The organism is Klenkia terrae (assembly GCF_037083865.1).
Classification (GTDB): Bacteria; Actinomycetota; Actinomycetes; order Mycobacteriales; family Geodermatophilaceae; genus Klenkia; species Klenkia terrae.
In genome coordinates this window covers 56,265-113,287 of record NZ_JBAPLV010000005.1, presented here as the reverse complement: position 1 = coordinate 113,287, position 57,023 = coordinate 56,265, and the positions used below count along the sequence as shown (strand labels likewise).

At 75.3% G+C, this 57,023-nt stretch carries 50 protein-coding genes, 2 tRNA genes and 3 pseudogenes (2 of these 55 cut by a window edge); 20 read left to right on the top strand and 35 right to left on the bottom strand.

Annotated features, from left to right (window positions below; all coding sequences use genetic code 11):
• Both UXQ13_RS07000 and nhaA read left to right on the top strand, forming a co-directional pair.
• Positions 1–49, top strand: the 3' portion of a protein-coding gene (locus UXQ13_RS07000) for a VOC family protein (RefSeq protein WP_225234753.1). It extends 446 nt beyond the left edge of the window; 49 of the gene's 495 nt are visible here — the last part of the coding sequence; its start codon lies beyond the left edge, outside the window; its stop codon occupies positions 47–49.
• 52 nt (positions 50–101) lie between these two features.
• Positions 102–1,322 (top strand): annotated as a pseudogene (nhaA, locus tag UXQ13_RS06995) (Na+/H+ antiporter NhaA); the annotation flags it as partial.
• 24 nt (positions 1,323–1,346) lie between these two features.
• On the opposite strand, the gene UXQ13_RS06990 reads toward nhaA, so the two are convergent.
• From UXQ13_RS06990 to UXQ13_RS06960, 7 genes are read right to left on the bottom strand one after another with little or no spacing between them, the layout of a single operon-like run.
• Complete coding sequence (locus UXQ13_RS06990) at positions 1,347–2,003, bottom strand: DsbA family protein (protein WP_336392054.1); 657 nt, start codon at positions 2,001–2,003, stop codon at positions 1,347–1,349.
• Positions 2,000–2,299, bottom strand: a complete 300-nt coding sequence (locus UXQ13_RS06985; RefSeq protein ID WP_336392053.1) for a GNAT family N-acetyltransferase — start codon at positions 2,297–2,299, stop codon at positions 2,000–2,002. Before UXQ13_RS06985 ends, UXQ13_RS06990 begins: the two co-directional genes overlap by 4 nt.
• 23 nt (positions 2,300–2,322) lie before the next feature.
• The gene (locus UXQ13_RS06980) at positions 2,323–3,330 is read right to left on the bottom strand and encodes a branched-chain amino acid ABC transporter permease (protein ID WP_225234750.1); all 1,008 of its coding nucleotides are present in this window, start codon (positions 3,328–3,330) and stop codon (positions 2,323–2,325) included.
• A complete protein-coding gene (locus UXQ13_RS06975; RefSeq protein WP_225234749.1) occupies positions 3,327–4,196 on the bottom strand; it encodes a branched-chain amino acid ABC transporter permease in 870 nt (289 codons plus the stop codon). The genes UXQ13_RS06980 and UXQ13_RS06975 overlap by 4 nt, the downstream gene beginning before the upstream one ends.
• Positions 4,193–4,903, bottom strand: coding sequence for an ABC transporter ATP-binding protein (locus tag UXQ13_RS06970; protein ID WP_225234748.1), 711 nt, complete (start codon positions 4,901–4,903; stop codon positions 4,193–4,195). The genes UXQ13_RS06975 and UXQ13_RS06970 overlap by 4 nt, the downstream gene beginning before the upstream one ends.
• On the bottom strand, positions 4,900–5,658 hold the full coding sequence (locus UXQ13_RS06965; protein WP_336392052.1) for an ABC transporter ATP-binding protein: 759 nt from the start codon (positions 5,656–5,658) through the stop codon (positions 4,900–4,902). The genes UXQ13_RS06970 and UXQ13_RS06965 overlap by 4 nt, the downstream gene beginning before the upstream one ends.
• A complete protein-coding gene (locus UXQ13_RS06960) occupies positions 5,658–6,956 on the bottom strand; it encodes an ABC transporter substrate-binding protein (protein ID WP_336392051.1) in 1,299 nt (432 codons plus the stop codon). Before UXQ13_RS06960 ends, UXQ13_RS06965 begins: the two co-directional genes overlap by 1 nt.
• 244 nt (positions 6,957–7,200) lie before the next feature.
• On the opposite strand from UXQ13_RS06960, the gene UXQ13_RS06955 reads away from it, so the two are divergent.
• The 3 genes from UXQ13_RS06955 to UXQ13_RS06945 are packed head-to-tail and all read left to right on the top strand — an operon-like array spanning position 7,201 to position 10,906.
• Positions 7,201–8,991 (top strand): FAD-dependent monooxygenase, encoded by a 1,791-nt coding sequence (locus tag UXQ13_RS06955; protein WP_336392050.1) that lies wholly within the window; start codon positions 7,201–7,203, stop codon positions 8,989–8,991.
• Positions 8,988–9,857: an intradiol ring-cleavage dioxygenase gene (locus UXQ13_RS06950; protein ID WP_336392049.1), complete on the top strand. Its 870-nt coding sequence runs from the start codon at positions 8,988–8,990 to the stop codon at positions 9,855–9,857. Before UXQ13_RS06955 ends, UXQ13_RS06950 begins: the two co-directional genes overlap by 4 nt.
• On the top strand, positions 9,854–10,906 hold the full coding sequence (locus tag UXQ13_RS06945) for a maleylacetate reductase (protein WP_336392048.1): 1,053 nt from the start codon (positions 9,854–9,856) through the stop codon (positions 10,904–10,906). Before UXQ13_RS06950 ends, UXQ13_RS06945 begins: the two co-directional genes overlap by 4 nt.
• Positions 10,907–10,961: 55 nt before the next feature.
• Here UXQ13_RS06945 and UXQ13_RS06940 read toward each other — a convergent pair.
• From UXQ13_RS06940 to UXQ13_RS06925, 4 genes are all read right to left on the bottom strand, one after another.
• A tRNA-Met gene (locus UXQ13_RS06940) sits at positions 10,962–11,038 on the bottom strand.
• A 164-nt stretch (positions 11,039–11,202) separates the two neighbouring features.
• Positions 11,203–11,279 (bottom strand) — tRNA-Met (locus tag UXQ13_RS06935).
• A gap of 48 nt (positions 11,280–11,327) precedes the next feature.
• Positions 11,328–14,324: a UPF0182 family membrane protein gene (locus tag UXQ13_RS06930; RefSeq protein WP_336392047.1), complete on the bottom strand. Its 2,997-nt coding sequence runs from the start codon at positions 14,322–14,324 to the stop codon at positions 11,328–11,330.
• Between the two features lie 221 nt (positions 14,325–14,545).
• Positions 14,546–15,580: a YlbL family protein gene (locus UXQ13_RS06925; protein ID WP_336392046.1), complete on the bottom strand. Its 1,035-nt coding sequence runs from the start codon at positions 15,578–15,580 to the stop codon at positions 14,546–14,548.
• 119 nt (positions 15,581–15,699) lie between these two features.
• Between UXQ13_RS06925 and UXQ13_RS06920 the strand changes: the two genes are divergently transcribed.
• Positions 15,700–17,130 (top strand): zinc-dependent metalloprotease, encoded by a 1,431-nt coding sequence (locus UXQ13_RS06920; RefSeq protein WP_336392045.1) that lies wholly within the window; start codon positions 15,700–15,702, stop codon positions 17,128–17,130.
• Here the strand turns inward: UXQ13_RS06920 and UXQ13_RS06915 are convergent, their stop codons facing one another.
• Entirely contained in the window at positions 17,131–17,715 is a 585-nt protein-coding gene (locus UXQ13_RS06915) for a M48 metallopeptidase family protein (protein ID WP_336392044.1), read from the bottom strand.
• Between the two features lie 258 nt (positions 17,716–17,973).
• On the opposite strand from UXQ13_RS06915, the gene UXQ13_RS06910 reads away from it, so the two are divergent.
• Positions 17,974–19,059: a ThiF family adenylyltransferase gene (locus tag UXQ13_RS06910; RefSeq protein ID WP_336392043.1), complete on the top strand. Its 1,086-nt coding sequence runs from the start codon at positions 17,974–17,976 to the stop codon at positions 19,057–19,059.
• 46 nt (positions 19,060–19,105) lie between these two features.
• Positions 19,106–20,440 (top strand): ABC1 kinase family protein, encoded by a 1,335-nt coding sequence (locus tag UXQ13_RS06905; protein ID WP_225234738.1) that lies wholly within the window; start codon positions 19,106–19,108, stop codon positions 20,438–20,440.
• Positions 20,441–20,506: 66 nt separating this feature from the next.
• Here UXQ13_RS06905 and UXQ13_RS06900 read toward each other — a convergent pair whose 3' ends face one another.
• The 4 genes from UXQ13_RS06900 to UXQ13_RS06885 all read right to left on the bottom strand — a co-directional run bounded on the left by UXQ13_RS06900 (position 20,507) and on the right by UXQ13_RS06885 (position 23,517).
• Positions 20,507–20,725 carry a hypothetical protein gene (locus tag UXQ13_RS06900; protein WP_336392042.1) on the bottom strand — a complete coding sequence of 73 codons (219 nt, stop codon included), beginning with the start codon at positions 20,723–20,725 and terminating at the stop codon, positions 20,507–20,509.
• The gene (locus UXQ13_RS06895; RefSeq protein ID WP_380093332.1) at positions 20,722–21,015 is read right to left on the bottom strand and encodes a WhiB family transcriptional regulator; all 294 of its coding nucleotides are present in this window, start codon (positions 21,013–21,015) and stop codon (positions 20,722–20,724) included. The genes UXQ13_RS06900 and UXQ13_RS06895 overlap by 4 nt, the downstream gene beginning before the upstream one ends.
• A 134-nt stretch (positions 21,016–21,149) precedes the next feature.
• Positions 21,150–21,389: a hypothetical protein gene (locus tag UXQ13_RS06890; protein ID WP_225234736.1), complete on the bottom strand. Its 240-nt coding sequence runs from the start codon at positions 21,387–21,389 to the stop codon at positions 21,150–21,152.
• A gap of 109 nt (positions 21,390–21,498) precedes the next feature.
• Positions 21,499–23,517 carry an ATP-dependent DNA helicase UvrD2 gene (locus tag UXQ13_RS06885; RefSeq protein ID WP_336392041.1) on the bottom strand — a complete coding sequence of 673 codons (2,019 nt, stop codon included), beginning with the start codon at positions 23,515–23,517 and terminating at the stop codon, positions 21,499–21,501.
• 127 nt (positions 23,518–23,644) lie between these two features.
• Here UXQ13_RS06885 and UXQ13_RS06880 point away from each other — a divergent pair, with 127 nt between their 5' ends.
• The 3 genes from UXQ13_RS06880 (at position 23,645) to UXQ13_RS06870 (ending at position 25,292) form a co-directional block, all read left to right on the top strand.
• Positions 23,645–23,908: a mycoredoxin gene (locus UXQ13_RS06880; RefSeq protein ID WP_225234734.1), complete on the top strand. Its 264-nt coding sequence runs from the start codon at positions 23,645–23,647 to the stop codon at positions 23,906–23,908.
• A 119-nt stretch (positions 23,909–24,027) separates the two neighbouring features.
• Positions 24,028–24,651 (top strand): ANTAR domain-containing protein, encoded by a 624-nt coding sequence (locus UXQ13_RS06875; protein WP_336392040.1) that lies wholly within the window; start codon positions 24,028–24,030, stop codon positions 24,649–24,651.
• 101 nt (positions 24,652–24,752) lie between these two features.
• On the top strand, positions 24,753–25,292 hold the full coding sequence (locus UXQ13_RS06870; RefSeq protein ID WP_336392039.1) for a nucleoside/nucleotide kinase family protein: 540 nt from the start codon (positions 24,753–24,755) through the stop codon (positions 25,290–25,292).
• Positions 25,293–25,296: 4 nt separating this feature from the next.
• Here UXQ13_RS06870 and nudC read toward each other — a convergent pair whose 3' ends face one another.
• From nudC to UXQ13_RS06850, 4 genes are read right to left on the bottom strand one after another with little or no spacing between them, the layout of a single operon-like run.
• On the bottom strand, positions 25,297–26,286 hold the full coding sequence (gene nudC, locus UXQ13_RS06865) for an NAD(+) diphosphatase (RefSeq protein WP_336392038.1): 990 nt from the start codon (positions 26,284–26,286) through the stop codon (positions 25,297–25,299).
• Positions 26,283–27,629, bottom strand: a complete 1,347-nt coding sequence (locus tag UXQ13_RS06860; protein ID WP_419146484.1) for a M16 family metallopeptidase — start codon at positions 27,627–27,629, stop codon at positions 26,283–26,285. The genes nudC and UXQ13_RS06860 overlap by 4 nt, the downstream gene beginning before the upstream one ends.
• Positions 27,626–28,942 (bottom strand): M16 family metallopeptidase, encoded by a 1,317-nt coding sequence (locus tag UXQ13_RS06855; RefSeq protein WP_336392037.1) that lies wholly within the window; start codon positions 28,940–28,942, stop codon positions 27,626–27,628. The genes UXQ13_RS06860 and UXQ13_RS06855 overlap by 4 nt, the downstream gene beginning before the upstream one ends.
• Before the next feature lie 33 nt (positions 28,943–28,975).
• Entirely contained in the window at positions 28,976–29,845 is an 870-nt protein-coding gene (locus UXQ13_RS06850; RefSeq protein WP_336392036.1) for a DUF2510 domain-containing protein, read from the bottom strand.
• A gap of 16 nt (positions 29,846–29,861) precedes the next feature.
• Between UXQ13_RS06850 and UXQ13_RS23610 the strand changes: the two are divergent.
• A pseudogene (locus UXQ13_RS23610) lies at positions 29,862–30,593 on the top strand (hypothetical protein); the annotation flags it as partial.
• Positions 30,594–30,890: 297 nt separating this feature from the next.
• On the opposite strand, the pseudogene UXQ13_RS23605 reads toward UXQ13_RS23610, so the two are convergent.
• Both UXQ13_RS23605 and UXQ13_RS06840 read right to left on the bottom strand, forming a co-directional pair.
• A pseudogene (locus tag UXQ13_RS23605) lies at positions 30,891–31,700 on the bottom strand (serine/threonine-protein kinase); the annotation flags it as partial.
• 14 nt (positions 31,701–31,714) lie between these two features.
• The gene (locus UXQ13_RS06840) at positions 31,715–33,133 is read right to left on the bottom strand and encodes a M20/M25/M40 family metallo-hydrolase (protein WP_336392034.1); all 1,419 of its coding nucleotides are present in this window, start codon (positions 33,131–33,133) and stop codon (positions 31,715–31,717) included.
• Between the two features lie 50 nt (positions 33,134–33,183).
• On the opposite strand from UXQ13_RS06840, the gene UXQ13_RS06835 reads away from it, so the two are divergent.
• Positions 33,184–34,017: an alpha/beta fold hydrolase gene (locus tag UXQ13_RS06835; protein WP_336392033.1), complete on the top strand. Its 834-nt coding sequence runs from the start codon at positions 33,184–33,186 to the stop codon at positions 34,015–34,017.
• A 44-nt stretch (positions 34,018–34,061) separates the two neighbouring features.
• Here UXQ13_RS06835 and UXQ13_RS06830 read toward each other — a convergent pair whose 3' ends face one another.
• The 8 genes from UXQ13_RS06830 to UXQ13_RS06795 all read right to left on the bottom strand — a co-directional run bounded on the left by UXQ13_RS06830 (position 34,062) and on the right by UXQ13_RS06795 (position 47,369).
• Positions 34,062–37,430: an ATP-dependent DNA helicase gene (locus UXQ13_RS06830; RefSeq protein ID WP_336392032.1), complete on the bottom strand. Its 3,369-nt coding sequence runs from the start codon at positions 37,428–37,430 to the stop codon at positions 34,062–34,064.
• Positions 37,427–40,681 (bottom strand): ATP-dependent helicase, encoded by a 3,255-nt coding sequence (locus tag UXQ13_RS06825; RefSeq protein WP_336392031.1) that lies wholly within the window; start codon positions 40,679–40,681, stop codon positions 37,427–37,429. Before UXQ13_RS06825 ends, UXQ13_RS06830 begins: the two co-directional genes overlap by 4 nt.
• 45 nt (positions 40,682–40,726) lie before the next feature.
• Complete coding sequence (locus UXQ13_RS06820) at positions 40,727–41,023, bottom strand: MGMT family protein (RefSeq protein ID WP_336392030.1); 297 nt, start codon at positions 41,021–41,023, stop codon at positions 40,727–40,729.
• A gap of 1,134 nt (positions 41,024–42,157) precedes the next feature.
• Complete coding sequence (locus tag UXQ13_RS06815) at positions 42,158–43,198, bottom strand: hypothetical protein (protein ID WP_336392029.1); 1,041 nt, start codon at positions 43,196–43,198, stop codon at positions 42,158–42,160.
• 89 nt (positions 43,199–43,287) lie between these two features.
• A complete protein-coding gene (locus UXQ13_RS06810) occupies positions 43,288–43,851 on the bottom strand; it encodes a TIGR03086 family metal-binding protein (protein ID WP_336392028.1) in 564 nt (187 codons plus the stop codon).
• Between the two features lie 62 nt (positions 43,852–43,913).
• Entirely contained in the window at positions 43,914–45,074 is a 1,161-nt protein-coding gene (gene moeZ / locus UXQ13_RS06805) for an adenylyltransferase/sulfurtransferase MoeZ (RefSeq protein WP_225234721.1), read from the bottom strand.
• A 72-nt stretch (positions 45,075–45,146) separates the two neighbouring features.
• Complete coding sequence (locus UXQ13_RS06800) at positions 45,147–46,115, bottom strand: DUF3152 domain-containing protein (protein WP_336392027.1); 969 nt, start codon at positions 46,113–46,115, stop codon at positions 45,147–45,149.
• Positions 46,116–46,328: 213 nt separating this feature from the next.
• A complete protein-coding gene (locus tag UXQ13_RS06795; protein WP_336392026.1) occupies positions 46,329–47,369 on the bottom strand; it encodes an alpha/beta fold hydrolase in 1,041 nt (346 codons plus the stop codon).
• 71 nt (positions 47,370–47,440) lie between these two features.
• On the opposite strand from UXQ13_RS06795, the gene UXQ13_RS06790 reads away from it, so the two are divergent.
• On the top strand, positions 47,441–48,103 hold the full coding sequence (locus UXQ13_RS06790) for a TetR/AcrR family transcriptional regulator (RefSeq protein WP_336392025.1): 663 nt from the start codon (positions 47,441–47,443) through the stop codon (positions 48,101–48,103).
• 117 nt (positions 48,104–48,220) lie between these two features.
• Positions 48,221–48,448, top strand: a complete 228-nt coding sequence (locus UXQ13_RS06785; RefSeq protein WP_336392024.1) for a DUF3107 domain-containing protein — start codon at positions 48,221–48,223, stop codon at positions 48,446–48,448.
• Positions 48,449–48,598: 150 nt separating this feature from the next.
• On the opposite strand, the gene UXQ13_RS06780 is transcribed toward UXQ13_RS06785, so the two are convergent.
• Positions 48,599–49,279, bottom strand: coding sequence for a ferritin-like fold-containing protein (locus tag UXQ13_RS06780; protein WP_336392023.1), 681 nt, complete (start codon positions 49,277–49,279; stop codon positions 48,599–48,601).
• A 198-nt stretch (positions 49,280–49,477) separates the two neighbouring features.
• Here UXQ13_RS06780 and UXQ13_RS06775 point away from each other — a divergent pair, with 198 nt between their 5' ends.
• From UXQ13_RS06775 to UXQ13_RS06760, 4 genes are all read left to right on the top strand, one after another.
• Positions 49,478–51,325, top strand: coding sequence for a DEAD/DEAH box helicase (locus UXQ13_RS06775; protein ID WP_336392022.1), 1,848 nt, complete (start codon positions 49,478–49,480; stop codon positions 51,323–51,325).
• 19 nt (positions 51,326–51,344) lie between these two features.
• Positions 51,345–52,484, top strand: coding sequence for an outer membrane protein assembly factor BamB family protein (locus tag UXQ13_RS06770; protein WP_336392021.1), 1,140 nt, complete (start codon positions 51,345–51,347; stop codon positions 52,482–52,484).
• A gap of 94 nt (positions 52,485–52,578) precedes the next feature.
• A complete protein-coding gene (locus tag UXQ13_RS06765; protein WP_336392020.1) occupies positions 52,579–53,403 on the top strand; it encodes an alpha/beta fold hydrolase in 825 nt (274 codons plus the stop codon).
• On the top strand, positions 53,400–54,248 hold the full coding sequence (locus UXQ13_RS06760) for an oxygenase MpaB family protein (RefSeq protein ID WP_336392019.1): 849 nt from the start codon (positions 53,400–53,402) through the stop codon (positions 54,246–54,248). The genes UXQ13_RS06765 and UXQ13_RS06760 overlap by 4 nt, the downstream gene beginning before the upstream one ends.
• Positions 54,249–54,252: 4 nt before the next feature.
• Here the strand turns inward: UXQ13_RS06760 and UXQ13_RS06755 are convergent, their stop codons facing one another.
• The 4 genes from UXQ13_RS06755 to UXQ13_RS06740 form a co-directional block, all read right to left on the bottom strand.
• Positions 54,253–55,110 carry a PHP domain-containing protein gene (locus UXQ13_RS06755; protein ID WP_336392018.1) on the bottom strand — a complete coding sequence of 286 codons (858 nt, stop codon included), beginning with the start codon at positions 55,108–55,110 and terminating at the stop codon, positions 54,253–54,255.
• Positions 55,111–55,151: 41 nt separating this feature from the next.
• Positions 55,152–55,817, bottom strand: a complete 666-nt coding sequence (locus tag UXQ13_RS06750) for a PH domain-containing protein (RefSeq protein ID WP_336392017.1) — start codon at positions 55,815–55,817, stop codon at positions 55,152–55,154.
• A 10-nt stretch (positions 55,818–55,827) separates the two neighbouring features.
• On the bottom strand, positions 55,828–55,986 hold the full coding sequence (locus UXQ13_RS06745; RefSeq protein ID WP_225234710.1) for a hypothetical protein: 159 nt from the start codon (positions 55,984–55,986) through the stop codon (positions 55,828–55,830).
• A gap of 121 nt (positions 55,987–56,107) precedes the next feature.
• Entirely contained in the window at positions 56,108–56,728 is a 621-nt protein-coding gene (locus UXQ13_RS06740) for a DUF6758 family protein (protein ID WP_336392016.1), read from the bottom strand.
• A 77-nt stretch (positions 56,729–56,805) separates the two neighbouring features.
• Between UXQ13_RS06740 and UXQ13_RS06735 the strand changes: the two genes are divergently transcribed.
• Positions 56,806–57,023, top strand: partial view of an NUDIX hydrolase gene (locus UXQ13_RS06735; RefSeq protein WP_336392015.1) — the 5' portion only. Its footprint extends 187 nt past the window's final position; the window shows 218 of its 405 coding nt (coding positions 1–218); its start codon is at positions 56,806–56,808; its stop codon lies beyond the right edge, outside the window.

The following is a 57,023-nucleotide window of genomic DNA, read 5'->3' as shown; positions in this document are numbered from 1 at the left end:
GCTCATCGCCGACCCGCTGGGCGAGATGTACGGGGAACACGTGCTCTGATCTCCGGGTTGGCCCCCTGACCCGCCGTACCACCGCTCGGGAGGCACACCGCATGACCCAGGCCCCCCGCCCCGGACCCGCCCTCCGCGTGTCGGTCCCGACCCTCTCGCCGTCCTCGAAGCTCTACATGGGCACCGAGGCCGGCGGCTCCGCGCTGCTGCTGGTCGGCACACTGCTGGCCCTGGCCTGGGCCAACTCGCCCTGGGCGGCCGGCTACGACTCGTTCTGGTCGACCACCGCGAGCATCGGCGTCGGCGGCGTCGAGCTGTCGATGGACCTGCGGCACTGGGTGAACGACGGCGCCATGGCGCTGTTCTTCCTGGTCGTCGGCCTGGAGATCACCCGCGAGGTTGCCACCGGCGAGCTGCGTGACCGGCGCTCGGTGGCCGCCCCGGCGCTGGGCGCGCTGGGCGGGCTCGCCGTCCCGGCGCTGGTCTACCTGGCCTTCAACCCCGGCGGGGAGGCAGCCAGCGGCTGGGGCATCGTGATGAGCACCGACACCGCCTTCGTGCTGGGCGTGCTGGCGCTGTTCGGGCCGCGCTGCCCGGACCGGCTGCGGCTGTTCCTGCTGACCCTGGCGATCGTCGACGACATCGGCGCGATCGGCGTGATGGCGCTGTTCTACTCCGACGAGCTCGTGCTGCCCGCGCTCGCCGTCGCCGGGGTCCTGGTGCTCGTGCTGCTGGCGCTGCGCTGGCTCGGGGTGTGGCGGCTGACCCCCTACGTGCTGACCGGGATCGCACTGTGGCTGGCCGTGCACGAGTCCGGGGTGCACGCCACGCTGGCCGGCGTCGTGCTGGGCCTCCTGCTGCCCGCGCGGCCGCCCAGCCGCAAGGAGGTCGAGCGCACGGCGGCGTTCGGCCGGGCGCTGCGCGAGGACCCCGACGCGGCCAAGGCGCGGTCCACCAAGCTCGCGGTCGCCTCGACCGTGCCGGCCAACGCCAGACTGCAGGAGTCGCTGCACCGCTGGACGGCCTACCTCGTCGTCCCCGTCTTCGGGTTGGCCAACGCCGGGGTGGTGCTGGACGGCGAGGCGCTGCGCGCCGCGGCCACCTCGACGGTGACCCTGGGCGTGGCCGTCGCGCTGGTGGCCGGCAACGCCGTGGGGATCACCCTCGGTGCGGTCGTGGCGCTGCGGACCGGCTGGGGCATGCTGCCCGGCGGCGTGCGCTGGTCGCACCTGATGGCCGGCGCCACCCTGGCCGGGATCGGCTTCACCATCTCGCTGTTCATCACCGACCTGGCCTTCGACGACGAGCTGCTGCGCGAGCAGGCCAAGATCGGGATCCTGCTGGGGTCACTGACCGCAGCGGTTCTCGGCACCCTCCTGCTGCGCACCCTGGGCGAGCGGTTCCCGCTGTGCTCGCCGGCGTCCGACGAGCCACCGGCGCTTCCCCCGCGCCCCTGGCTGGAGCCCGGCGTCCGGGTCTGAGGAGCCCTGCCCGGCCGCGCCGACCGCGCGGCGCAGCGCCGCCAGGTCGGGCCGGCCGCTGAACAGCTGGCCGTCGATGATGAGCGTCGGCGTGCCCGGCACCTCCAGCGCGACCCCCGTGGCGAAGTCGGCCTCCACCTTGTCGCCGTAGCGCTGGGCCGCCTCCCCCACCGCCAGGGCGGGATCCAGGCCCAGCTCGACGGCGTACCCGGCCAGGTCGGCGTCGGTCAGCCGGTCCTGCCGCTGGTAGAGCAGGTGGTGCATCTCCCAGTAGGCGCCCTGGTCGCCGGCGGCCTCGGCGGCCAGGGCCGCGGTCAGCGCGTAGGGGTGCGTGTCGTGGAGCGGCCAGTGGCGGAAGACCAGCCGGACGCCGCCGTCCGAGCCGTCGACCAGCGCCTTGAGCACCGGGGCGGCGGCCGCGCAGTACGGGCACTCGTAGTCGCCGTACTCCAGCACGGTGACCGGCGCGTCCGGGTCCCCGTAGACGTGGTCGTCGGCGTGGAGGGGGAAGGGGTCCCTCACCGGGTCGGCTCCACCAGGTCCCGGTACTCCGGGTGCCGGGCGATCCAGCCGGCCACGAACGGGCACTGCGGGACGACGGTGCCGCCGGCCGCGCGGACGTCGTCCAGCGCGGCCCGGACCAGCGTGCCGCCCAGGCCGTGGTGCCCCTCCCCGGACTCCACCTCGGTGTGGGTGAAGGTCCAGGTGTCCCCGGAGCGGGTGTAGGCCGCCAGGCCCACCCGCTGGTCGCCCTCGAGGATCACGTAGCGGCTGTGCTCGGGGTCGTCCCGGACGGTGGTCTCCGACGGTGCGGTCATGCCGCGGCCAACGCCGCCGGCCCTCAGCGGCTTCCCACCCGGTGGCCGGTCGGGAACAGCTCGACCCGGCCCCGGGTCAGCCCCCACAGCCCCTTCGGCGCCAGCAGCGTGACCGCGATCGCGACCAGCCCGACGACCACGAGGTACCAGTTGCCCAGGTCGGCGAGGGAGTCCTGCAGGGCGTAGAAGACCAGCGCCCCGATGATCGGCCCCTCGATGGTGCCGATCCCGCCGATCACCACGATGAAGATCATCATCGCCGAGTAGTCGACGGAGAAGATCGACCCGGGCTGCACCCGCAGCGTGTTCGCCACGATCATCGCCCCGGCCAGCCCGCAGCCCGCCGCGGCGGCGACGTAGACCACCCGCTTGGCCCGGGTGACCCCGACGCCCAGCGAGCCCGCCGCGGTCGGGTCGTCCCGGATCGCGGTCAGCGCCAGCCCGAGCCGGGAGCGCATCAGCAGGTACACCCCGCCCACCACGACCACGACGATCGCCAGCGAGAGCCAGTAGACGTAGGCGATCCGGTAGGTCGGGTCGATGCCGGCGAACCCGGTCAGCGACGCACCGGACCCCGCCCCCAGCGCGTCGACCTGGGTGACCAGCAGCCGGACGACCTCGGCGATCACCCAGGTGCCGATGGCGAAGTAGCCCCCGTTGAGCCGGAACGCCAGGTAGGACGTCGGCCAGGCCAGCAGCGCGCAGACCACCGCCGCCACCGGGACGGCGAGGAACGGGTCCACCCCGACGGTCGAGGCCAGGTACACCAGCCCGTAGCCACCGACCCCGATGTAGGCCTGCTGGCCGATCGAGACCATGCCGCCGTAGCCGGCCAGCAGGTTCCACATGGTGCCCAGCACGACCAGGCTGAACAGCCCGACCAGGTCGACCTGGGTGCCGCGGGTGGTCAGCAGCGGCAGGTAGCCCAGCACCGCGACCGCGACGACGGCGAGCCCGGCACCCACCCAGGCACCCCGGCCACCCCGGCGCACCCGGGGCGCGGACGCCGCCCGCTCGACGGTGGCGGTCACGCGGTCACCGCCGAGGGCAGCAGACCGCGCGGGCGGGTGGCCAGCACGACCAGGAAGACCAGGTGGCCGGCGAGCACGCCGTAGGCCGGGTCGACCGCCGCGCCCAGCGCCTGGGCGACCCCGAGGACGACGCCGCCCAGCAACGTCCCCCACAGCGAACCGAGCCCGCCGATGACCACCGCCTCGAAGGCGAAGATCAGCGTGACCCCGCCGGCGGCCGGGTCGAAGGTGCTGCGGGCGCCCAGGAAGACCCCGGCGATGGCCACCGTGCCCAGCGCGATCGCCGTCGCCACCCCGTACAGGTGCCGGCCGTCGATGCCCATCAGCGCGGCGGCGTCGCGGTCGTCGCTGGTGGCCCGCATGGCCCGGCCGGTCGCCGTCCGGGCGAGGAACTGGCCGATCGCGGCGATGACCAGCACGCCGACGACCGCGGCCAGCAGCGGGAAGACCCCGACGGTCAGCCCGTCGCCCAGCCGGATGCTCGCGGTGCCCAGCGCCCCGACGTCCAGGCGGCGGCTGTCCGCGGAGAACGCCTCCAGCAGCGCGTTCTGCAGCACGATCGCCAGCCCGAAGGTGACCAGCAGCGGGGCCAGCTCGCCCCCGCCCAGCGCCCGGTTCAGCAACCCGCGCTGCAGGCCGTAGCCGACCGCGGCCATGACCGGCACCACCACCAGCAGTGCCAGGAACGGGTGCAGCCCCAGGGCGTCGCCCAGCACGTAGGCGCCGAACGCGGCCAGCACCGCGAGCACCCCGTGCGCGAGGTTCACGATCCGCATGACGCCGAAGACCAGCGACAGCCCGGCCGCCACCAGTGCGTACAGCCCGCCCAGCAGGATCCCCTGCACGACGGCGTTCACCCAGCTCATGTGCTCGTCACCCCGAAGTAGGCGGCCGACAGCGCGGCCATGTCCACCGACGCCGCCGGGCCCTCGAGCACCGTGCGGCCCTCCAGCAGGCACTGCACCCGGTCGGCCACCGCCAGCGCCTGGTGCACGTCCTGCTCGACCACCAGCACCGTCGTCCCCTGGGCGGTGATCCGCGGCAGCGCCGCGTACAGCTGGGCGACCACGACCGGCGCCAGGCCCAGGCTCACCTCGTCCAGCAGCAGCAGCCGCGGGTTGGCCATCAGCGCCCGGCCGATCGCCACCGCCTGCTGCTCGCCGCCGGACAGGTTGGCCGCCGGGCGCGCCCGGCGCTCGGCCACCAGCGGGAACAGCTCGTAGACCGCGGCCAGGCCCCACGGACCGGGTCGGCCGGAGTGCGCGCCCACCAGCAGGTTCTCCTCCACCGAGAGGCTGGGGAACAACCGCCGGCCCTCCGGGCTCATCGCGATCCCGCGGCCGACCCGGCGGTGCGCCGGGACCCCCGCCAGCGACTCCCCGTCCAGCCGCACGTCCCCGCGCCGGGGCCGGAGCACCCCGGCGACCGTCTTGAGCAGGGTGGACTTGCCGCCCCCGTTGGCCCCGATCACCGCGAGCGTCTCGCCCTCGGCGACGGTGACCGTCAGACCGGTCAGCGCCGGGACGTCGCCGTAGGAGACGTCGACGTCGTCGACCTCCAGCAGCGGGGTCACGCGGCGTCCCCGAGGCCCGGGTCGTCCCCGGCCATGGTGGTGCCCAGGTACACCTCGATGACCTGCGGGTCGGCGAGCACCGCCTGCGGGTCGCCGACGGCCAGCACCTTGCCGTAGGTCAGGCACATCAGGCGGGTGACCACGGCGACCAGCGCGTGCACCACGTGCTCGATCCAGACGACGGCCACGCCCTCCCGGCCCAGCTGCCGGACGGTCTCCACCAGCGCGGGCACCTCGGCCTCGGTGAGCCCGCCGGCGATCTCGTCCAGCAGCACCAGCCGCGGCCCGGTGGCCAGCGCCCGGGCCAGCTCGAGCCGTTTGCGGTCCAGCAGCCGCAACGTGCCGGCCGGGGTGTCGGCCTGGCGGTCGAGCCCGGCGGTCACCAGTGCGGCGAAGGCCGCGTCGGCCGCGGCCCGCCCGCGCAGCCCCGCCCCGAAGGACGCGGCCACCAGGGCGTTCTCGAACACCGTCATGCCGCCGAAGGGCCGGGGCACCTGGTAGCTGCGGCCGATGCCGCCGCGGCAGCGGGCCGCGGCGTCGGTGCGGGTGACGTCGGTGCCGTCGAGGACGACCCGGCCGCCGTCGGCGGGGAGGACCCCGGCGACCACGTTGAGCAGGGTGGACTTCCCGGCCCCGTTGGGACCGACCACGCCCAGGGCCTCACCGGGGGCCAGGGAGAACGAGACGTCCTCCAGCACGGTGAGCTTCCCGAAGCGCTTGCCGACCCCGCTGACCTCCAGCAGCGGGACGGTCATCAGCCCAGCGGCTCGACGGTGCCGGCGGTGGGGATCTCCGGGTGCTCGGAGTTGCTGACGATGACCAGCTCGAACGGGTGCTCGCCGCCCTCGGTCGCCCGCCACTGGCCACCGACCAGCGGGGTCTTGGCCACGTTGGGCACCGGGCCCGACGTCCAGTCCAGGTCGCCGACCACGGTCGACACCTGCAGGTCGGCGAGGGCGTCGACGACCGCCTGCCCGTCGGTGCTGTCGGCCTCGGTCAGCGCGGCGACGGCCACCTCGAACAGCGCGTGCACGAAGCCGATCGGCTGGGTCCACTGCTGGCCGGTCCCGGCCTCGTAGGCGTCGGCCAGCTCCTGCGCCGACTGCCCGGTCAGCGAGCTCTCGAACGGGTACTCCGGGGTCCACCACACCTCGGTGGACAGCCCGTCGGCGGAGTCGCCGATGGCCTCGACGGCCGAGGGGAACAGCAGCGCCTTGGCCACGGTCGCGATCCGCGGGCTGTAGCCCTGCTGCTGGGCCTGCTGCCAGAAGGTGGCGAAGTCCGGCGGGATCGGCACGCCGAGCAGGATCTGCGCGTCGGCGGCCTGGAAGGCCGAGATCTGCGCGCTGTAGTCCTGGGTGCCGTTCTCGTAGAGGCCCGGGTCGGTGATCGTGTACCCGTTCTCGGACACCACGCCGGGGAAGTCCGCGGACCAGGCGTTGCCGTCGGGGTCGTTGGGCCACAGCGCTCCCGCCTGGCTGTTCGTGTCCACCTGGCTCCACATGTCCTGGTAGACCGCCTCGACGTCCTCCAGGCCCCAGAAGAAGTGGTAGGTCCAGTCGAAGGAGTCACCCTCCGAGGCGCCGCGGCCGAAGAAGTAGGGCTGCCAGGGGGCAGCGGTGGTGATGCACGGGACGCCGTTGGCCTCGCACTGGTCGGCCACCGGGTTGACCGTGTCCGGCGTGGAGGCGGCCAGGATCAGGTCCGCGCCGTCGTCGTTGATCAGCTCGGCGGTCACCTCGCCGGCCCGCACGGAGTCCGACTGGGTGTCCTTGACGACGATCTCGACGTCGTAGCTGGTGCCCCCGAGCTCGAGCGGGTTGTCGGCGAAGTAGTCGGTCATCTGGTCCACCACGAAGCTGTCGGCCTCGCCGAAGGCGGCCAGCGGGCCGGTCTGCGGGGTGACGTAGCCGATCGTCAGCGTGCTGCCGTCCTCCCCTCCCCCGTCGGCCGAGCCCAGCCCGCCCCCGCAGGCGGTGAGGACCAGCAGGCCGGCGCCGGTGGCGGCGACCGCCCGGGCGAGTGCCGGGCGAGAGAGGGTGCGACGGTGCACGAGGACTCCAGGGGGTGACGGGGCGCCGTTCGCCAGACGAACGAGCGTGCGTAGAGCGGTCGAAGTGAAGTACGCCACGCTCCGCGCTGTCAATCAGCTCCCGCACGGCCGATGCACAGCCGTGACCTCGACGCGTCCGGCGTTGACGGGACGGGGGCCACGGGCTTGACTCGACGTGGACCGACCGTCCAGCGAAGCCCCGTTCGTCAGGCGAACGGCCACACCGCCGTGGAGGAAGCACCGCATGTCGTCCCCCAGCACCCCCGTCGTCCCGCCCGAGGGCCGCACCGTCGTCGAGACCGACGTCCTGGTGGTCGGCAGCGGCCCGGCCGGCTCGGCCGCCGCCCTCGCCCTGGCCACCTACGGCGTGGACACGCTGGTGATCACCAAGTACGGCCGGCTGGCCGACACGCCCCGGGCGCACATCACCAACCAGCGCACCATGGAGGTGCTCCGCGACCTGGGCGTCGAGGAGGAGGTGGCCGCCGAGGCCGCCCCGCAGGAGCTGATGGGCAACCTCGTCTACTGCACCTCGATCGCCGGGGAGGAGCTGGGCCGGCTGCACAGCTGGGGCCCCCGGCCCGACCGGCTGGCCGACTACACGGCGGCCTCCCCCACCCGGATCTGCGACATGCCGCAGGACCTCATGGAGCCGGTGCTGCTGCACAACGCGCAGTCCCGCGGCGCCCGGGTCCGCTTCGACACCGAGTACCTCTCCCTCACCCAGGACGACGAGGGCGTGACCGTGCGGGTCCGCGACCGGGTGCGCGGGGACTCCTACGACATCCGGGCGCGGTACGTGGTCGGCGCCGACGGCGGCCGCTCGCAGGTGGCCGCCGACCTGGACCTGCCGCTGGAGGGCCGGATGGGTGTCGGCGGCTCGATCAACATCGTCTTCGAGGCCGACCTCACCCACCTGGTCGCCGACCGGCCCTCGGTCCTCTACTGGGTGCTGCAGCCCGGCGCGGACGTCGGCGGCATCGGCGCCGGCCTGGTGCGGATGGTCCGGCCGTGGCACCGCTGGCTGATCGTGTGGGGCTACGACATCGACGGCCCGGCGCCCGACCTCACCGAGGACTACGCGCTGTCGATCGTGCGCAAGCTGATCGGTGACGACGAGGTCCCGGTGCGGATCGAGAGCTCCTCGGCCTGGACGGTCAACCACCTCTACGCCGAGTCCTACTCCTCGGGCCGGGTCTTCTGCGCCGGGGACGCCGTGCACCGGCACCCGCCGTCGAACGGGCTGGGCTCCAACACCTCCATCCAGGACTCCTTCAACCTGGCCTGGAAGCTCGCCGCGGTGGTGAAGGGCCAGGCCGGGCCGGGGCTGCTGGACAGCTACTCCGCCGAGCGCTCCCCGGTGGGCAAGCAGGTCGTCGACCGGGCGAACCAGTCGATCGGGGACACCGCCCGGATCTTCGACGCCCTGGGCCTGCTGTCCACCGAGGACCCGGACGAGATGGTCGCCCACATGGCCGCCCGCAAGGAGGCCACGCCGGAGGCGGAGAAGCAGCGGGCCGCGCTGCGCGAGGCCATCGCGTTCAAGGACTACGAGTTCAACTGCCACGGCGTGGAGCTGGACCAGCGCTACGCGTCGGCCGCCGTCGTCCCGGACGGGACGCCGCCCGAGGAGCCCACCCGGGACCTCGAGCTGTACCACCACCCCAGTTCCCGGCCCGGCGCCAAGCTGCCGCACGCCTGGCTGACCACCGACCACCGCCGGCAGGTGTCCACCCTGGACCTGGTCGGGCACGGCCGGTTCACCGTGGTCACCGGCATCGGCGGCGAGGGCTGGGTGTCCGCGGCCGACGCCGTCGGCGCCGACCTCGGCCTCGACGTCGGCACGGCGCTGATCGGCCCCGGCCGGTCGCACGACGACCTCTACGGCGACTGGGCCCGGCTGCGCGGGGTGTCCGACGGCGGCGCCCTGCTGGTCCGCCCGGACGGCTACGTGGCCGCCCGCTGGGCCGAGGCCTCCCCCGATCCCGACGCCGCGCTGGGCGCGGCCCTGCGCACCGTGCTGGACCGCTCGTGAGCGGCGAGCTGTTCAGCGAGGAGCGGTCCGCCGAGGTCGTCGCGGCGTCCTTCGCCGGCACCCCGGACCCGCGGCTGCGGCAGGTGCTGACCTCGCTGGTCCGCCACCTGCACGACTTCGCCAAGGACGTCGAGCTCACCGAGGCCGAGTGGGAGGCCGCGATCGGCTTCCTCACCGAGACCGGCCAGACCTGCACGCCCACCCGGCAGGAGTTCATCCTGCTCTCGGACGTGCTGGGGCTGTCGATGCTGGTGGAGACGATCAACCACCGCACCGGCGGCACGGCCACCGAGTCCACCGTGCTGGGCCCCTTCCACATGGTCGCCTCCCCCGTCCGCGAGCTCGGCGACGACATCGCCCTGGACGGCAAGGGCACCCCGTGCCTGGTGTCCGGCCAGGTCACCGGCCCCGACGGCGCCCCGCTGGCCGGGGCGACCGTCGACGTCTGGCAGACCAACGAGGACGGCTTCTACGACGTCCAGCAGCCCGACCTGCAGCCCGCCGGGAACCTGCGCGGCATCTTCACCACCGACGACGACGGCCGGTTCTGGTTCCGCTCGGTCGTCCCGCGCTACTACCCGATCCCCGACGACGGCCCGGTCGGCCGGCTGCTGGCCGCCACCGCCCGGCACCCCAACAGGCCCGCGCACCTGCACTTCATCGCCGCCGCCGAGGGGTTCCGGCCGGTGACCACGCACGTCTTCGTCGCCGACAGCCCCTACCTGGACTCCGACGCCGTCTTCGGGGTCAAGGACTCCCTGGTCCGCGACGTGCCCGAGGTCGACGACCCCGCCCGGGCGGCAGAGGTCGGGCTGGCCAACCCGTTCCGCACGCTCACCTTCGACCTCTCGCTGCTGCCGGCATGAGGTCCTTCACCCACACCGCGCTGCCCATGCGGGTGGTCTTCGGCCCCGGCTCGCTGGCCCGGCTGCCCGAGGAGGTCGCCGCGCTCGGCCTGACCCGGGTGCTGGTGCTGTGCTCCCCGGAGCAGGCGGCCACCGGGCAGCTGGTCGCCGACGCCCTGGGCGACCGGGCCGCCGGGGTGCTGGCCGAGGCGCGGATGCACGTCCCGGTCGAGGTCGCCCACCGCGCGCAGGCCCTGGCCGCCGAGCTGGGCGCCGACGGCTGCGTGGCCGTGGGCGGCGGGTCGGCGGTCGGGCTGGGCAAGGCGATCGCCCTGGAGCACGGGCTGCCGGTGCTCGCCGTGCCCACCACCTACGCCGGGTCGGAGATGACCCCCGTCTGGGGCCTGACCGCCGACGGGGTCAAGAAGACCGGCCGGGACCCGCGGGTGCTGCCGGTGTCGGTGGTCTACGACCCGGAGCTCACCTTGCCCCTGCCGGTCGCCATGTCGGTGACCTCGGGCATGAACGCGATCGCGCACGCCGTGGAGGGGCTCTACGCCCCCGACGGCACGCCGATCGTCTCGCTGATGGCCGCCGAGGGCGTCCGCGCGCTGGTGTCCGCGCTCCCGCGGATCGCCGCCGAGCCGGCCGACCTGGAGGCCCGCGGCGACGCCCAGTACGGGGCGTGGCTGTGCGGGGCGGTGCTGGGAGCCACCACGATGTCCCTGCACCACAAGCTCTGCCACGCCCTCGGCGGCACGCTGGACCTGCCGCACGCGCCCACCCACACCGTCGTCCTGCCGCACGCCCTGGCCTTCAACGCCCCGGCCGTGCCCGACGCGGTGGGCGCCCTGGGCCTGGGGGCCGACCCGGCGCGGGCGCTGTGGGACCTGGCCGGCGAGCTGGGTGCGCCCCGTTCGCTGGCCGAGCTCGGCATGGCCGAGGCCGACGTCGACGTGGTCGCCGACCAGGTGCTGGCCAGCCCGTACGCCAACCCCCGCCCGGTCACCCGGGACGGCGTCACCGCTCTGCTGCACCGGGCCTGGGCCGGCGAGCCGCCCACCGCCTGACCCCGGATGCGGATGCGACGAAGGCCCGGATTCCGAGGAGTCCGGGCCTTCGTGGTGGTAGCGGGGACAGGATTTGAACCTGTGACCTCTGGGTTATGAGCCCAGCGAGCTACCGAGCTGCTCCACCCCGCGTCGCAAGGAAGACATTACCCCGCCCCCGGGTCGGCGTCGAACCCGGGGCACGTGACGGTGCACACCCTGCCGTGCCGGCTCCGCCCGCCCGGGCCCGAGACGCACCGCACCCCGGGAAACACCGCGGCCCCGGACTCGTGTCGAGTCCGGGGCCGCGGTGATCGTGGTAGCGGGGGCAGGATTTGAACCTGCGACCTCTGGGTTATGAGCCCAGCGAGCTACCGAGCTGCTCCACCCCGCGTCGGTAGGACCACCCTAGCCCAGCGGGCCGGGGTGGTCCCACCCGGGGTCAGCCCGTGGGGCTGGCCGCGGCGCCGCTGGCCGTGGCCGCGGACTGCGCCGCCTGGAACGCCGCCGACGCGTCGGCGAGGGCCTGCTGGGCCGTGCCGACCGCGGCGAAGTTGCCCGAGGCCTGCGCGGCGGCCAGGTCCTGCAGCGCCTGCTGGATCTGGGCGATCGCCTGCGCGGTCGCCGAGTCCACGACCACGTCGCCCCCGCCGCCGTCCGAGGGCGGAGCGGTGGTCGTCGGCGCCGAGGTGGTCGGCGAGCTGCTGCTGCCGTCACCACCGGTGTCCGGCGTCGTCCCGCTGTCCGGTGCCGAGGCGCCGGCGCCGGCGCCGAACACCTGGTCCAGCGCGGCGGCGAGGGTGTCGCCGTACCCGATCCGGCCCTGGTAGTTGACGATCACCTTCTGCAGCAGCGGGAACCCGTTGTTGGACCGGGCCTGCACGTACACCGGTTCGACGTACAGCAGACCGGCGTCCCCGATGGGCAGGGTCAGCAGGTTGCCGAACCGGACGTCGTTGCCCTGCCGCAGGATGTTCAGGTTCGACGCCACCGCCTCGTTCGACGTCATGGCGTTCTGCACCTGGCTGGGTCCCTGGTAGGGCGTGTTCCCCGGCAATCGGAGCACCTGCAGCTGGCCGTAGTCCCCGGGGTCCGAGGACGCGGAGATGAACGCCGACAGGTTCTCCCGGTTGAACGCGTTGAGCGCGCTGGTCAGCTGGAAGCTCGCCCCGGGGTCACCGGGCCGCTGGGCCAGGATGTAGTACGGCGGCTGCGCGGCGGTGCTGCCGTCGATCGTCGGGTCGTCCGGGATCTGCCAGCGGTCGTTCTGGTTGTAGAAGTCCCCGGCGTCGCTGACGTGGTAGCGGGTCAGTACGTCGCGCTGCAGCTTGAACAGGTCCTCGGGGTACCGGACGTGGCTGACCAGGTCGTCGGGCATCTCCGACTTGGGCTGCACGACGCCCGGGAAGGCCTGCATGTAGGTGGCCAGCACCGGGTCCTCCTCGTCCCAGGCGTAGAGCGTGACCTGACCGGTGTAGGCGTCCACGGTGGCCTTGACCGAGTTCCGGACGTAGTTGAACGTCTCGTTGGGCAGCGCCGTCGTCCCGGTGCCGGTGAGCGCGTCGGTGGTCGCCTCGCCCAGCTGCATCTGCTCGGCGTAGGGGAACGCGTCCGACGTCGTGTAGCCGTCGAGGATCCAGGTCACCCGGCCGTCGACGACCGCCGGGTACGGGTCGCCGTCCACCGTCAGGAACGGGGCCGCCTTCTCCACCCGGTCCAGCGGGTCCCGGACGTAGAGCACCCGGGAGTTGTCGTTCACCGCACCGGAGAGGATGAAGTTCCGCTCGCGGTAGTAGATGGCGAAGGTCAGCTGCCGGAAGAAGCTGCCGATCGAGACGCCGCCGTCGCCGTCGTAGGTGAAGTTGACCTGGCCCTCGTCGGACCCGGACTCCGGCCGGTCGAACTCCCGGTCGCCCTCGCCGTCGGCGGACCCGACCACCGAGTAGACGTCGGTGCCGTTGTCGTTGAGCAGCTCGCCGTAGTAGATCCGGGCCTGCTCCACCGGGATGTTGCCGGTGGTCGGCAGGTCGCCGGTGGTGAAGTTCGGCTGGCCGCCGTTGTTGGCGCCGCTGACCACCTGGTTGGCGGGTGCTGCGACGAAGCCGTTGCCGTGGGTGTAGACCGCGTGCCGGTTGATCCAGCTGCTCTGGTTGTCCGACAGGTTGGACTGGTCGAGCTCGCGGGCGGCCACCACGTAGTCCTGGGTGACGCCGTCGACGGTGTAGCGGTCGACGTCCAGGCGGGCCGGGAAGCCGTACACGTTGCGGATCTGCTGGAGCGCGGTGAACGTGTCGGACAGGACGTTGGGGTCCAGCAGGCGGATGTTGGACACCGTCGGCGAGCCGGCCAGCTCGGTCGCGGCGGCCGCGGCGTCGGCGTCGGTCGCGGTGTCCGTCGTCTGGTCCTGGGCGTACTGGACGTAGTCGACGTCGCTGATGTCGTAGGCCTCGCGGGTCGCGTCGATGGCCCGCGAGATGTACGCCGCCTCCTTCTCGTCCGGCGTGGGCCGGACGACGAACTGCTGCACGATCGACGGGTAGGCCACGCCGATGACCAGCGAGGACAGCATCAGCAGCACCAGCGAGGCGGCCGGCAGCGCGAAGTTGCGGACCACGATGTTGGCGAAGAACGCGATCGCGCAGATGGCGGCGACGAAGACCAGGATCGTCTTGGCCGGCAGCAGGGCGTTGACGTCGGTGTAGCTGGCGCCGGTGAACACCCCGCCGCGGTCGGAGTAGACGGTGCTGTAGCGGTCCAGCCAGTAGGCCACCGCCTTGAGCGCCACGAACAGGCCCAGCAGGACCGACAGCTGCACCCGGGCCGCGCCCGACAGCTTCTGGCCCGGGGTCTGCAGCCGCAGGCCGCCGAACACGTAGTGCGTCAGCAGCGAGCCGATCAGCGCCAGGATCGCGATGGCGAACCCGAAGCCGAGCACCAGCCGGTAGAAGGGCAGCTCGAAGACGAAGAAGGAGTTGTCCAGCCTGAACTGCGGGTCGACGGTGCCGAACGGGGTGGAGTTGCGGAAGGTCAGCCAGGTCTCCCAGCTGCCCTGCGCGGTGAACCCGGCGAACAGGCCCAGGACGACGGCCAGCGCCACCAGCACCAGGGTGCGGCGGGGCTCGATCGACTGGCGGTAGCGCTCGAGGTTCTGCTGCTCCAGGCTCATCGGCCGGAACGTCGGGCGGAACCGGTAGGCCAGGTACACCGCCAGCGCCACCAGGCCGCCGGTGGCGACGCCGGCGACGGCGAACAGCAGCACCCGGGTCTGGATCTCGGTCCAGAACACCTCGGTGTAGCCGGTCTCGTCGAACCAGAGGAAGTCGACGTAGACGTTGGTCAGGGTGCCGATCACGGTGAACAGCACCAGCAGGACGGCGATGACGCCGATGACCAGCTTGGCGCGCCGGGACAGGGTCGGCACCGGCACGGGTGGCCGCATGGTCACGGGGCGGGCTCCTTCAGTTGCTCGAGTTCGTCGTCCTGCTGCGGCGACCGCCGGGGATCACAGCTGACCGACCGGTCGCCGACAGCCGCCCGACAGGCGCGGGGGGCAGCCTGACCGGAGAGGCTGGGGACGTCTGCTCAACTGCCGCGGCCGCCCCCGGGTTCCCGGTCGCGCCCAAGCACACCACGCCCGCCTGGGTGCCCGGGCGGGAGCGGTCAGTCGCCGGCGGTGCAGGGCGACGGGGTGCCGCCGTCCCGGAAGGTCGCCAGCGCCGTCAGGGCGTCCTCGAGGGTGGCCACCCGGGCCATCGGCAGCCCGGGCTGGGCGTTGGCCAGGGCCTCCTCGCAGTTGTCGGCGGGGACCAGGAACAGCTGGGCGTCGATGTCGCGCGCGGCGATCATCTTCAGCGGGATGCCGCCGATCGGGCCGACCGTGCCGTCGGCGTCGATGGTGCCGGTGCCGGCGATGACCGCGCCCTCGGTCAGGTCGGTGTCCCCGACCAGGTCGATGATCCCCAGGGTCAGCATCAGCCCGGCCGAGGGCCCGCCGACGTCGTCGACCCGGATGTCCACAGTGAACGGCGCCGAGGGGGTCTCCAGCACCCCGATGCCCAGGAAGGACCCGTCCCGGCCGTCGCCGGAGGCGGTGGTCACCGTCGCCTGGCCGGCCTCGCCCTGCCTGGTGTAGTCCACGGCGACGGCGGTGCCGGCCGGGATCGCGGTCAGGACGGCGTCGAGGGTGTCGGTGTCCGGGGTCGGCGTCCCCTGCACGGCCTCCAGGGCGTCGCCGGCCTCGAGCTGCCCGGCCGAGGGCGAGTCGTCGGCCACGCTCTGCACGACGACCTTCTCCGGGTACCCCAGCTCGCCGAGCGCGGCGGCGTTCGCCGACTGCTCCGAGGTGAGGAACGCCTGCCGGTTCTGCTGCTGGGTCTCCTCGACCGACTGGTCCGGCGGGTACACGGTGTCCCGGGGGACGACCGAGACCTCGTCGTCGAACCAGCCCTGCACCGCGCCGACCAGGGTCAGCGGCCGCTGGGGCACGCCGACGGTGGTCAGGTTCAGGTTGCCGCTGACGTCGTTGCGGTCGCGGCCGGCCACGCTGATGATCGGGTCGCCGTCGAGGTCGCCGAGGGTGTTGTAGGTCGGGCCGGGCACCTGCGCGACGTAGGGCACCGGGACCAGCGTGCCGACGAGGCCGAACCCCAGCAGCAGCACCACACCCGCGACGAGGACGGTCACACGACGGCTCACGGGGGCCGACAGTAGGTGACCCCGCTGGCAGCGGCCGTGCTCGGCGCCGGTGCGGGTGTTCGCCCAGGGCGTCCGCCGCCGACCCGGTGGACCGGCCCGACGCGGTTACCGTGGTGGTCATGAGCGACGTCCCCTTCGGATTCGGCCCCTCCGACCGCGACCCGGAGCGGCGCGACCAGAACGGGCCCGGCGGGGGCAACCCCGCCGACCCCTTCGGCTTCGGCGCGCTGTTCGGCGGGGCCGGCGGCGGGTCGCCCGAGGACCTGCTGGGCAAGATGCCGCTGTTCGCCGAGCTGCAGAAGCTGATGTCGTGGTCCGGCGGCCCGGTGAACTGGGACCTCGCCCGGCAGGGCGCGATCAGCCAGCTCGCCGCCGGCCACCAGCCGACCTCGGCCGCCGAGCGCAGCGAGGTCACCGAGGCCCTGCGCCTGGCCGACCTCTGGCTGGACCAGGCCACCGAGCTGCCCTCGGGCGTCGAGCGCACGCTGGCCTGGTCCCGGGTCGACTGGCTGGAGCAGACGCTGCCCGCCTGGGGTGCGCTGATCGACCCCCTCGCCGAGCGCGTCGTGGCCGCCATGACCGCGGCGCTGCCGGCCGAGGCGGCGGCGATGGCCGGTCCACTGGCCGGCGTGATGGGCCAGATGGGCGGGGTCATGTTCGGCGCGCAGGTCGGCCAGGCCCTGGGCAAGCTCGCCGACGAGGTCGTCACCAGCACCGACGTCGGGCTGCCGCTGACCCCGGCCGGCACCGCCGCGCTGGTGCCGCAGAACATCGACGCCTTCCGCGAGGGCCTGGACCGCCCCGAGGAGGAGGTCCGGCTGTTCCTCGCCCTGCGCGAGGCGGCCCACCAGCGGTTGTTCGCCCACGTGCCGTGGCTGCGCCAGCAGATCACCGACGCCGTGCACGCCTACGCCCGCGGCATCCACGTCGACGCCGACGCCATCCAGCGCGGCCTCGAGGACGCGATGGGCGGCATGGAGGGTGGGTTCGACCCGCAGGACCCGGAGAAGCTGCATCAGCTGCTGGGCAGCGGCGTCCTGGAGCCGGCCGAGACCCCCGAGCAGCAGCGCGCGCTGCTGCGCCTGGAGACCCTGCTGGCCCTGGTCGAGGGCTGGGTCGACGTGGTCGTCACCGCGGCCGCCGGGCAGCGGCTGCCCGGGCACGGCGCGCTGGCCGAGACGATGCGGCGGCGCCGGGCGTCGGGCGGCCCGGCCGAGCAGACCTTCGCCACGCTGGTCGGGCTGCAGCTGCGGCCCCGCCGGCTGCGCGACGCTGCCACCGTCTGGGCCGCGATGGCCGCCCAGCACGGCACGGAGGCCCGCGACGGGCTGTGGTCGCACCCGGACCTGCTGCCCTCGGCCGAGGACCTCGACGAGCCGCTGGACTTCGTCGGCCGGCAGGGTCAGCGGACGGCGGCCGAGACCGCGGCCGAGCAGGACGAGTTCGACCGGCTCACCGCCGGTCTGGACCTCGACGAGAGCACCGACGAGAGCACGGACGACGGCGAGGACGGCGGTACGGACGCCTCCGAGCCCCCGAAGCCGGCCTGATCACTCCGGCGCGGAGCCGGTCCCGGTGCGCGCCTCGACGCCCTCGAGGTAGCCCAGGGCCCGCTCCGCGCGGGGGTACCGCTCCACCAGCGCCCAGAACGCGGCGTCGTGGGCGGGCTCCAGCAGGTGGGCCAGCTCGTGCACCAGCACGTAGTCCACGACGTACTCGGGCATGTCCCGCAGCCGGCTGGACAGCCGGATGGTGCCGTCGGCCGGGGTGCAGGAGCCCCAGCGGCGGTGCTGGTTGTCCACCCACCGCACGCTGCTGGGCAGCACCCCGCCCAGGTAGGCCTCGGACAGGCCGCGGGCCCGCACCATCAGCTCGTCGTCGCTGCCCAGGGTCCGGCGGCCGCGGTGCTCGCGGGTCTCCAGCTTGGCCACCATCCGGTCGACCCAGGTCCGCTCCTCGGAGCGGCTGAACGAGGCGGGGATCAGCACCACGGTGCGGCCGTCCTGCCGGTAGGCGGTGACGGTGCGCCGCCGGCGGGTGCTGCGCCGCACCTCGACGGGCCCTGCACCGCCGACCGACAGCGCACCGGCCGACGGGTCGCTCGAACGGGGACGCGGGGTGGTCGGGTGCTGCACGCACGCACCGTAACCACCGCGGCCGGGTTCGCCCAGCCCACCGACACCCGGTCGGGTGCAGGTGCACATCGACGGTGGACACCGGGTGCGTCCACACCCTCCACCCGCCCGCGGACTGGCCCGCGGACCCGGGGACACCGTCCTGCCCCCCGCTCGTGCACAGCGCCACGCCGAGCACTCCCCACGTGCTCCACAACCTTGTCCACAGGCTGTGGGCGGAGCGGGCCGGCGCGCCGACCCGGCTGCCAGGCTCCGCCGGTGACCGACAGCCATCGCCCCCTCCTGCCGCGGGCCGTGCCCGTGCTGCGGGTCGCGCCCGGGACCCTGCAGGTCGGCGGGGTCGACGGCGACCCCGGCCTCCGGGTGGGTCCGCTCCCGGACGACGGGGCGCAGGCCCTGGCCGTGCTGCTGCGCGGGCTGGACGGCGACCGGCCGGTGGGCGCCGTCCTGGCCGAGGCGGTCGCCGCCGGGCTCGACCGGGCGGTGGTGTCCGACGTGCTCGACGGGCTGCGCGCGTGCGGCCAGCTGCTGGACGTCTCCTCCGCCGACCTGCTCGCCGCCGCCCACACCCCGGCCGCCCGGGCGCGCACCGAGGTGGAGCTGCCCGCGGCGCTGCGCACCGGCAGCGCCGGGACCTGGCGCCGGCGGCGGGTCGCGGCCGTGGTCGTGGACGGCGCCACCCGGGTCGGGGTGCCGCTGGCGGCGATGCTGGCCGCCAGCGGGGTCGGCCGGGTGCACGTGCGCGACCGCGGCACCGTGGGCGCCGCGGACACCGTCGTGGGTGGGCTGTCGGCCGCCGACGAGGGCCGCCCGCGCACCCTGGCCGCCGCCGACGCCGTCCGCCGGGCCGCGCCCGAGGTCGACCTGCGGCCGCTCCCCCCGGGCACCGTCCCGGACCTGCTCGTGCTGACCCGGCCCTGGGCAGCCGTCGACCCGCTGCTCGGCCACCTGCACACCGCGCGGGTGCCGCACCTGGTGGCCACCGTCCGCGGCGAGGTGGGCGTGGTGGGGCCGCTCGTGGTGCCCGGCCGGACCGGGTGCCTGCGCTGCGCGGAGGCCACCCGCACCGACGCCGCCCCCGGCTGGCCGGCCCTGGCCACCCAGCTGCGGGAACCACCCACCGCCCGCACCGGTCCGCCGGCCGGGCCGGTCACCGGCAGCACCGGCCTGTGCGCGGCCACCGCGGTCACCGCCCTCACCCAGGCCCTGGCCCACCTCGACGGCACCGCTGCGCCGCTGGCCCTGGACGCCGCGCTCGAGCTCCGCTCCCCCGATCTGCTGCCGCACCGGCGGGCCTGGCCACCCCACCCGGCGTGCGCGTGCCGCACGGCGGGGCCCCGGTGACGGGCCGTCCCGGCGGGCCGGGCCGCGAACAGGGACACTGGGGGGCGTGACGGACAGCGGGCGGGACATCCCACGCGGCAGCGTGTCGCGGACGGCCAAGCTGGCGTCGCTCCCGCTGGGGGTCGCCGGGCGCGCGACGCTCGGCATCGGGCGGCGGCTGTCGGGCCAGTCGGCCGAGCAGGTGTCGGCCGACCTGCAGCAGCGCACCGCCGAGCAGCTGTTCGCGGTCCTCGGCCAGCTCAAGGGCGGGGCGATGAAGCTCGGCCAGACGCTGTCGGTCTTCGAGGCCGCCGTCCCCGAGGAGCTGGCTGCGCCCTACCGCGAGGCGCTGGTCAAGCTGCAGGAGGAAGCGCCGCCGATGCCGGTGCGCACCGTGCACGCGGTGCTGGCCCAGCAGCTGGGCGGCACCTGGCGGACCCGGTTCAGCGACTTCGACGACGTGCCCGCCGCGGCGGCCAGCATCGGCCAGGTGCACCGCGCCACCTGGCGCGACGGCCGGGACGTGGCGGTCAAGATCCAGTACCCGGGCGCGGGCCCGGCGCTCATGGCCGACCTCAACCAGCTGGCCCGCTTCGCCCGGATGTTCGCCGTCCTGTTCCCGGGGATGGACGTCAAGCCGCTGATCACCGAGCTCAAGGCGCGGGTGGCCGAGGAGCTCGACTACGCGATGGAGGCCGACTCGCAGCGGGCCTTCGCCGGCGCCTACGCCGGTGACCCGGACATCGCCGTGCCGCGGATCGTGGCCAGCGCGCCCAAGGTCATCGTCTCCGAGTGGATGGAGGGCACCCCGCTCTCGAAGATCATCACCTCGGGCACCAAGGAGCAGCGCGACCGGGCCGGGCTGCTGATGTCCACGCTGCACTTCTCCGGCCCGACCCGCGCCGGGCTGCTGCACGCCGACCCGCACCCGGGCAACTTCCGGCTGCTGCCCGACGGCCGGCTGGGGGTCATCGACTTCGGCGCCGTGGCGCGGCTGCCCGGTGGCTACCCCGAGCCGATCGGCCGGCTCGTCCGGTGGGCGCTGGAGGGCCGGGCCGACGACGTGCTGGCCGACCTGCGGGCCGAGGGCTTCATCCGGCCGTCGGTCGAGGTCGACGCGCAGGCGATCCTGGACTACCTGCTGCCGCTGCTGGAACCGGTGGCCGCTGACCGGTTCCACTTCAGCCGGGCGTGGATGCAGGACCAGGCGACCCGGGTCGGTGACCCGCGCAGCGAGGCCAGCCGGCTGGGCCGCCAGCTCAACCTGCCCCCGGCCTACCTGCTCATCCACCGCGTCACGATCGGGTCGATCGGCGTGCTCTGCCAGCTCGACGCCGAGGCCGACTTCCGCTCGGTCATCACCGAGTGGCTGCCCGGCTTCGCGGGCGAGCCCGCGCGCTGACCGCGCCGGAGGCCCCCCGGTGACCAGCTGACCTGGTCACCGAGGGGCGGTGCCGTACCCACCGTCCTAGCGGACGGCGGCGCTGGCGCGGGCCGCCCGGCGCGTGGCGCGCTCGGCCCGGCGGGCCCAGCGGCGTGCGGCGACGACCCGGCGGGCCCGGGCGGCCACGTCGGCGTCGGCCATCAGGTCGGCCTGGCGGATGCGCGCCACGTCGAACCGGTCGTAGCGGTGCAGGTCCATCTCTCCCCCTCCCGGGGTGTCGGTGGTGGTCGGTGAGGTGGTCATGCCGCGACCTTCCGCGGCCGGCCCCGTGGGCGCTTGCGGGCGATCACGACCCCGTGGTCGAAGATCTGCCCACCCCAGACGCCCCAGGGCTCGGCCCGGGCGAGGGCCCCGGCCAGGCAGGCGGCCTGCAGGGGGCAGGTCGCGCAGAACTCCTTGGCCTGCTCCAGCCGGTCCGGGGTCTCGGCGAACCAGAGGTCGGCGTCCTCGGTCCGGCAGGGCAGCGCCGTGGGCAGGGGTCGCTCGAGCTCGGCCCGCCGGACGGACACCGGTCGCTCGATCGTGTGCTGCACGGTCGGTCCTCTCCTCGTGTGCTCACGGTCGACGGAGGCCCGCCGACCAGGTGGTCGGTGGGATCGACGGCACGAAGAAGGCCGCGGATCCCGGGTGTCCGGGTTCCGCGGCCTCGAGGGGACCGACCTGAGCGCTAGCTCAGGGGGTCTCTCGGGGGCAGGTCACCCGGGGTGGTGCTGTTCAGCTGGACGACGCCGGTCGGCAGACCGGTCATCGGGACGTCGACGGCCGGACGGAGCCGGACCGCGGTGCCCGCAGGCAGACCGGTGGCGCGCTCGGCAGCGGTGACGCCACGGGCGGCCCAGGCATCCAGGCCGCGCACGGCGAAGGCCCCGGCGTAGGACGGGGCCTTCGTGGCGGTGGTGGAGATCAACGTGACCCCTCCTCTCGGGGCTCGGGGACTCGGCCGGTGGGCCGTTCCCGGTGCGGGCGGTGCGTGTGCGGCTGAGGTTAGGGGACCCCGCGGAAGCGGGTCAACGCATTTAATCGGGGAGTTCGGCGTCGACCGCGGCGAGCACGTCGACGCCGTACAGCTCGAGCTTGCGGGCCCCGATGCCCGGCAGCGCGGACAGCTCGGTCAGCGACCCCGGCCGGGTCTCGGCGATGGCCTGCAGCGTCGCGTCGTTGAAGACCACGTAGGCCGGGATGGACGCCTGCGCCGCGGTGGCCGCCCGCCATGCCCGCAGCCGCTCGAACAGCTCGCCGGCCGGCCCCTCGAGGACGACCTCCACCCGGCGGGCCACCCGGGTGCGCACCGGCACGGGCGCGTCGGGCGCCAGCCCGGTGAGGAACCTGCTGCGCGGACGGACCCGCTTGCCGCCGGGCTGGCGGGCCAGCGACCAGGACAGGGTCAGCTGCTCCCGCGCCCGGGTGACCGCGACGTAGAGCAGCCGGCGCTCCTCCTCCACGGCGTCGGGGCGGGCCAGCGACTGCGCGATGGGCAGCACGCCGTCCACCAGCCCCACCACGAAGACGGCGTCCCACTCCAGCCCCTTGGCCGCGTGCATCGAGGCCAGGGTGACCCCCTGCACGGTGGGCGCGTGCTGGGCGTTGGCCCGCTCGGCCAGGTGGCCGACGAACCCGGCCAGGGTCAGGGTCGGCTGCTCGGCGACCAGGTCGACGGCCAGGTCGACCAGCGCCGACAGCGACTGCCAGCGGTCGCGGGCCGCACCGCCGGGCGGCGGCCGGTGCTCGACCCAGCCCACCGAGGCGAGCACGTCGCGGACGGCGGGGACCAGCGGGCTGCCGTCGTCCCGGCCGGCGGCGGCCCCGCGCAGCAGCAGCACGGCCTCGCGCACCTCGGGCCGCTCGAAGAACCGCTCGCCGCCCTTGAGCACGTAGGGCACCCCGACGTCGGCCAGGGCCGACTCGTAGACCTGGGACTGGGCGTTGATCCGGAACAGCACGGCGATCTCGGCCGCGGGCAGCCCGGAGTCGACCAGCTCCCGGCAGGCGGCGGCGACCGCGGCGGCCTCGGCCGGCTCGTCGGGGTGCTCGAGGAACCGCGGCTCGGGCCCGGCGGCCCGCTGGCCCATCAGCCGCAGCCCCGGCAGGCCGGTGCGCCGGGGGGCCATGCCGATCAGCTTGTTGGCCAGCCCGACCACCTCGGGGGTGGAGCGGTAGTCGCGCTCGAGCTTGACCACCTCGGCGTCGGGGTAGCGGTCGGCGAAGCCGAGCAGGTAGTCCGGGTCGGCGCCGGTGAAGGAGTAGATGGTCTGGTGCGGGTCGCCGACCACGCACAGCTCGGCCCGGCCACCCAGCCAGGCGTCCAGCAACCGCTGCTGCAGCGGGTTGACGTCCTGGTACTCGTCGACCACGAAGTGCCGGTACTGGCCGCGCACCTCGCGGGCGACGTCCCGGTGCTCCTCGAGGGCGTAGGCGGTGACCAGCAGGAGGTCCTCGAAGTCCAGCGTGCCGTCGCGCTGCTTGGCCTGCTCGTAGCTGGCGTACACCGCCGCGACCGCGGCCGGCTCGAAGGGCGCCTCCCGGCCGGCGGCCCGGGCGCGCGCCGGGTAGTCGTCGGGGGTGGCCAGCGTCGTCTTGGCCCACTCGATCTCCCCGGCCAGGTCGCGCAGGCTGGCCCGGTCGGTGGTCAGCCGGTGCCGGGTCGCCGCCCCGGCGACCACGCGCAGCTTGTTCTCCACCAGCTCCGGCAGCGGGCCGCCCAGCACGCGCGGGGCGAAGTAGCGCAGCTGCCGCATGGCGGCGGCGTGGAAGGTGCGGGCCTGCACCCCGCCCACGCCCAGGGCCGACAGCCGGCCGCGCAGCTCCCCGGCCGCCCGGGCGGTGAAGGTGACCGCCAGGACCTGCTCGGGGGTGTAGACGCCGGTGTGCACCCCGTAGGCGATCCGGTGGGTGATGGTGCGCGTCTTGCCGGTGCCGGCCCCGGCCAGGATGCAGACCGGGCCGCGCACCGCCGCGGCCGCGGCGCGCTGCTGCTCGTCCAGGCCGGCGAGCACGGCCTCCGCACCGGTCGGCCGTCGCTGCTCCTCGACCGTCACCCCCCGAGTCTGGCAGCCGGGTACGACAGCCCGGGGGAAGCATCCCCGGGGCACCGGCGTTGGACCCGGAGCACGACCCGGGGACCCGCTGGTCACCGGCACCCACCGACGACGGAGGATCGAGCGCATGACTGCCGCCACCGCACCCGTGACCATGTACACCACGAGCTGGTGCGGGTACTGCGTCCGCCTGAAGAAGCTCATGCAGCGCGAGGGCATCGAGTGGGCCGAGGTCAACATCGAGACCGACGAGGGCGCCGCGGACCTGGTGATGAAGGCCAACGGCGGCAACCGCACCGTCCCCACGCTGATCTTCGCCGACGGCACCGCGCTGACCAACCCGAGCATCGACCAGGTCAAGGACCAGTTGTCGCAGACCTCCGGCGCGTGATCCCCCCGCCGCGGTCCTCCTCGGGTCATCATCACGGGGTCGCCGGCCGTGGGGAGCCGGTGGCCCCGCGGCCACCGGGGCCGCGGGTGCCGAGGGAGGACGTGGCGGTGGGCAGCCCCGTGAGCAGCGCGACGGCCGGGTCCGCGACGGCCGGGTCCCAGCCCGACGACGTCGTCCGTACCCCGGACGGCGACCCCGCCTTCGTCATCACCCGCACCACCCGCGGGTGGGCCGTGGTGACCCCGGCCGGCACCGAGCAGGCCGCCGACCTGGTCGAGGCGATGAGCCTGGCCGACCTGATCGCCGAGGACCTGGGCGCCTCCCCCGAGCCCGGCCGCGACGCCCGCCGGGCCGCCCGGGGTACTGCGGCCGACGAGCCCGGCGCCGACCCGCGGGACCAGCAGCTGGCCGCGCTGCAGCGCTCGGTCGGCCAGCTCGAGCACGCCCTCGCCGCGCGGGTGTCGGTCGAGCGGGCCATCGGGGTGCTGGCGGTCCGCGGGGGCAGCTGCCCCCGCGAGGCCTTCGAGCAGCTGCGCCGCGAGGCCCGCTCCTCCGGTCGCCCCGTGCACGACCTGGCCCGCGAGGTGCTCAGCGACCTCGGCTCCGGCGCACCGCGGGCCGCCGTGCCCGCACCGGCCGGTCCGCCCCCGGTGGAGTCCCTCCCGGCGCCCGAGCGCCCGGCCCGCCGTCGCGTCGAGCGCTCGCGCGCCCGGCAGCCCCTCCTCGCCGAGGGCGAGCACTGAGCTCCCCGCTCCCGCTGACCCCCGCAGCCCTGGCCCGACGTCTGGCCGGGCTGCTGGCCGACGCCGCCCCCTCGCCCGGTGCCGCTGCCCTGCGGGTGGCCGTGGACGGCCCCGACGTGGGCCGGCCGGCCGACCTCGCCGGTGCGGTCGCCGACCTGCTGCCGTCGCTGGGGAAGCCGGCCGCCGTCGTCCCGGCCGACGGGTTCCTGCGTCCTGCGTCGGTCCGCCTGGAGCACGGCCGCACCGACGCCGACGCCCGGTACACCGACTGGCTGGACGTCTCGGCGCTGGCCCGCGAGGTGCTCGACCGGGTCGGCCCGGGCGGCCCCGGCGACGTGCTGCCGCAGCTGTGGGACGTCGAGCGGGACCGCGCCACCCGGGCCGACCGGGTCCCGGTCAGCGGGGTGGTGCTGGTGCCCGGTGCCCTGCTGCAGGGCGTCGGGCTGGCCTTCGACGTCGTCGTCCACCTGCGGGTCTCCCCCGCCGCCCGCCGCCGGCGCTTCCCGGCCGAGCAGGCCTGGGAGCTGCCGGCGTTCGACCGCTACGACGACGAGGTCGACCCGGTTGCCCTGGCCGACGCGGTCGTGCTCGCCGACCACGCCGACCGCCCCGCGCTCGTGCTGCAGGGCCGCTTCGGCTGAGCCGCTACTCGGCCAGCCAGGCGTCGATGAGGTGCCGGGCGATCGACACCGGCGGCGGCAGCGCGGCCGGGCCGTTGCCGCTGCGCAGCTCCTCGCGGCTGAACCAGCGGGCCTCCTCGATCTCGTCGTGGTCGACCTGGAGGTCGGTGCCGACGGCCCGCGCGGTGAAGCCGAGCATCAGCGACTGCGGGAACGGCCACGGCTGGCTGGACACGTAGCGGACGTCGGTGACCTCCAGCCCGACCTCCTCGGCGACCTCGCGGGCGACGGCGGCCTCGGCGGACTCCCCCGGCTCGACGAACCCGGCGAGGATCGAGAACCGCCCGGGCGGCCAGACGGCCTGCCGGCCCAGCACGCACCGGTCCCCTCCGTCGTGCACCAGCATGATCACCGCCGGGTCGGTGCGCGGGAAGACCTCCTGGCCGGTGGTGGGGTCGCGCTGGGTCCAGCCGGACTTCTCGATGGTCGTGGCCGCGCCGGTGTAGGGGCTGAACCGGTTGCGCTCGTGCCACTCCACGATGCCGACCGCCTGGGCCAACAGCCCGGCGTCCCGGGCACCCAGGTCCGAGCCGATCTCGCGCAGCCCGCTCCAGGTGTCGACCGGGGTGCCGCTGATGGTCAGCGAGCGCTCCCCGCGGACGACGGCGTACGCGACGTCGTCGGCGTGGCCCAGGTAGATGCCGCCGGTCGGGAACTCGGCGCGCTGGTCCCACAGCAACTCCGGGCCGGTCGCGCCCTCGTGCACCGGCACGGCGCGCTGGGCGTCGATCGTCAGCACGCGCACCGGCCGGCCGCGGGCCGGGTCGTCGAGGTCGCGGTCCAGGTGGCCGCGGTCGTGGCCGACCCGGGACAGCACCGGGACGTCGTCGGTGGTCGGGCCGCTGCGCTCGGGCCAGACGGCGACGTCGACGGGCAGCTCGGAGGGGGGCGGGTTGTCGGCCGGACCGCTGCCGCCCGGCGGGGTGGCGGCCGGGTCGACCGGCGGCACGGTCATCGCTGCACCGGACCCAGGGCGGCCAGCTGGTCGGCGGTCGCGTCGGCGTCGCCCACCACGACCGCGGTGAGCCCGGCCGGGTGCAGCCAGCGACGGGCGGCGGCGGTGACATCGTCGAGGGTGACCGCGGCCAGGGCCGCCTGGTGCTCGGCCAGCCAGTCGGCCGGCAGGCCCGAGCCGATCAGCGCCGACAGCGTGCTGGCCAGCCCGGCGTGGGTCGCGGTCGCCAGCGCCGTGGTGCCCAGGATGTAGCGCCGGGCGGCGTTCAGCTCGGCCTCGGTCATCGGTACCAGCGCGATCCGGCCGAGCTCGTACACCGTCTCCAGCAGAGCCGGCCCGGTCACCCCGGTCGCGACGTCGGCGTCGACCAGGAACGACGACCCGGCCTGCAGGTGGTCCACCGAGCTGCGCGGGCTGTAGGTGTAGCCGCGCCGCTCGCGGATGTTCTCCACCAGCCGGGAGGAGAAGTAGCCGCCGTAGACCATGCTGGCCAGCCGCACGGCGGGCAGCTCGGGGTCCCGCCGGCCGGGGGCCGGGCCGCCGAGGCGGAGGTTGGACTGCACCGCACCGGGCCGGTCGACCAGCAGGAGCGGGCCGACCGGGGCCTCCACCAGCAGGGGCGCGTCGACGGCGGTGCCGCTGCCGGCCCAGCCGCCCAGCGCCGCGGCGACCGCGTCGGTGGCCGCGACCGGGTCGACATCGCCGACCAGCACCAGGGTGCTGCCGGCGGGGAGCACGCGCTCGCGGTGCAGCTTGCGCAGCGCCGCGGGGGTGATGGCGGCGACCTGCTCGGTCTCGGGCAGCTGGACGGCGTAGGGGTGGCTGCCGTAGCGGCGGGTGGCCAGCGCGGTGCGGGCCACGACGCCGGGCTGGGAGCGGGCGATCGCGATCCGCTCGGCGACCCGGGCCTTCTCGGCGGCGACCTGGTCGGCCGGGTAGGTGGCCCGGCCCAGCAGCTCGGCCAGCACGCCCAGGACGGCGGGCAGGCCCGAGGGCAGCATCGTCGTCCCGAGCAGGAGGCGGTCGGGGTCGGCCGAGACCGACAGCTCGGCGCCCTCGGCCTGCAGCAGCTGGGCGATCTGCACCTGGTCGTGCGCGGCGGTGCCCAGCAGCACCGCGCCGGTCAGCACGGAGGTGCGGGCGACGTGGGCGGCCGCGGCCCGGGTCGAGGCGGCGGCGAACGGGATCCGCAGCCGCAGCTCGACCAGCGGGACGCCGGCCCGCGGCACGACGGCGACCTGCAGGCCGGTGTCCAGGGTGGTCAGGTGGACCTCGGGGACCGGCTGCGGGCGGGGGTCGCCCAGCGGCGGCACGAGGGACAGGTCCAGGACGGGCGCGCTCATCGGGTGGTCCCCTTCTCGGCGGTGCGCAGCTCCAGGACGGCGGCGGTGTCGGGCACCAGCCCGCGGGCGGCGTGCTGCACCGCCTCCGGGGTGACGGCGGCCAGTCGGGCGGCCAGCTCACCGGCCAGCTCGGCCCGGCCGTGGATCAGCTCGGCGGAGGCGAAGCCCAGCGTGCGGCCGAGCACCCCGTCAGCCCCCCGCAGCAGCTGAGCACTGGTGCGGGCCTGCACCCGGGCGAGCTCGGCGGCGCCGACGCCGTCCTGGGCGACCTTGTCGATCTCCTCGTGCACGGCGTCGAGCACCCGCTGCGGGGTGACGTCGGCGGAGTGGTGCACCTGGGTGGTCAGCGTGGTGGCGTCCCGGACGTCGAACGGGTCGCCGAACAGACCGACGTAGGAGGACTGCGCGACGGCCAGGTGGTCGCGGTGCACCAGCCGCAGCTCCAGGCGGGAGGCGTCGCCCTCGCTGAGCAGCTCGGACAGCAGCACCGTGCCCAGGTAGGTGTCCAGGTCCGCGACCGGGTCGGGCACCCGCCAGGCGATGGCCACCGCCGGGGCCGGGGCGAGCGCGTCGACGACCACGCCGTGCCTCGGGCCGGTCGGCGAGGCCTCGCCGGTGTAGGGCGTGGGCGGGGCGGCGCGGTGCGGGACGGCGTCGAAGTACCGCCGGACCAGCCGCTCGGTCTCGGCGACGTCGAGGTCGCCGCCCAGGCACAGCACGGCGTTGGCCGGGGCGTAGTAGCGGTCGAAGAAGTCCTTCGCGTCGTCGACCGTGGAGGACTCCAGGTCGACGAAGGAGCCGTAGCCGTCGTGGGTGTTGGCGAAGGACTCGAAGGCGATCTGCGGCAGCTGCAACCAGGGGAAGGCGCCGTAGGGCCGGTTGAGCACGTTGACCCGGATCTCCTCCTTCACCACGTCGATCTGGTTGCGGAGGTTCTCCTCGGTGATGGCCGGCGAGGCCATCCGGTCGGCCTCGAGGAACAGCGCGCGCTCCAGCGCCTCGGCCGGCAACGCCTCGAAGTAGTTCGTGTAGTCCTGGTGGGTCGAGCCGTTGAAGGAACCGCCGGCGGCCTGCACCAGGCGGGCGTGCTCCATCTTCGGCACGTGCGCCGACCCCTGGAACATCACGTGCTCGAAGAGGTGCGCGAACCCGGTGCGGCCCTCGGGCTCCGAGCGCATCCCGACGTCGTAGAAGACGCTCACCGCGACCACCGGGACGCTGGTGTCGGGGGCCAGGACGACCCGCAGCCCGTTGTCGAGGGTGAACCGCTCCACCGGGTGCCGCAGGGTCAGATCAGCACCGGGAGACGTCACGCCACCGAGCCTAGGTCGTCGCTCCCCGGTCCGTCACAGCACGTCGACGGCGTCGACGACGCGGTCGATGACGCCGTACAGCTCGGCGTGGGTGTTGGGGATCGACAGGTACAGCAGGGCCGGTGCCGGCCGGCCGGTGTCGATGACCACCAGGGCCGCGCGCTCGCCGGTGGCGTCGTAGCCGGCGGCGTCCCAGCTGAGCACGAACTCGTAGATCCAGGCCGGCGCCCCGTCCACGGTGATGGCCTCGTCGCGCAGCTCCTCGCGCTCGTTGGGCCCGGGGTAGTAGTTGGCCCGCACGCTCTGCGCGAGGGTCTCGATCGTGGCCTGCTCACTGCCCGGCCCGGTCCAGCCGTACCCCTCGGCCACCGGCCCGGAGGTGATCTGGGCGATGAACTCACCGCCGTCGGGGACGCTGTCCTGGGTGGTGAAGTACTGCCCGCGCACCGACGTGGTCTCCAGCGGTACCGACAGCGCGTACTGGTACCAGCCGTCGCCCAGGTAGGGGTAGGAGATACCGGCCTCGTCGTCGATGATCTGCACCGTGCCGGGGGCGAAGGTCGGGCCGGTGGCGGTCGGCCCGGCGACCACGGTCGGCGTGGGGTCGTCCGCGCTGCGCCGTGCGACGCCGCCGACGATCGTGACCACGAGGACCACCACGGCGGCGGCCACGGCGCCCAGCACCCAGACCGTGCGCCGGCTCCCACCGGCCGGGCGCGCCGGCGGGGGCTGCCACGGCGCCGGGGGCGGCCGGTAGGCGCTCTCGCCGCGGGCGGTGGTGACCCCGGGACCGGCCGGGGTGAGGACGTCGGACCAGCCGATCCCGTTCCACCACCGCACCATCCCCGGGGCGCCGTCGGGGTCGGGGTAGTAGCCGGGCGGGGCGGTTCCCGGTCCGCTCACGGTCGCGTCCTCCCCGGTGTCACAGGTCGTCCCGGTCGGCGTTGTCCCGCCACCAGTTCAGCAGGTCCGACAGCCCGTCCTGACCGCCGCGGCCGGTGACCGAGGAGTACCCGGACCGGTCGTCCCAGGTCCAGGTCAGCACCGGAGCCCCGGCGTCGTCCAGCCCGCAGGACAGCCGGCCGACCGGCTCGTCGTCGAAGTCGGCCAGCCGCACCCAGCCCTGCTCGCCGTCGGAGCTGGAGCACTCGAACGCGTCGTCGCCCTCGAGCTGGGAGAGCCCGGCGCGCTGCACCCCGGCGTCGAACGCCGCGCCGGCGGCCTCCGGCGAGACCAGCAGCTCGTAGGTCTGTGCGCTCGGCCCGTCGGCCGACGGGCTGACGCCGCAGTCCAGGCCGGTCAGCACGTCACCGTCGGCGTCCGTGCGCGTGCAGTCCCCCGGCACCACGTCGGTGGGCAGGCCCACCGCCAGCAGCGCCTGCTGGGCGTCGACGGTGGCCTCCTCCGCGTCCGAGGCGCGCACGGTGGCGACGACCGCCCACGTGCCCAGCGCGGCGGCCAGCAGCGCGAGCAGGACGACGAGGACCGTGCCGCCACGGCGGCGACCCGACGGCGCCGTTTGCGGCCGGCCCACCCACGGCGGCTGCCCCGGCGGCGGCGCGACCTGCTGACCGGCACCCTGCGGCCCCGGCTGACCGGGACCCTGCTGACCGGGACCCGGCTGACCGGGACCCGGCTGACCGGGGCCCTGCTGACCGGGGCCCTGCTGACCGGGGCCTGGCTGACCGGGGCCCTGCTGACCGGGGCCCTGCTGACCGGGGCCCTGGTGGGGTGGCCCCTGCTGCTGGGCGGGCTGGACCGTGGTCGGGCCCGGCTGGGGACGCAGCGCGGTCCCGGCGCGGCCGGGGTCACCGCCCTGCACGCCGACCGTGGTGGGCGCGGTGCCGTTCGGCCCCGGGGGGCGCTCGGCGGGCCGGGGCACCTCGATGCCGCTGACGCCCAGGGCCGCGCGGGCGGCGGCGGCCATGCCGCCCGCCGAGGTCCAGCGCTCCGCCGGGTCCTTCGCCAGACCGCGGAGCACCACGCCGTCGAGCACGTCCGGGATCCCCGGCCGGACCGCGCTGGGTGGCTCCGGGGGTGTGTTGACGTGGGAGAACATCTGGCTGACCGCGTCGCCGGGCGGGAACGGACGGCGACCGGTCAGCGCCTCGAACAGCACGCAGGCCAGCGAGTAGACGTCGGTGGCCGCCGACAGCTGCCGGCCGTGGAACCGCTCGGGGGCCATGTACTCGGTGCTGCCGATGGTCAGGCCGGTGCCGGTGAGCGAGGGACCGGTCTCCTCCCCGACCGGGCGGGCGATGCCGAAGTCCACGAGGTAGACGAAGTCGTCGCCGGCCACCGAGTCGGCCAGGTCCCCGCCGTCGGCCCGGGCCACCAGCAGCACGTTGGAGGGCTTGACGTCGCGGTGCACCAGGCCGTCGGCGTGCGCGGCGTCCAGCGCACGGGCGACCTGGCCGACGAGGTCGACGGCCCGGGCCGGGTGCAGCGGACCGGTGCGGCGCAGGAGCGAGGCGAGGTCCTCCCCCTCCACCAGCCGCATGTCCAGGAACAGCCGGCCGTCGATCTCGCCGTAGCGGTGGATGGGCACCACGTGCGGTTCGCGCAGCCTGGCCACGACGCGGGCCTCGCGGCGGAAGCGCTCGCGGTAGGACTCGTCGCCGGCCCACTGCGGATGCAGCACCTTGAGCGCCACCTCGCGCTCGTGCTCGGCGTCCAGGGCGCGGACGACCTCGCCCATGCCGCCCTGGCCGAGCACGCCGAGCACCCGGTAGGGGCCGAACCGGTCGCCGTCCTCCATCGTCGGTCCCCCGCTCAGCGGTCGAAGGGGACGGTGGCCAGCTCGCGCCACAGGTGGGCCGCGGCCTCGGCGCCGCGGTGCAGCATCGGCAGGAGCACGCGCTCGTTGGGCGCGTGGATGCGGTCGGTGGGCAGGCCGGCGCCCAGGAACAGCAGGGGGGCGCCGAGCACGGCGACCAGGTCGGCCTCGGGCCCACTGCCGCCCTCGCGGGTGAACAGCACGTCGGCGGCCGACCGGTCGAAGGCCTGCCCGATGGCGGTCAGCAGCGCCGCCATCGCCGGGTGGTCCAGGTCGCTGGCGCACGGGCTGACCCCGCCCTCGGGGACGTGCACGTCGGCCTCGATGCCGGCCGGCACGTGCTCGGCGACCCAGCTGCGCAGCTGGTCGCCGAGGTCGGCGGGCACCTGGTCGGCGACCAGGCGGAAGGTGACCTTGGCGTGCGCCTCCGCCGGGATGATCGTCTTGTGGCCCGGGCCGGTGTAGCCGCCCCACATGCCGTTGACCTCGGCGGTCGGCCGGGCGCCGATGCGCTCCAGCGTGCTGAACCCGGCCTCCCCGGCGGCGGCACGGGATGCCGCCGGGCCGGCCAGCCAGGCCGCCTCGTCGAAGGGCACCCGGCCCATCAGCTCCCGCTCGCGGTCGGTGAGCGGGCGGACCTTGTCGTAGAACCCGGGCAGGGTGACCCGGCCCTGGTCGTCGTGCAGCGCGGCCAGCAGCGACGCCATGGCGTGCAGCGGGTTGGGCACGCCGCCGCCGAACGAGCCGGAGTGCAGGTCCACGCCGGGCCCCCGCAGGGTGATCTCGGCGTCGGCCAACCCGCGCATGGCGGTCACCGCGCTGGGCACGTCGGGGGCGGCCATGCCCGTGTCGCTGACCACCACGACGTCGCAGGCAAGCCGCTCGCGCTGCGCCGCCAGGAGGGCCGGGAAGTGCGGGGAGCCCGACTCCTCCTCGCCCTCGACCAGCAGCTTCACGGTGACGGCCGGGGTGTCCCGCCCGGTGGCGGCCAGGTGCGCCCGGATGCCCAGCAGGTGGAAGGCGACGTTGCCCTTGTCGTCGATCGCCCCGCGGGCGTGCAGCTCGGGGCCCAGCCCGGTCTCGACCCGGGTGGGCTCGAACGGCGGGTGCGTCCAGGCCTCCTCCGGGGTCACCGGCTGCACGTCGTGGTGGCCGTAGACCAGCGCGACCGGCGCCCCGACGTCGGCCGACGGCCACTCGGCGTAGACCGCGGGGGCGCCCGGCGTCGGCCAGACCTCCACCACCGGGAACCCGACCCGGCGCAGCGCGGCGGCCAGCCAGTCGGCGCTGGCGGCGACGTCGGCGGCGTGCGCGGGGTCGGCGGAGATCGACGGGATGCGCAGCCAGGCATCCAGGTCGGCGTCGAGGTCGTCGAGGTGCGCGGACACGAAGTCCCGCTCGGGGTTCTGGCTCACCCGGCGACCGTAACGCGCCCGCACCGGTCCCCCGGGCTACGTTGCCCGGCATGGGCGCTGGGCAGCTGCAGGTGGACGTCGGGGACCTGGTCTTCGACGTGCGGACCGACGGACCCGAGGACGGGCGGCCCGTGCTGCTGCTGCACGGGTTCCCGCAGACCTCGCTGTCCTGGTCGGCGGTCACCCCGCTGCTGGCCGAGGCGGGGCTGCGCACCTACGCACCCGACCAGCTGGGCTACTCCCCCGGTGCGCGTCCCGGGGAGACCGACGCCTACGCGCTGCCTGCGCTGGCCGCGGTGAGCGCGGACCTGATGACGGCGCTGGACATCCCGACCGCCGACGTCGTGGGGCACGACTGGGGCGCCAACGTGGCGTGGGCGCTGGCCGGCTGGCACGCCGACCGGGTGCGGACGCTGACCGCGGTGTCGGTGCCGCACCCGACGGCCTACACCCTGGCCTACCGGGCCGACCCGGAGCAGAAGGAGCGCTCGGCCTACATCAAGCTCTTCTGGCAGGCCGGCAAGGCCGAGCGCGTGCTGCTGGAGGACGACGCCCGCCGGCTGCGCCGGGTGCTGGGCGACGTCCCGGCCGAGGCGGTGGACACCTACGTGGCGCACCTGTCCGCGCCGGGCGCGCTGACCGCGGCGCTGGACTGGTACCGGGCGATGAGCTCGAGCACGCCGCTGGACCCGGTCAGGGTGCCCACCACCTACGTCTGGAGCGACGAGGACATGGCCGTCGGCCGCACCGCGGCGGAGGCGTGCGCGGACCAGGTGACCGGGGACTACCGGTTCGTCGAGCTCACCGGCATCTCGCACTGGGTCCCGGAGAAGGCCCCCGAAGCGCTGGCCGCGGCGATCCTGGACCGGGTCGCCCGCGGCTGAGCCCACCGCCGGGCCCGCTGCTGTCCTGGTGCGCCGTCGGTGGCTCATGCGCCGTCGGTCACCAGGGCCAGCAGCCCGGCCTCGTCGAGCAGGTCGACCGGCCGCAGGGTCACCCCGGCCAGCACGTGGTGGAACCCGGCGCTGACCCGCTCCACCGGCACGCCGACCAACCGGGACCAGCCCAACCGGTAGGCAGCCAGCTGCACGCCGACCGCGGCGAGCTCGGTGGCGCCCGGCACCGGCCCGGTCTTCCAGTCGACGACCTCGTAGCCGCCGCAGCCGTCGCCGTAGACGGCGTCGATGCGGCCGCGCAGGGTCAGCGGCCCGAGCGGGGTCTCGAACGGCGCCTCGACGTCGACCGGCTGCCGGTCGGCCCACTCGCCGGCCAGGAACGCCTGCTGCAGTGCGGTGAGCGCCTCGTCGGGCGCGGCACCGGCGTCGCCGGATCCGGGCAGCTCGTCGAGGTCGATCAGGCGGGTGGCGCCGAACCGCTGCTCCAGCCAGAGGTGGAAGGCGGTGCCCCGGCGGGCCAGCGGGGCCGGTGCCGCCGGCATCGGGCGGCGCAGCCGGCGGGCGAGCGCGGCCGGGTCACGGCGCAGCGCCACCAGGGAGGACACCGAGAGGTGGGCCGGCAGGGTCACCTCGGTGGCGCTGCGGCCGGACTCGGCGCGCTCGCGCAGCAGCAGCTGGGCGTCGCGGACCCAGTCGGTGACCACCGGGTCCTCGACGGCCCCCAGCCCGTCGCCCTCCAGCGGGTGCGCGCGGGTGGCGGTGACCAGCTCGGCCGCGGCGGTCAGCGCCCGGCGGCGACCCGACGACAGCGGGTCGGCCGGCCAGATCCCGACCGGCCACTCGGCCAGCGCCGGGTTCGTCGCGTCGGCCGGCGGCGGGTCGGCCCAGGCGTCGACCGCGCCGGTGCCGGGCAGCGACTCGACCGCCTCGCGGACGGCCAGCAGCAGGGTGGAGGGGCCGTTGGGCTTGACGCCGTCGCGCCACCAGCTGCCCGAGCACAGCAGCAGGCGCTTGGCCCGGGTGACCGCGACGTAGCCCAGCCGCACCTCCTCGGCCGAGCCGAAGGCCTTCCAGTCGGCCACGTAGTCGGCGAGGGCGTCGCGGACCACCGCCTGGTCGCCCGACCCGGGCACCGGCAGCCGCAGTGCCGGCAGGTCGGCGCGGTCGGTCAGCCGCAGCTCCGCCGGGACGGCGCCGGGGTCGTTGATCCAGGAGTCGGAGGTGTCGGCCTTGCTGGGGAACTGCCCGACGGTCATCCCCGGGACGGCGACGACGTCCCACTCCAGCCCCTTCGCCGAGTGCCCGGTCAGCAGCTGCACCGCCTCCGGGTTGACCGTGACCTCGCCGGGCTCCAGGCCGCGCTCGCGCACCTCGGCATCGGCCAGGTAGCCCAGGAACGCCGGCAGCGACGGCAGCTCGGCCAGGTCGGCGAACTGCGCGGCGACGGTGTGCAGGGCGTCCAGGTGGGTGCGGGCGCCGCCGGGGCTGGCGTCGGGGTGGCTGGCCAGCTCGGTCTCCAGACCCAGCGTGCGGACCACCTCGTCGACCAGGTCGGGCAGCGGCTCGCCCAGCCGGCCGCGCAGCATGCCGAGCTCGGCGCCCAGCCGGCGCAGCCGGCGGTGCCCGTCGGCGGAGTAGGCGGTCGGCGCACCCAGGTCGTCGAGGGCCTCGACGATGCTGCCCCGCTCGGGGGCGAGCTCGACCCCCGCGGCGCCCTCCGTCGGGGCGGTGACCGTGTCCGCGGCAGGTCCGTCCGGTCCGGGCCGGCGGCCGCGGACCAGGTGCCGGGCCCGCGCCTCCAGCGCGGCCAGGTCGCGCGGGCCGATCCGCCAGCGGGCCCCGGTGAGCAACCGGCCCAGGGCGTCGCCGGCGGTGGGGTCGACCAGCACGGTCAGCGTGGCCACCACGTCGGACACCTCGGGCACGTCCAGCAGACCGCCCAGGCCGACGACCTCGACCGGGAGGCCCCGCTCGCGCATCGCCGCGGCGATGCCCGGCAGCTGCGCCCGGCGTCGGGCCAGCACCGCGATGGTCGGCCGGCCCGCGGGTGGTGCGCCGTCGTCGCCGGGTCGACCGTGCCACTGGGCGGCCAGCCGGTCGGCCAGCGCGGCGGTCTCCTCCGCCACGGTCTCGTACAACCCGACCCGGACCTCGCCGGGACCGGCCGTGGGGGCGGCGGTGAGGTCGGGCAGCGGGGCCGCGTCGGCGGGCTGGGGCAGGTCGGCGGCCACCCGGTTGGCGACCGCCAGCACAGCCTGGTCGTTGCGCCAGCTGGTGGACAGGGTGAGGCGCTGTGCCGGGCGGTCGGGCGCACCCGGGAAGGTGCGCGGGAAGCGCTCGATGGTGCCCGAGGACGCCCCGCGCCAGCCGTAGATCGACTGGCGCGGGTCGCCGACGGCCAGCACCGGGTGGTGGGCGTCGCCGCCGAAGAGCGCCTCGAGCATCCGGAGCTGGCCGACCGAGGTGTCCTGGTACTCGTCGAGCAGGACCACCCGCCAGCGGGCGCGCTCGCGGCGGCCGACCTCCGGCGAGCTGGTGGCCGCCCGCGCGGCGTAGGCGACCTGGTCGGCGTAGTCGATGGCCCCGGCCGCCCGCTTGCGGGCCTCGAAGGCCTCGACCATGGGCAGCAGGGCGACCCGGGACCGCTGCCGGGCCAGCATCTTCAGCACGTCGGCGTAGGGGCCCTTGGTCCGGCCGGTCACCGGGTAGGCGTACATCTGCGCCTCCAGCCGGGACGTCCAGGACCGCAGCCGGTCCGGGGCGATGTCGTGCTCGCCCAGCTCCGCCGCGAGCTGCAGCACGTCCTCGGTGGTGGTCACCAGGCCCAGGGCGACGTCGCTCATGTCCCCGGTGTGCGCGGCGACGGCGGTGGCCGCCTGCCCCCAGCACATCGCCGGGCCCAGCACGCCCGCACCGGGTTCGACGCCGATCCGCAGCCCGTGCTCGGCGACGATCCCGGCGGCGTACCCGTGGTAGGTGGCCACGGTCGGCGAGGCCACCTCCAGCCGCTCCCGCAGCGCCTGGTCGGTGTCGGGGTGCGCGGCCAGCGCGGTCAGCCGCAGCCGGATCCGGGCGCCGAGCTCGCTGGCCGCCTTCCGGGTGAAGGTCAGGCCGAGCACGGCCTCCGGGGCCACCAGCTGGTTGGCCACCAGCCAGGCCACCCGGGCGGCCATGGTCTCGGTCTTGCCCGACCCGGCGCCGGCGACCACGACCATCGGCCGGTCGACCGGCGCCTGCACGACGGCGGCCTGCTCGGGCGACGGGGCGTAGGACAGCCCGCAGCGGCGGGCCACCTCGGCCGGGTCCAGCAGCTCGGGCACGACCGCGGCCCGGGGTTCGACGAAGCCGGGCAGGTCGAAGGCCAGCTGCCCGTCGGCGGCCCCGGACGCGCGGCGGGTCACCGGGTCACCTGCCGACCGGACTCCTGCATGGGGCAGCTGCGCCGGAACGAGCACCGCTCGCAGTCGGTGTCGGTGCGCGCGGCGAACGTCGCGGCACCCATGCCGTCGCCGACCTCGGCGACCAGCTCGCCGGCCCAGGTGGTCGTCGCCGGGACGTCGGCCGGCAGGGGCGGCTGCACGTGCTCCTTGGCCGCCTTCTGCGCACCGCCGACCTGCAGCAGCGCCGCGCCGCCGGGGACCGTGCCGTGCCCGCCGAAGGCGCCCTCGGCCACGGCCACCTGGTAGGCGGCCAGCTGCCCGTGCTCGTCGACCGTGCGGGGCGCGGTCTTGCCGGTCTTGAGGTCGACCACGACCAGCCGGCCCTCCTCGTCCCGCTCGAGCCGGTCGACCTGGCCGCGCAGGCGGGCCCGCCCCACCACCACGTCGAAGTCCTCCTCGGCGGCGACCAGCTCGCGGGTGCCACGGGCGTGCCAGGCCAGGAACTTGGCGAGCATCTCCTGGGCCCGGTCTCGCTGGCGCTGGTCGAACCAGCCCGGCCCGAGGTCGAGGCGGTCGAGCTCGGCGGCCAGCACGTCGGGGGCCTCCGCCGGGGCCAGCCCCTCGGCCACCTGCTGGGCGACGTCGTGCACCGCCGAGCCGACCGTCCGGGTGGTCTCCGGGGATGCCTCCGCCCCCACCGAGCCGAGCACCCAGCGCAGCGGGCAGCGCTGGAACGTGTCGATCGCCGAGGGGCGCACCCGGACCAGCTCGGCCGGGGCGACCAGCGGTGCGTCGTCGGACAGCGGGGCCAGCCCCCACCAGGACGACGGGTCCGCGCCGGGCACCCGTTCCTCGGCCAGCCGGCGCAGCACCGCCGCGGCGGTGGTCCGCCGGGCGGGCGGGGTGTGCGGGTCGGTGAGTGCCCGCCGGAGCTCGGCGACCAGGGCGGGCAGCGTGAGCGCGCGGGGCAGCGGGGTGTGCGGCCGTCGGCCGTCCCCGCCCTCCCCGGCGTCCGGCGGCGGGGCGACCAGGTCGAGGAAGCGCGAGGCGTTGGCCCCCACGTCGCCGCCCTCCAGCCCGCCGTCGACCGCGGTGACGACCAGTCGCCGGCGGGCCCGGGTGACCGCGACGTAGAACAGCCGACGCTCCTCGGCCAGTGCGAGGGTCCGCCGGTCCAGCGTGGCCGCGTCGGTCCCGGCCGCCACCTCCACGAGGTCCTCGGCGCCCAGCAGGCTGGCCCGGGTGCGCAGGTCGGGCCACACGCCCTCCTGCACCCCGGCCACGCACACCACGTCCCACTCCAGGCCCTTGGCGGCGTGCGCGGTGAGCACCCGCACCGTCTCCCCGGCCGGCGCCCGGGCCGCGCCGCCGTCGCCGGGCAGCTCCTGGGCGCCGAAGTGGTCGACGAACTGGCCGACGGTGGCGTACGGCAGCCGGTCGACGAAGCTCGCCGCCGCGTCGAACAGCGCCACCACGGCGTCCAGGTCGCGGTCGGCGACCGCGCCCGGCGGGCCGCCGGCGGCGCTGGCCGCTGCCCACCGCGTCGCCAGACCGCTGGCCTGCCACATGGCCCACAGCACGTCCTCCGCGGTGCCCTCGCGCAGCAGGGCCACCCGCCCGGCGGCCAGCACGCTCGCCACCCGGGTGGCCGGCCGGGCCACCGGCGCCGGGAGGGCGTCGAGCAGGGTGGCGTCGGCGAGCACGTCGGCCAGCGGGGCGCCGCGCTCGGCCGGGTCGACGCCGCGGGCAACCAGCTCCCGGCGGGCCGCGCGGCGCAACCGGCGCAGGTCCAGCACGGTCGCCCCGCCCAGCGGCGAGGCCAGCAGCGCCTCGGCCCCCGTCTCGGTCAGCCCGGTCTCGGTGAACCCGGTCTCGACCGGCCCGGTGCCGACTGGTGCTGCTCCCGGGCCCTCGCCGTCCGCGATCGGTGCCGGCAGGAGGGCGCGCAGCGCGGCCAGCAGCGGTTCGACCGCGGGCTGCTGGGCGAGCGCGAGGTCGTCGGCCGAGACGGTGACCGGGACCCCGGCCTGGCTCAGCGCCCGGCGCACCGGTCCCAGCGCGGCCGAGCCCCGGACGACGACGGCCATCTCCGACCAGGGCACGCCGTCGAGCAGGTGGGCGCGGCGGAGCGTGTCGGCCACGTGCGCCGCCTCCACCGCCGGGGTGTCGAACACGTGGACCTCGGCGCTGCCCGGGGCGGTCGCCGGGTCCGCGGTGAGCCGGCGGTGCTCCCACGGGCCGGGCAGCCCCTCGGCGACCCGGCGGCTGATCCGGAGCAGCTCGATGCCCGAGCGGCGGCAGACCCCCAGCGACACCCGCGCCGCCGGCCGGCCGTCGCGGTGGGCGAAGCGCTGGGGGAACTCGACCAGGCCCCGGGGCTCGGACCCGCGGAAGGCGTAGATGGCCTGGTCGGGGTCACCGACGACCACGAGGTCCCGGCCCCCGCCGGACAGCAGGTGCAGCAGCTCGACCTGCGCGGGGTCGGTGTCCTGGTACTCGTCGACGAACAACCAGCTCGCCCGCTCCTGCTCGGCGCGCAGCAGGGCCTCGTCGGCACGCAGCTCCTCGATCGCCTCGCGCACGAGCTCGGCCGGGTCGTAGCCGCTGCCCGACCCCAGGAACGCGGTCTCCAGCCCGGTGACGTCCTCGTACTGCTGGGCGAACTGGGCGGCCGCCGACCAGTGCGGCCGGTCCAGCGCCGCGCCCAGCTCCGCCAGCCGGGCCGGCGGGAGACCCCGCTCGGTGGCCCGGAGCAGGAGCTCGCGCAGCTCGCGGCGGAACCCCGCGGTGCCCAGCGCCGGCCCGAGGTCCTCGGGCCAGCGCACGCCGTCGTCCTCGGCGTCGCCGGTGAGCAACCGGCGCACCGTGAGGTCCTGCTCGGCGGAGGTCAGCAGCCGCGGCGGCGGGTCACCGCGCAGCGCGGCGGCGCGGTGCAGGACGCCGAAGGCGTAGGAGTGGAACGTGCGGGCGACCGGCTCGCGGATCGTGCGGGCGACCCGGGCGGTGATCCGGGTGCGCAGCTCGGCGGCGGCCTTGCGGCTGAACGTCAGCACCAGCACGCGCTCGGGGTCCAGCCCGGCCTCGATGCGCCGGGCGACGGCCTCGACGATGGTCGTGGTCTTGCCGGTGCCCGGCCCGGCCAGCACCAGCAGCGGACCACCGGGGTGGTCGACGACGGCCTGCTGGGTGGGGTCGAGGACCGGGCGGCGCGGCGCCCGGGCCGGGGGCAGGACGAGCCGGTACCCCGGCTCCGCGGTGCCCGTCGCTGTCATGCCTCGATGACACCACGGGGGTCCGACAGATCGTGGCGGCCGGGGTCAGTCCTCGGGCCAGCGCACCGCGTCCAGGTCGACCCGCCCGCGCCGGACCGGCACGCCCTCGGCGGCCAGCAGTTCGAGCTGACGGGCCCGGACCGGCTCGGCGGGGGTGCCGTCGGCCCGCACCACGCGGTACCAGGGCACCGCCGCACCGCCCCGGGACAGCGCACGGGCGACCCGCCGGGGACCCACCCCGACGAGCCGCCCGACGGCGCCGTACGTGCTGACCCGGCCGACCGGGATGTCCTCGACCACGTCGAGGACCGCCTCGTCGACGTCGGCCGGGTCGGCCGTCACCGGCTCACGCAGAGGAATCAGCCGTAGCTTCCCTCACAACTCAGGACGTCGTGTAGTTGAAGTACCAGTAAACCCGAGTTATGCCATCGTCGAAACAGTTCCCCACAGTGGTCTTGGGCAACTTGGAATAGGTGGTTCGGGCGGACTCGCACTGCGCCTTCGTGGTGTAAGGCCCCTTCGTCGCTGTGCTCGCTTGCGCCATGCCGGGGCTCACCAATAGAAGCGCAGCAACCGTAGACGCCATCACGACGGGCTTCAACAACTTCATTTGCCACTAGTCTCTCTCGGGGGGGCACAGCCTATCGCGCGTCCGTGACGTGGTCCACAGTCCGCAAGGATCCGATACGATCGCGACCGATCCACCAGGAATTACAGCTCGTCGCAATAGCCCGAAGAAGAGTATCGAATACGGCCGGGACGAGAGCGATGAGTGGAGCATGCGCTGCCAGCTGCTGCGGCGACGCCAGTGCGGGCGGCGCGGGATTGGGAACTGGCACAGTCGCCGCGCTTGGGATCCCAGCGGCAGGCGGCAGTGGCCGGCGTGACCGGTAGAGGCGAGGAGCTGTATCCAGGTGGTGGCTACCAGACCTGCCGACAGCGAAAGCAGATCTGGCGCTGCGCGAAGTCGTGCAGTGGCAGGGGAGCCAGCCTGGGCCCTTCGCGCATCGGAGCCGCTTCTCGCCGTGGACCCGCAGCGTTACGGAAGTCGAAGCCGGCGAGCTTGCACGAAGTTCGTTGGCGTCGAATGCGGTTGCCCGCAGCCCGCCTACGTCGGCGCTCATCGCCTGCACCCAGGGGGCGAGGACTCCGTACGCAAGCCTCCCCCGGGCCAGCTAACCCCAGGCTAACCCACTTTTAGGCCACGTTCTCGCGTCAATGGCCACAATTAAACGCTCAGGTCGCCAAATTGGCGGCGCAGAGGCAGCCATTCTTGAGTGAGCCACCGGCCCTCACTGGGTCCACAGAGTGTTCGACATATTGACAATTGTGCGGGATGCAGCGCGACGCCGCCCGAGACGGCGAACGGACGACACGCCGGGACCTCTGCCGTCCGTGCTGATTCGGCCGACCTGGATGTCCCCAACCACGTCGAGGACCGCCTTGTCGACGTCGACCGGGTCGGCCGTCATCCGGTCAGCCGACGTAGTTGCTGTTCGTCAGCCACCAGTTGTAGAGGATGGCCACGTCGGCCTGGCTGGTGCCAGCCAGCTGCACGACACCCTCTGTGAGGAACTCGTCGTCGGTCCACGCGATGAACACGGACCCGTTGGAGGAGATGCCGCAGGCGATCTGGCCGCCGGGCACGTCGTTCTGCGTCCAGGTGCCGCTGCCCACGGCCGTGGTGCAGTCCTGGCCCTCGGCAATGGGCTGGACGCCCTGTCCGGCGATGTCGGTAGCGAACACCGAATCCAGCGTCCCCTGTTCCTCGTAAAGGTAGAACTGCGCCCCCAGTGGGCCGGGCTGGGTCGCAGACGGGCCGCACTCGGCGGCGTCGGTCGCGCCGTCGCTGGGCACGTCGATCGGCGTGCAGTCGCTGAAGTCCGTCGGCACCATCGACAGCAGCTCGCCCTCCGAGCTGCTCGACGACGACGAGCTGCTGGACGAGCTCGACGAGGACGAGGACTCCGAGGACGACGACGTGGTCGTGGGGGCCGCGGTCGTGGTGGTCGACGTCGGGTCCGCGGTGGTGTCCGAGTCGTCGTTGCCCAGGGTGAGGAACAGCGTGACACCGACGGCGATGATCACGACGAGGGCCGCGACCCCCCCGATGAGCAGGCCCTTCTTGTTGCCGCCCGAGCCCTGCGGCGAACCGCCGTAGGGACCCCCGGGACCACCCGGTCCACCGGGACCACCCGGTCCACCGGGACCGCCGAACGGCGGGGCGCCGTAGCCGCCCTGCCCCGGGGGCTGGCCGTACCCGGGCGCCCCGAACTGCTGGGTGGGCGGCGGACCCTGCTGACCAGGGCCCTGCTGACCAGGGCCCTGCTGACCGAAGCCGGGCTGCCCGTACTGCTGCGTGGGCTGCTGGGCACCCCACCCGCCCGGCTGCCCCGAGCCCTGCTGGCCGAGCACCTCGGTCGGTTGCTCACCCGCCGGGGGCTGCTGGCCGTACGGCGGCTGCCCGCCCGACGTCGGGTTGCCGTAGGGCGGCGGGCCCTGGGGGGGCTGACTCATGGGAGGGACCTCCAGCTCATGCGGACTCTGCCGCTCCGGATCGTAGGGCCCGACCCGGGCCCGGGCTCCCCCAGCCGGTCACGAAGTGATCACGCCCGGCGGTCGAAGGCGGCGAGGAACCGCACCAGCGGGTCGGCCCCGGCCGGCACCGGCGACGCCGGGTCGACCAGCCCGGCCGCGCGGCCCGCACCGACCTGCTCCAGGGCGGCGGCCACCAGGTCGGCGTCCAGCACGGGGTCGCCGCCGGTGGCCCGGGCGAGGTCCCAGGCGTGCACGGTCAGGTGGGTGGTGAGCACGGTGAGGTGGTCCGTCGCCGGGGCCGGCCCCTCGGCCAGCTGCACCGTCGCGTCCACCGCCCCCGGCTGGGCGAACGCGGTCAGCGCGGCGTCGGCCGCGGCCTCCCACGAGCCCAGCGGGTCCCCGGCGAGGAGCTCCTCGGTGTCGGTGGGCACCGGTCCGCCGGCCGGGTGGCCGGCCAGGAGCGGGGGCACCCGCAGCTGCTCGCCGACCAGGTGCGCCACCAGGTCGGCCACGTCGCGCCCGGGGCGGACCACGGCGTCCCACTGCTCGGCCTCGACGGCGTCCACCCGGTCGGTGACCTGGGCCTGCGCCCGCTGGAAGAGCTCGAGGAGTCGTGCCTGCCGGGGATCCACCCCACCAGTAGAACGCACAGCGGCCCGCCCCCCGGGTGGAGGACGGGCCGCTGGGTGGCACCTCAGTAGGTGGGGAGCGCCTTGTCGATGCGCGTGGCCCAGGCGGTCACGCCGCCCTGCACGTGGACGGCGTCGGAGAACCCGGCGGCCTTGACGGCGGCCAGGGCCTCGGCGGACCGCACCCCGGTCTTGCAGTGCAGCACGATCGGCTTGTCCTGCGGCAGGGAGGACAGCGCCCGGCCGGAGAGGATCTCGTCCTTGGGCACCAGGCGGGCACCGGGGATGGACACGATCTCGTACTCGTTGGGCTCGCGGACGTCGATCAGCTCGAAGTCCTTGCCGGCGTCCATCATGTCCTTGAGCTCGTCGACGGTGATCGTCGAGCCGGCGGCGGCCTCCTGGGCCTCCTGGGACACCACTCCGCAGAACGCGTCGTAGTCGATCAGCCCGGTGATCGGCTCGGCCTCGGGGTCCTTGCGGATCTTGATGGTCCGGAAGGTCATCTCCAGGGCGTCGTAGACCATCAGCCGGCCCAGCAGCGTGTCGCCGATGCCGGTGAGGAGCTTGACGGCCTCGGTGGCCTGGATGGCGCCGATGGTCGCGCACAGCACGCCCAGCACGCCGCCCTCGGCGCAGGAGGGCACCATGCCCGGCGGCGGCGGCACGGGGTAGAGGTCGCGGTAGTTCGGGCCGTGCTCGGCCCAGAAGACCGACACCTGGCCGTCGAACCGGTAGATGGAGCCCCAGACGTAGGGCTTGCCCAGCAGCACGCAGGCGTCGTTCACCAGGTACCGGGTGGCGAAGTTGTCGGTGCCGTCGACGATCAGGTCGTACTGGCTGAAGATCTCCTCCACGTTGGAGGAGTCCAGCCGGGTCTCGTGCAGGCGGACGTCGACCAGCGGGTTGATCTCCTTGATCGAGTCCCGCGCGCTCTCGGCCTTGGACCGGCCCACGTCGGACTGGCCGTGGATGATCTGGCGCTGCAGGTTGGACTCGTCGACGGTGTCGAACTCGACGATGCCCAGCGTGCCGACACCGGCCGCGGCCAGGTACATCAGCACCGGCGAGCCCAGGCCACCGGCGCCGACGGCGAGCACCTTGGCGTTCTTGAGCCGCTTCTGCCCGTCCATCCCGACGTCGGGGATGATCAGGTGGCGGCTGTAGCGGCGGACCTCGTCGATCGACAGGTCTGCGGCGGGCTCCACCAGGGGTGGCAACGACACGTCGGGCTCCTCGAGTTGCTGGCTGCTGCTCCTGCAGTGGCCCCAACAGCCTGCCAGCCCCCTGTCTTCCCCCTAGGCGGGGAAGGGCCAGGCGTTCTTCTGGCAGCCGTCCAGCCCGAGGGTCTGCTGCTGCATGACCGGGGCCAGCTGCCCGGCACCGGGGCAGGGCTGGTGGCCGTTGCCCAGGGCGTGCCCGACCTCGTGGTTGACCACGTACTGCCGGTAGGTGGCGACGTCGCCGGCGTAGTCGGGGACGGCGGTCTCCCAGCGGGCCAGGTTGATCACCGCGCGCTCGCCGTAGCGACAAGAGGTGTAGCCCCCGGTGCCGACGCCGGGGCAGTAGGTCTCCATGCTGCCCGGGCTGACCAGGCTGACCTTGAAGTCGTAGTCCCCCGCCGCGGCCTCGGCCGCGCCGACGCGCTGGAAGCTCATCGCCCCGTCGTGCCCCCACGACCGGGGGTCACCCAGCGTCGCCTCGACGGCGGCGGCGAAGGCCGGGCCGTCCATGCCGATGCCGTCCTCCACCTCCACGACGAAGCGCTGCAGCGGGCCGCTGCCGTAGACCGCGGACGTGCCGTCGACCACGGAGACCGTGCCGGCCCCGGTCTCGACGTAGCTGGCCGCCCCGACGGTGGGGGCCAGGTCGGTGGGGTTGGCGTCGCCCTCGGCCGGCGCCGGCGTGGTGGCCGGCGCCGTGGTGGCCACCGCGGTGGTGGTCGCCGCGGCCTGGCTGGCCGGGGCCTGCCCGGTGCTGGACGCCGGGTCGGCCTGGCCGGTGCCGCTGACGGCGACGTCGACCAGGGCCAGCACGGTCAGCACCGCGAGCATCGGGACGGCGTAGGCGCGCCACCCCCACCGGCGGGCGAAGCGGGTGAACCAGCCACCCCCGCCGGGCTCGCCGGTGGAGCGGCGGACCGGGTCGCGGCGGGCCACCAGGGGGCCGGCGGTGGTGCGCAGACCGGTGCCGGGCACCGGGCGCGGCAGCGGGTCGGGGGCCGGCGGGAAGGTGCCGCGCGACCGGGTGCGGGCACGTGGCCCCACCAGCGGCGGCGGCACCGGCGGGCGCCCGGCCGGTCCAAGGGGCGCCGGACCCGGGGACGTGCCCCGGGGGCCGTCGACACCGGGGTCCGCAGAGCTCACACCTGCCAGGTTCTCACGGGCCGGCCCGGGACCCGCCGTGCCCGCCGAGGTCGCCAGGCGTGTCAGACCGTCCCGTCGCACCCGTCCCGCCGGCCTCGTCCGGTCAGCGGTCGGTCAGCGGTCGGTCTCCTCCAGCAGCGCCAGGATCGCCCGCGCGGTGTCCTCGGGCGCCTCCATCATCGCCACGTGGCCGATCCCGGGCTGCACCTGGAGCCGGGCGTCGGGCAGCGCCGTCGCCAGCCGGGGGGCCAGCCGCGGGTCCACCAGCTTGTCCGCGTCGCCCCACACCACGAGCGCCGGGGCCTGCACCGCCTGGGCCGCGCGCCAGGCGTTGCCCCGGCCGACCCGCAGGTAGGACGTCATCAGCCCGCGCATGCTGCGGGTCAGCGCCCGGCCGGACCAGGCCTGCCCGTCGCGCAGCCGCATCTCCTCCACCGCCTCGGCCAGCCGCTCCTCGGGCACCCGGCGGGGGTCGCCGAAGCACATCTCCAGCGTCATCCGGACCCGGTCCTCGGGGGCGCCGAGTCGGATCCGCTTCTCGGCGAGGGTGGGGATGCCGGGCAGCAGCAGCAGCGCGATGGCCCGGTCGAAGGCCGGCGGGACGCGGTACACCGGCATCGCCGGGGAGATCAGGGTGAGGGTGGCGACCAGGTCCGGACGGCGGACCGCGACCAGCAGGCTGACCAGGCCGCCCAGCGAATTGCCGACCAGGTGCACCGGCTCGCCCCGCCCCGGCCCGGGCCGGTCGGCCACGTCGGCCAGCACCGCCTCGACGGCCTGCACGTGCCGGGCGATGGAGTACCCGCCGTCCGAGGGCGGCTCCGACCGGCCGAAACCGGGCAGGTCCAGCGCGAACCCCTCGAGCCGGACGGCGAGCGTCGCGGCCAGGTCCGTCCAGTTGGTCGACGCCCCGCCCAGCCCGTGCACGTACAGCCCGCGCCCGCGGGGGCCGTCCGGGTCGCCGGCGTACGGCGTGTGCCGCAGGTACACCGAGCCGCCGTCGGCCGGCACCTGCTCACCGGGCCACGGCGGCACCGGTCCGGTCGGGACGGGCAGCCGGACGGCGGAGCGACCGGCCGGGCGCGGACCGCCCGCCGGGGAGCCGGGGGCGCTGTCGGGGAGGGTGGCCACGGAGGCCGGACGGACGTCGGGCACCCGCGCGACGGTAGACCACCACCGCCACCGGGCCGCGCCCGGATGAACTCGTCGGTAACATCTGCCGGGCCATGCAGCCCTCCCGTGCACCCGCGCCCGCCGACGACCCCGGTCGCCGCACCTCCCGCCTGCCGCGGGGTGCGCGCCGCCTGCAGCTGCTGCGCGCCGCCCAGGACGTGTTCGTCGCCCAGGGTTTCCACGCCGCGGCCATGGACGACATCGCCGACAAGGCCGGCGTCAGCAAGCCGGTGCTCTACCAGCACTTCCCGGGCAAGCGGGAGCTCTACCTCGCACTGCTGGAGCAGCAGGTCGGCGAGCTGACCGAGCGGATGCGGGCGGCCATGAGCGGCACGCAGGACAACCGCACCCGCGTGGACGGCGCGGTCGGCGCCTACTTCGACTTCGTCGACGCCGACGGCGAGGCCTTCCGGCTGGTCTTCGAGTCCGACCTGCGCAACGACGACGAGGTGCGCCGGATCGTCGACGCCGGCACCCGCGGCTGCGTCGAGGCCATCGCCGAGGTCATCGCCGCCGACACCGGGGTCGACCAGGAGCGGGCGCTGCTGCTGGCCTCGGGCATGACCGGGCTGGCCGAGACCAGCGCCCGGTGGTGGCTGCCCCGCAAGGGCACCGTCTCCCGCGACGAGGCCGTCGCGCTGATGAGCTCGCTGTCCTGGCGCGGCATCTCCGGCTTCCCGCGGCTGGGCGACGCGGACCACCCCACCCAGCCCTGAGCCGGCCCCGACCGTTCGCTGTGGGCGCACCCTCGGGCCGCACCGGGCGGGTCCCGCTCGGCTAGCGTCGTGGGCAGCGGCCAGTGCGGCCGCCAGACCTGAGGAGGCATCTCCAGCGTGGAAGTCAAGATCGGTGTCCAACACTCCCCCCGCGAGCTGGTCATCGACAGCCCGAAGACCCCCGACGAGATCGCGGCCGAGGTGTCCCGGGCGATGACCGGGTCCAAGGACGGCCTGCTGACCCTGGTCGACGAGCGCGGTCGCCGGATCGTCGTCCCGACCGACCGGATCGCCTACGTCGAGATCGCCGAGGCCGACACCCGCCGCGTCGGTTTCATCAAGTAGCACCGCGGTCCTCCGGACCGCACCGCGGCCAGCGGCCGTCCCCCCGGGGCGACGAGCGCGTCCGTGGTCGTCCGGGAGGAGGTCTCCGACCCCCGTCCCGGACGACCACCGGGCAGGTGCCGTCCCCGGCCCCAGGACGGCGCTGCTCGATCAACCGTTCAAGCCGAGGGCCTCCATGCGGCCCGAGTGCGCCGCCGTCAGCCGGCCCAGGAGCTCGGCGATGCCGTTGAGGTCGCCGGTGCCGGTGATCAGCAGGTCGGCGAGCCCGTCCCGCTCGGCGATGACGGCCTGCGACTGGGTCATGGCTTCCCCGACCAGCCGCCGGGCCCACAGGGCCAGCCGGCCGGCCACCCGTCGGTCCCCGGCGATGGCGGCCCGCACCTCGCGGACGGCGAAGTCCGCGTGCCCGGTGTCGGCCAGCACCTCGAGCACCAGTCCGCGGTCGGGCTCGGGCAGGAACGCGGCGACCTCGCGGTAGAAGTCGGTGGCCAGGCCGTCCCCGACGTAGGCCTTGACCAGGCCCTCCAGCCAGGTGCCGGCCCGGGTGGAGTCGTGGAAGGCGTCCAGCGGGGCGACGAAGGGGGCCATCGCGTCCGCCGGGGCGACGCCCAGCTCGCGCAGCCGCTCGTCCAGGCGCTGGTGGTGGGCGATCTCGGCGGCGGCCATCCGCGCGAGGGCGGCGCGGCCGTCCAGCGTCGGGGCCAGCCGGGCGTCCTCGGCCAGCCGGTCGAAGGCGGTCAGCTCGGCGTAGGCGAGCACCCCCAGCAGGTCGACGACGGCGGGGCCGACCTCGGGTCCGACCTCGGGTACGACACCGTCCGGAACGCTCACCCGGGTACTCCCTCCGCTGCACCGGCACCGGCCCCGGTCGGGGTCGGACCCGCCCGCGACCTGCCGCGGGACCTGTGCGGACGGTATCCCGCGCTAGGGTGATCTGCGGCGGGCCGCACGGCTCGCTCTCCGTGTGCGCTGATGACCGCTGGACGACGACCGCCGGGACCCACGAGGGCACCGAGGTCGGTCTCCCGGGTGAGTCTGCCCCACGACGCCCGGTCTGCTGGCCGCGTCGGCGCTGGAACTGATCGCAGCACCCCCGACCGGGGCCCGCGACGGGTCGGCGACACCGACCGCACCGCAGCCCCCCTCCAGACCGAGGCGAGAGCACTGACCACCAGCCAGACCCCCACCACCACCGCCACGACCCCCGAGGTCGACCACGCCGAGACCGGCGCCCCCGCGCCCGAGGAGCTCGAGCAGCACGTCGAGGAGCTCGGCGGCGCGCCGGTCGCCCCCGACAGCCCGCTGTTCAGCGACTTCGACGTCCACCCCGACGTCATCGCCGCGCTGGCCGAGGTCGGCATCACCCGCACCTTCGCCATCCAGGAGCTGACCCTCCCGCTGGCGCTCGCCGGCCACGACCTCATCGGCCAGGCCCGCACCGGCACGGGCAAGACCCTCGGCTTCGGCGTCCCGATGCTGCAGCGCGTCGTCCCGCCGGCCGAGGGCGGCGACGGCGTCCCGCAGGCGCTGGTCGTCGTCCCCACCCGTGAGCTGTGCGTCCAGGTCTCCCGCGACCTGGCCGCCGCGGGCGCGCGGCGCGGCATCCGCGTCCAGGCCATCTACGGCGGCCGGGCCTTCGAGCCGCAGGTCGAGTCGCTCCAGCAGGGCGTCGAGATCGTCGTCGGCACGCCGGGCCGGCTGCTGGACCTGGCCCAGCGGGGCAACCTGATCCTGGGCAAGGTCAAGGTCCTCGTCCTGGACGAGGCCGACGAGATGCTCGACCTGGGCTTCCTGCCCGACATCGAGCGCATCCTGGCGATGGTCCCGGACAAGCGGCAGACGATGCTGTTCTCGGCGACGATGCCCGGCCCGATCGTCACGCTGTCCCGGTCGTTCATGACCCAGCCCACGCACATCCGGGCGCACGGCAACGACGAGGGCTCCACGGTCCCGCAGACCACCCAGTTCATCTACCGGGCGCACAACCTGGACAAGCCCGAGCTGCTGTCCCGCGTGCTGCAGTCCCGCGACCGCGGCCTGGTCATGGTCTTCTGCCGCACCAAGCGCACCGCGCAGAAGGTGGCCGACGACCTCGTCGAGCGCGGGTTCGCCGCCGCCGCCGTGCACGGCGACCTCGGCCAGGGCGCACGCGAGCAGGCCCTGCGCGCCTTCCGCGCCGGCAAGGTCGACGTCCTGGTCGCCACCGACGTCGCCGCCCGCGGCATCGACGTCACCGGCGTCAGCCACGTCGTGAACTACCAGTGCCCCGAGGACGAGAAGACCTACGTGCACCGCATCGGCCGCACCGGTCGCGCGGGCAGCACCGGCGTCGCGGTCACCCTGGTCGACTGGGACGACATCCCGCGCTGGCAGCTGATCAACAAGGCGCTGGACCTGGACTTCGCCGACCCGCCGGAGACCTACTCCACCTCGCCGTGGGTCTACACCGACCTCGACGTGCCGACGACCGCGACCGGCCGGCTGCCCCGCGCCCAGCGCACCCGCGAGGGCCTGGGCGCCGAGACCCTCGAGGACCTCGGGGAGACCGGCAAGCGCCAGCGCACCGGCGACCGCGGGACCGACCGGGGTGGTGACCGCGGTGGTCGCGGCGGCAGCTCCGGCCCCGGCCGCGAGGCACCCGCCGAGGAGACCCCGGCCGCCGGTCCCCGCAAGAGCCGTCCGCGTCGACGGACCCGGGGCAACGGCGAGGCAGCCGCCGGTGCGGCCGCCGCGACCGACGGCCCGGGCCCCGCGCCCGCCGCCGCCGACGGCGCCGAGGCCGGCGCCGCTGCCGGCGACGGCACCCCGCGCCCGCGTCGTCGTCGCCGTCGGGGCGGTGCCGGCCGCAGCGGCGGCGGCGAGCCCGCCGCCTCCTGACGTCGGGCAGGATCACGGCGTGAGCCGCCTCCGCCGTCCCCCTGCACGGGTCTGGGTCTGGACGGCGGCCACCCTGGTGGTGGTCGTCGTCGCGGTCCTGGCCTGGCGGGGGTCCGACGCGGCCGCCACCTCCAGCACCACCGCCGACCCGGCCGTGCCGGTCGGCGGGGCGCTCGCGGCGCAGGTCGCGCAGACCTGGTCCGCCGAGCCCGGCCCCGCCGCACCCCGGCGGGTCGTCGAGTCCGGCCGGGTGCTGCTGACCTCGGACGACGGGGTGGCCATGCTGGACCCGGCCACCGGCGAGGAGGCCTGGCACTACACCCGCGCGAACGCCCGGCTGTGCGACGCCACCGCCGTCGACGGGCTGGTGGTCGTGCTGTTCTCCACCGGCGGCCGGTGCAACGAGCTCACCGCACTGCGCGCCGACACCGGGGACCGCCTCTGGTACCGCTCGGTCGGCTTCCGGGCCGACGCGACGCTGGCCAGCACCGACCGCATCGTGCTGGCCATGAGCCCGACCGGCCTGACCACCGTGGACCCGACCGGAAACAACATCCGCTGGCACACCCCGGCGCCCGAGGGCTGCCGGTTCACCGCCGCCGACGTCGGCAGCACCGGGGTCGCGGCGCTGCAGCAGTGCGCCGACGGCGACGTCCAGGCGATGCTGCTCGACGGCTTCGCCGGCACCCCGCTGTGGACCCGGGACCTCGGCGTGACCAGCGCGCAGCTGGTCGGCGCCGACCGCGTGGTCGACGTCGTCGTCGGCGACGACCTGCAGGTCCTGTCCCCCGCCGACGGCAGCACGGTGCAGACCGTCCCGCTCGGGCCGGACGCCGACGACGCAGCCCCGCTGCAGGCCGGCCTGGCCGACGCCGCCGTGGTGTGGCTGCGCGGCACCGCCTACGTCCTGGACGCCGCGACCGGCGCCGTGCGCTGGTCGGTGCCCGCCCTCGGGCTGCCGTCGACGGGCACCGGCAAGGGCGACCCGACGTCGGTGGTCGTCCCCGAGGACGGCGCCTTCGTCACCCGGGACCTGACCACCGGCACGGAGACCGCCCGCTCCACGACCACCGACGAGGTCCCCGCCGGCGGCCGCACCTCGGTCGTGGGCCCCTCCGTCGTGGTGGCCTCCGCGGACCTCGTCGCTGCTTTCCGCTGACGAACGGGGGACACTCGGTGCCATGCTCCCTGGCGGTTCCGAACACAGCGCTCCGGGTGACCTCCGGCAGCTGACCCCGACGACGGCCCGACCGGTGCGGTTCACCGGCACCAGCGGTCCGCTGGCCGCCCTGGACACCGGACCGGGACGGCGGGGCACCGTCCTGCTCGTCGCCGGCTTCACCGGGTCCAAGGAGGACTTCGCCCCCCTGCTGGACCCCGTCGCCGCCGCGGGCTGGCGAGCCGTGGCCGTCGACCAGCGCGGGCAGTTCGAGTCCCCGGGTCCCGACGACCCGGCCGCCTACACCGTCGACGAGCTCGCCGCCGACCTGCTGGTGCTGGCCACCGAGCTGCACGGTGAGGGCCCGCTGCACCTGCTGGGCCACAGCTTCGGCGGGATCGTCGCGCGGGCCGCGGTGCTGGCCGACCCGGGCACCTTCGCCTCGCTGACCCTGCTGGCCAGCGGCCCGGTCGGGCTGACCGGACCGCGCGCGGACCTGCTGGAGCACCTGGCCCCGCTGCTGGAGGCCGGCGGCGTGGCCCTGGTGCACCGCACCCTGGAGGAGCTGGCGCTCACCGACCCGTCGGCCCCGCCGGTGCCCGCGCCGGTCCGGGAGTTCCTGGCCCGTCGGTTCATTGCCAACAGCGAGGCCGGCCTGACCGGGATGGCCGCGGCGATGACCGGCGAGCCGGACCGGGTGGCCGAGCTGCGGGCCACCGGCGTCCCGGTCCTCGTCGCCCACGGCGCCGACGACGACGCGTGGAGCCCGGCCGCCCAGGAGGACATGGCCCACCGCCTCGGTGCCCGGCACGAGGTGATCGGCGGCTCGGTGCACTCCCCCGCCATCGAGCAGCCGGCCCGCACCGTCGAGCTGCTCACCGGCTTCTGGGCCGGCGTCCCGGCCGGGGTCGACGCATGACCGGCGTCTCGGCACGCGACTTCACCGACGCCGAGGACCGGGACGGGTTCTTCGGCCCCGGGTCGGTCACCTGGCGCATCCACGCCGACCCCAGCTTCTCCGTCGGCGGCATCCGCGCCCTGCTGCTGCAGGCCCTGCACCCGGTGGCCATGGGCGGGGTGCACCGGTTCTCCGAGGGGTTCACCAGCGAGCCCTGGGCCCGGCTCACCCGGACCGCCGAGTACGTCGCGACGCTGACCTTCGGCACCCGCCGGGAGGCGCTGCGCGCGGTCCGTCGGGTGCGGGGCATGCACCGGGGGAAGTCCGACACCGAGCCCACCACCGGGCGCGCCTACTCCGTCGACGACCCGGACCTGCTGCTGTGGGTGCACGCCTGCGAGGTCGACTCGCTGCTGTCGGTGGCCCGCCGTTCCGGCGTCCCGCTCACCGACGCCGATGCCGACGCCTACGTGGCCGAGCAGGCAGTGGCCGCCGAGCTGATCGGCTGCGACCCCGCCGACGTCCCGCGGTCCGAGGCCGCGCTGGCCGCCTACTTCGACCGGGTCCGGCCGGAGCTGGCGATCACCGGTCCGGCCCGGGACGCCGCGCGGTTCGTCGTCGTCCCCCCGATGCCCGGGTGGGTGCAGCTGCTCACCCCGGCCCGGCCGGCCTGGGCCGGGTTGGCGTCGCTGGGGCTGGCCACGCTGCCGCGCTGGGCCCGCTCGATGTACGGGCTCCCCGCGCTGGCCGTCACCGAGCCGGCCACCACGGCGTCGCTGCGGGCCTTCCGGGCGGCCACGCTGGCCATCCCGACCCGGGTGCGGGACAACCCCACCCTCCGCGCGGCCCGCGTCCGGGTCGCCTGAGGGCTCAGTCGGCGAAGGGCGCGCTGCCGGTCCCGGCGGCCAGCAGCCGCTCGTACTGCGCCGGGTCGGTGGTGCAGGCGCCGATCGGGGTGCGCTTGTTCGTGCCGTGGTAGTCGCTGGAGCCGGTGGTCAGCAGGCCCAGGTCGGCGGCCAGGCCGCGCAGGTGCACCCGGTCGGCCTCGACGTGGTCGGGGTGGTCGACCTCCAGCCCGAGCAGGCCGGCGGCGGCCATCGCGGCCATGGCGTCGTCGCCGACGACCCGACCGCGCGCGCGGGCCAGGCCGTGCGCGAAGACCGGCACCCCGCCCGCGGCGCGCACCAGCGCGATGCCGTCGAGGACGTCGGTGTCGGCCTTGGCCACGTAGTACGGGCTGGTGTGGTGCAGCGGGCCGGCGAACGCCTCGTCGATCGACGCCACGACGCCGGCGGCGACGAGGGCGCGGGCCACGTGCGGTCGGCCCACCACTCCCCCGGCGCTGCGCTCGACGATGTCCGCCCACGACACCCGGTAGCCGTCGGCGACCAGCGCGGTGACGATCCGCTCGCCGCGGGTCAACCGCTCGGCGCGCAACCGGGCCCGCTCCTCGGCGAGCTCGGGGGCCAGCGGGTCGAACAGGTAGGCCAGCAGGTGCACGCTGATCGGCGCACCCTCCGCCGGGAACCACCGGCAGGACAGCTCCATCCCGGGCACCACGCTGAGCCCGGTCGGCCGGGCCGCGCGGACGACGTCCCAGCCGTCGGTGGTGTCGTGGTCGGTCAGCGCCACGACGTCCAGGCCGGCGGCGACCGCGGCGGTCAGCAGCTCGGCCGGGGTGTCGGTGCCGTCGGAGACGGCGGAGTGGGTGTGCAGGTCGATGCGCATCGGGTCCAGCCTGCCGCACCGCGGCCCACCCCACCGGGTGGTCAGCGGGAGCGGGTGGACCTGCCGCGCGGGTAGGCGCTGCGGAACCCCGGGATGGGGCCGGTGCTGTGGCGCTCCGGCGCGGCCGGCGCCGGCCGCTGCGGGGTGGGTCGGCGGGTCGGGTCGCCGCCGTCCTCGTCGTCGGAGCCCCGGCCGGCGTCGCTGGGGAACAGCAGCCCGCTGATCTCGTCGTAGATCGTCTTGGCGTCGGGGAGGTAGGTGATCTGCGACAGCGCCTGGTCCTGGCCGGCCGACTCGAACCGGAACCCGCCGTAGCCCAGCAGCTGCCCGACCAGCGTCTCCTGGTAGGTCAGGTCGGTGATGCGCCGCAGCGGCATCACCGCGACCTTGCGCACGATCACCCCGGAGGTCAGCAGCACCCGGCGCTTGGTCACCAGGAAGTGCCGGATCCACCACTCGGCGACGGCCAGACCGAGGTAGCCCAGCGCACCGAGGGCGATCGCCAGGCCCAGCACGACGGTGAACCGGTTGTCCGGGTCCAGCGCCAGCACCCACAGCCCGGCGACGAGCACCGGCACGCCGCGGACGCCCGGGCGGACCAGCGCGGCCCAGTGCCGACGCTGGTTGACCACCGCCTTCTCCCCCGGCAGCAGGTACCGACCGGCGTCCCGCCCGAGGGGCGCGGACGGCGTCCGGGGCCGCGTCACGGTGCGGAGGTCAGAACAGCGAGCCGACGAACGTCGACAGCTGCCCGGCCGCGTCGGCCAGGGCCGTCCCGGTGGTGCGGACGATGTCGGCCGACCGCTCGGGCTGCGAGATCACGTAGAACAGCACGAACGCGATGACCACGAAGCTCAACAGCTTCTTGAGGTTCACCCGACACCTCCTCCTTCTCGACCAGCGACGGGACCCTGCGGACCCGCGCGGCCGGGGAGGACCGCGGTCACATGGGTAACACAGGACGCACCCGTCACGACCGCGCCACGCCGCAGGGGGATCAGGCCCCGGGCAGGAAGTGCTCCCCCGGGGGGCCCAGCGGCAGGTCCGGGGGCACCCGGTCGCGCAGGTCGACGAGCACCAGGTCCTCGGCCAGCAGCCAGGCCGCCGTCGCCGGCCAGGTCACCAGCCACAGCCAGACCCCGAAGGCCTCCCCCACCAGGGCCGACCGGTCGTCGGCGGTCGGCACCGACCACAGGGCGGCCCGCTGGCCGGCCGCGGTCACCGCCGCGGTCGACGGCCCGCCCACCAGCTCCCCCGGGTCCAGCCACGGCAGGCCCGCGTAGCCGGCGCCCAGCCCGGTGCCCGGCTCCTCGGCCACGAGCACCAGCTCGGCCGGGCCGCCCAGCGGCGCCGGCCCGGCGCAGTCCACGACGATCCCCCGGGCACCGGGCTCGCCGCCCCACGCCACCCCGGTGACCGCCCACCCGCCCGGCATCGGGTCGGGCACCCAGGCCGGGACCCGCGCGTCGGCGCACACCGCGGACAGCGTGTCGTGCCCCAGGACGGCGGTGTGGTGCAGCGGGGTGACCGCACCGTGCAGGTGGCACCAGGCCTCGTCGGACCCCGGACGCGCCACGAGGTCCTCACCGCAGCGGGGGCACACCGGTCCGACGTTCATCGCGCCCACCGTCGCGGGCGGGGGCCCCGCTGTCAACGACCACCGCACCGGGGCGGACCACCGCGCACACTGCTCGCGTGGAGCTGGTGGCGTGCGTGGGCGCGGTCCTGCACGACGCGGCCGGGCGGTTGCTGGTCGTGCAGCGCGCCCACGACCCCGACCGGGGCGCGTGGTCGGTGCCCGGCGGCCGGGTCGAGCCCGGCGAGGACGACGCGACCGCCGTGGTCCGGGAGGTGCTGGAGGAGACCGGGCTGCACGTGGTGGCCGGCGCCGTCGCCGGGCGGGTGCTGGTCCC

Coding starts and splice junctions, on each gene's coding strand:
- UXQ13_RS06985 (WP_336392053.1), bottom strand. CDS start 2,299: ATGACCGCACCGTCGGAGACCACCGTCCGGGACGACCCCGAGCACAGC.
- UXQ13_RS06975 (WP_225234749.1), bottom strand. CDS start 4,196: ATGAGCTGGGTGAACGCCGTCGTGCAGGGGATCCTGCTGGGCGGGCTG.
- UXQ13_RS06965 (WP_336392052.1), bottom strand. CDS start 5,658: ATGACCGTCCCGCTGCTGGAGGTCAGCGGGGTCGGCAAGCGCTTCGGG.
- UXQ13_RS06955 (WP_336392050.1), top strand. CDS start 7,201: ATGTCGTCCCCCAGCACCCCCGTCGTCCCGCCCGAGGGCCGCACCGTC.
- UXQ13_RS06945 (WP_336392048.1), top strand. CDS start 9,854: ATGAGGTCCTTCACCCACACCGCGCTGCCCATGCGGGTGGTCTTCGGC.
- UXQ13_RS06930 (WP_336392047.1), bottom strand. CDS start 14,324: ATGCGGCCACCCGTGCCGGTGCCGACCCTGTCCCGGCGCGCCAAGCTG.
- UXQ13_RS06920 (WP_336392045.1), top strand. CDS start 15,700: ATGAGCGACGTCCCCTTCGGATTCGGCCCCTCCGACCGCGACCCGGAG.
- UXQ13_RS06900 (WP_336392042.1), bottom strand. CDS start 20,725: ATGACCACCTCACCGACCACCACCGACACCCCGGGAGGGGGAGAGATG.
- UXQ13_RS06880 (WP_225234734.1), top strand. CDS start 23,645: ATGACTGCCGCCACCGCACCCGTGACCATGTACACCACGAGCTGGTGC.
- nudC (WP_336392038.1), bottom strand. CDS start 26,286: ATGACCGTGCCGCCGGTCGACCCGGCCGCCACCCCGCCGGGCGGCAGC.
- UXQ13_RS06860 (WP_419146484.1), bottom strand. CDS start 27,629: ATGAGCGCGCCCGTCCTGGACCTGTCCCTCGTGCCGCCGCTGGGCGAC.
- UXQ13_RS06835 (WP_336392033.1), top strand. CDS start 33,184: ATGGGCGCTGGGCAGCTGCAGGTGGACGTCGGGGACCTGGTCTTCGAC.
- UXQ13_RS06825 (WP_336392031.1), bottom strand. CDS start 40,681: ATGACAGCGACGGGCACCGCGGAGCCGGGGTACCGGCTCGTCCTGCCC.
- UXQ13_RS06815 (WP_336392029.1), bottom strand. CDS start 43,198: ATGAGTCAGCCCCCCCAGGGCCCGCCGCCCTACGGCAACCCGACGTCG.
- UXQ13_RS06790 (WP_336392025.1), top strand. CDS start 47,441: ATGCAGCCCTCCCGTGCACCCGCGCCCGCCGACGACCCCGGTCGCCGC.
- UXQ13_RS06760 (WP_336392019.1), top strand. CDS start 53,400: ATGACCGGCGTCTCGGCACGCGACTTCACCGACGCCGAGGACCGGGAC.
- UXQ13_RS06755 (WP_336392018.1), bottom strand. CDS start 55,110: ATGCGCATCGACCTGCACACCCACTCCGCCGTCTCCGACGGCACCGAC.
- UXQ13_RS06740 (WP_336392016.1), bottom strand. CDS start 56,728: ATGAACGTCGGACCGGTGTGCCCCCGCTGCGGTGAGGACCTCGTGGCG.